At 71.6% G+C, this 57,671-nt stretch carries 47 protein-coding genes (2 of these 47 only partly in view); 17 read left to right on the plus strand and 30 right to left on the minus strand.

Going from position 1 to position 57,671, the window contains the following annotated elements; genetic code table 11:
• The 4 genes in view from BLQ91_RS18600 to BLQ91_RS18615 are tightly spaced (at most 27 nt apart) and all read right to left on the minus strand, a layout consistent with a single transcriptional unit that may run on beyond the window.
• A protein-coding gene (locus tag BLQ91_RS18600) for an FAD-dependent oxidoreductase (RefSeq protein ID WP_090098120.1) crosses the window boundary here: on the minus strand, positions 1–1,177 show its 5' portion. Its footprint begins 14 nt before the window's first position; 1,177 of the gene's 1,191 nt are visible here — the first part of the coding sequence; the start codon lies at positions 1,175–1,177; the stop codon falls past the left edge of the window.
• Entirely contained in the window at positions 1,174–1,350 is a 177-nt protein-coding gene (locus BLQ91_RS43630; RefSeq protein WP_342670650.1) for a 2Fe-2S iron-sulfur cluster-binding protein, read from the minus strand. The genes BLQ91_RS18600 and BLQ91_RS43630 overlap by 4 nt, the downstream gene beginning before the upstream one ends.
• 2 nt (positions 1,351–1,352) lie before the next feature.
• Entirely contained in the window at positions 1,353–2,432 is a 1,080-nt protein-coding gene (locus BLQ91_RS18610) for an NAD(P)/FAD-dependent oxidoreductase (protein ID WP_090098122.1), read from the minus strand.
• A 27-nt stretch (positions 2,433–2,459) separates the two neighbouring features.
• Positions 2,460–3,005 carry a helix-turn-helix domain-containing protein gene (locus BLQ91_RS18615; protein ID WP_090098123.1) on the minus strand — a complete coding sequence of 182 codons (546 nt, stop codon included), beginning with the start codon at positions 3,003–3,005 and terminating at the stop codon, positions 2,460–2,462.
• A 30-nt stretch (positions 3,006–3,035) separates the two neighbouring features.
• On the opposite strand from BLQ91_RS18615, the gene BLQ91_RS18620 reads away from it, so the two are divergent.
• Positions 3,036–3,422 carry a TerB family tellurite resistance protein gene (locus tag BLQ91_RS18620; RefSeq protein ID WP_090098124.1) on the plus strand — a complete coding sequence of 129 codons (387 nt, stop codon included), beginning with the start codon at positions 3,036–3,038 and terminating at the stop codon, positions 3,420–3,422.
• A 72-nt stretch (positions 3,423–3,494) separates the two neighbouring features.
• Here BLQ91_RS18620 and BLQ91_RS18625 read toward each other — a convergent pair whose 3' ends face one another.
• The gene (locus BLQ91_RS18625; RefSeq protein ID WP_090098125.1) at positions 3,495–4,835 is read right to left on the minus strand and encodes a tetratricopeptide repeat protein; all 1,341 of its coding nucleotides are present in this window, start codon (positions 4,833–4,835) and stop codon (positions 3,495–3,497) included.
• An 18-nt stretch (positions 4,836–4,853) separates the two neighbouring features.
• Complete coding sequence (locus BLQ91_RS18630; protein WP_090098126.1) at positions 4,854–5,720, minus strand: DUF4231 domain-containing protein; 867 nt, start codon at positions 5,718–5,720, stop codon at positions 4,854–4,856.
• A 179-nt stretch (positions 5,721–5,899) separates the two neighbouring features.
• Here BLQ91_RS18630 and BLQ91_RS18635 point away from each other — a divergent pair, with 179 nt between their 5' ends.
• Positions 5,900–6,730: an oxygenase MpaB family protein gene (locus BLQ91_RS18635; RefSeq protein ID WP_090098127.1), complete on the plus strand. Its 831-nt coding sequence runs from the start codon at positions 5,900–5,902 to the stop codon at positions 6,728–6,730.
• Here BLQ91_RS18635 and BLQ91_RS18640 read toward each other — a convergent pair.
• Positions 6,720–7,484 carry an alpha/beta fold hydrolase gene (locus BLQ91_RS18640; RefSeq protein ID WP_176959809.1) on the minus strand — a complete coding sequence of 255 codons (765 nt, stop codon included), beginning with the start codon at positions 7,482–7,484 and terminating at the stop codon, positions 6,720–6,722. The two genes, BLQ91_RS18635 and BLQ91_RS18640, sit on opposite strands and share 11 nt — an antisense overlap.
• A gap of 97 nt (positions 7,485–7,581) precedes the next feature.
• Between BLQ91_RS18640 and BLQ91_RS18645 the strand changes: the two genes are divergently transcribed.
• Positions 7,582–9,081 (plus strand): chitinase, encoded by a 1,500-nt coding sequence (locus BLQ91_RS18645; protein WP_090098129.1) that lies wholly within the window; start codon positions 7,582–7,584, stop codon positions 9,079–9,081.
• Positions 9,082–9,120: 39 nt separating this feature from the next.
• Here BLQ91_RS18645 and BLQ91_RS18650 read toward each other — a convergent pair whose 3' ends face one another.
• A complete protein-coding gene (locus tag BLQ91_RS18650; RefSeq protein WP_090098130.1) occupies positions 9,121–9,762 on the minus strand; it encodes a thiaminase II/PqqC family protein in 642 nt (213 codons plus the stop codon).
• Between the two features lie 69 nt (positions 9,763–9,831).
• On the opposite strand from BLQ91_RS18650, the gene BLQ91_RS18655 reads away from it, so the two are divergent.
• Positions 9,832–10,158, plus strand: coding sequence for a DUF6204 family protein (locus BLQ91_RS18655; RefSeq protein WP_090098131.1), 327 nt, complete (start codon positions 9,832–9,834; stop codon positions 10,156–10,158).
• Positions 10,159–10,212: 54 nt separating this feature from the next.
• On the opposite strand, the gene BLQ91_RS18660 is transcribed toward BLQ91_RS18655, so the two are convergent.
• Positions 10,213–12,348: an RICIN domain-containing protein gene (locus tag BLQ91_RS18660; protein WP_245733612.1), complete on the minus strand. Its 2,136-nt coding sequence runs from the start codon at positions 12,346–12,348 to the stop codon at positions 10,213–10,215.
• 97 nt (positions 12,349–12,445) lie between these two features.
• Here BLQ91_RS18660 and BLQ91_RS18665 point away from each other — a divergent pair, with 97 nt between their 5' ends.
• Positions 12,446–12,952: an ArsR/SmtB family transcription factor gene (locus tag BLQ91_RS18665; protein ID WP_218130304.1), complete on the plus strand. Its 507-nt coding sequence runs from the start codon at positions 12,446–12,448 to the stop codon at positions 12,950–12,952.
• Positions 12,945–13,523 carry an SRPBCC family protein gene (locus tag BLQ91_RS18670; protein WP_090098134.1) on the plus strand — a complete coding sequence of 193 codons (579 nt, stop codon included), beginning with the start codon at positions 12,945–12,947 and terminating at the stop codon, positions 13,521–13,523. The genes BLQ91_RS18665 and BLQ91_RS18670 overlap by 8 nt, the downstream gene beginning before the upstream one ends.
• Here the strand turns inward: BLQ91_RS18670 and BLQ91_RS18675 are convergent.
• The 5 genes from BLQ91_RS18675 to BLQ91_RS18695 are packed head-to-tail and all read right to left on the minus strand — an operon-like array spanning position 13,487 to position 19,814.
• A complete protein-coding gene (locus tag BLQ91_RS18675) occupies positions 13,487–14,698 on the minus strand; it encodes an FAD-binding protein (protein ID WP_090098135.1) in 1,212 nt (403 codons plus the stop codon). The two genes, BLQ91_RS18670 and BLQ91_RS18675, sit on opposite strands and share 37 nt — an antisense overlap.
• A complete protein-coding gene (locus tag BLQ91_RS18680; RefSeq protein WP_090098136.1) occupies positions 14,695–16,227 on the minus strand; it encodes a dipeptide ABC transporter ATP-binding protein in 1,533 nt (510 codons plus the stop codon). Before BLQ91_RS18680 ends, BLQ91_RS18675 begins: the two co-directional genes overlap by 4 nt.
• The gene (locus BLQ91_RS18685; protein WP_090098137.1) at positions 16,224–17,894 is read right to left on the minus strand and encodes an ABC transporter substrate-binding protein; all 1,671 of its coding nucleotides are present in this window, start codon (positions 17,892–17,894) and stop codon (positions 16,224–16,226) included. The genes BLQ91_RS18680 and BLQ91_RS18685 overlap by 4 nt, the downstream gene beginning before the upstream one ends.
• Before the next feature lie 13 nt (positions 17,895–17,907).
• Positions 17,908–18,903 carry an ABC transporter permease gene (locus tag BLQ91_RS18690; protein WP_090098238.1) on the minus strand — a complete coding sequence of 332 codons (996 nt, stop codon included), beginning with the start codon at positions 18,901–18,903 and terminating at the stop codon, positions 17,908–17,910.
• Positions 18,900–19,814, minus strand: a complete 915-nt coding sequence (locus tag BLQ91_RS18695; protein ID WP_245733614.1) for an ABC transporter permease — start codon at positions 19,812–19,814, stop codon at positions 18,900–18,902. The genes BLQ91_RS18690 and BLQ91_RS18695 overlap by 4 nt, the downstream gene beginning before the upstream one ends.
• Positions 19,815–20,120: 306 nt before the next feature.
• Here BLQ91_RS18695 and BLQ91_RS18700 point away from each other — a divergent pair, with 306 nt between their 5' ends.
• A complete protein-coding gene (locus BLQ91_RS18700) occupies positions 20,121–20,366 on the plus strand; it encodes a hypothetical protein (protein ID WP_090098138.1) in 246 nt (81 codons plus the stop codon).
• On the opposite strand, the gene BLQ91_RS18705 is transcribed toward BLQ91_RS18700, so the two are convergent.
• Both BLQ91_RS18705 and BLQ91_RS18710 read right to left on the minus strand, forming a co-directional pair.
• The gene (locus tag BLQ91_RS18705; RefSeq protein ID WP_090098139.1) at positions 20,356–21,138 is read right to left on the minus strand and encodes a siderophore-interacting protein; all 783 of its coding nucleotides are present in this window, start codon (positions 21,136–21,138) and stop codon (positions 20,356–20,358) included. The genes BLQ91_RS18700 and BLQ91_RS18705 overlap by 11 nt on opposite strands.
• Positions 21,135–23,393, minus strand: coding sequence for an ATP-binding cassette domain-containing protein (locus BLQ91_RS18710; RefSeq protein ID WP_090098140.1), 2,259 nt, complete (start codon positions 23,391–23,393; stop codon positions 21,135–21,137). Before BLQ91_RS18710 ends, BLQ91_RS18705 begins: the two co-directional genes overlap by 4 nt.
• Before the next feature lie 78 nt (positions 23,394–23,471).
• Between BLQ91_RS18710 and BLQ91_RS18715 the strand changes: the two genes are divergently transcribed.
• The 3 genes from BLQ91_RS18715 to BLQ91_RS18725 all read left to right on the plus strand — a co-directional run bounded on the left by BLQ91_RS18715 (position 23,472) and on the right by BLQ91_RS18725 (position 26,392).
• Positions 23,472–24,245, plus strand: coding sequence for a TetR/AcrR family transcriptional regulator (locus BLQ91_RS18715; protein ID WP_090098141.1), 774 nt, complete (start codon positions 23,472–23,474; stop codon positions 24,243–24,245).
• Between the two features lie 46 nt (positions 24,246–24,291).
• On the plus strand, positions 24,292–24,663 hold the full coding sequence (locus BLQ91_RS18720; RefSeq protein WP_090098142.1) for a hypothetical protein: 372 nt from the start codon (positions 24,292–24,294) through the stop codon (positions 24,661–24,663).
• 181 nt (positions 24,664–24,844) lie between these two features.
• Positions 24,845–26,392, plus strand: a complete 1,548-nt coding sequence (locus BLQ91_RS18725; protein ID WP_090098143.1) for an outer membrane protein assembly factor BamB family protein — start codon at positions 24,845–24,847, stop codon at positions 26,390–26,392.
• Here the strand turns inward: BLQ91_RS18725 and BLQ91_RS18730 are convergent.
• Both BLQ91_RS18730 and BLQ91_RS18735 read right to left on the minus strand, forming a co-directional pair.
• Positions 26,375–28,987, minus strand: a complete 2,613-nt coding sequence (locus tag BLQ91_RS18730; protein ID WP_143022706.1) for an AfsR/SARP family transcriptional regulator — start codon at positions 28,985–28,987, stop codon at positions 26,375–26,377. The genes BLQ91_RS18725 and BLQ91_RS18730 overlap by 18 nt on opposite strands.
• 32 nt (positions 28,988–29,019) lie before the next feature.
• Positions 29,020–30,096 (minus strand): epoxide hydrolase family protein, encoded by a 1,077-nt coding sequence (locus BLQ91_RS18735; protein ID WP_090098145.1) that lies wholly within the window; start codon positions 30,094–30,096, stop codon positions 29,020–29,022.
• A gap of 43 nt (positions 30,097–30,139) precedes the next feature.
• Here BLQ91_RS18735 and BLQ91_RS18740 point away from each other — a divergent pair, with 43 nt between their 5' ends.
• Both BLQ91_RS18740 and BLQ91_RS18745 read left to right on the plus strand, forming a co-directional pair.
• Positions 30,140–31,078, plus strand: a complete 939-nt coding sequence (locus BLQ91_RS18740) for a helix-turn-helix transcriptional regulator (RefSeq protein ID WP_090098146.1) — start codon at positions 30,140–30,142, stop codon at positions 31,076–31,078.
• A gap of 70 nt (positions 31,079–31,148) precedes the next feature.
• Positions 31,149–31,838: a PP2C family protein-serine/threonine phosphatase gene (locus BLQ91_RS18745; RefSeq protein ID WP_245733615.1), complete on the plus strand. Its 690-nt coding sequence runs from the start codon at positions 31,149–31,151 to the stop codon at positions 31,836–31,838.
• Here BLQ91_RS18745 and ku read toward each other — a convergent pair.
• Positions 31,831–32,634: a non-homologous end joining protein Ku gene (ku, locus tag BLQ91_RS18750; protein ID WP_090098147.1), complete on the minus strand. Its 804-nt coding sequence runs from the start codon at positions 32,632–32,634 to the stop codon at positions 31,831–31,833. The genes BLQ91_RS18745 and ku overlap by 8 nt on opposite strands.
• Positions 32,635–32,860: 226 nt before the next feature.
• Here ku and BLQ91_RS18755 point away from each other — a divergent pair, with 226 nt between their 5' ends.
• Positions 32,861–33,352, plus strand: coding sequence for a metallophosphoesterase family protein (locus tag BLQ91_RS18755; protein WP_090098148.1), 492 nt, complete (start codon positions 32,861–32,863; stop codon positions 33,350–33,352).
• Here the strand turns inward: BLQ91_RS18755 and BLQ91_RS18760 are convergent.
• The 5 genes from BLQ91_RS18760 to BLQ91_RS18780 form a co-directional block, all read right to left on the minus strand.
• The gene (locus tag BLQ91_RS18760) at positions 33,274–34,017 is read right to left on the minus strand and encodes an esterase/lipase family protein (RefSeq protein WP_342670651.1); all 744 of its coding nucleotides are present in this window, start codon (positions 34,015–34,017) and stop codon (positions 33,274–33,276) included. The genes BLQ91_RS18755 and BLQ91_RS18760 overlap by 79 nt on opposite strands.
• A gap of 84 nt (positions 34,018–34,101) precedes the next feature.
• Positions 34,102–35,418, minus strand: coding sequence for a DUF2185 domain-containing protein (locus BLQ91_RS18765; RefSeq protein WP_090098150.1), 1,317 nt, complete (start codon positions 35,416–35,418; stop codon positions 34,102–34,104).
• Between the two features lie 4 nt (positions 35,419–35,422).
• Positions 35,423–38,305 carry a discoidin domain-containing protein gene (locus tag BLQ91_RS18770; RefSeq protein WP_090098151.1) on the minus strand — a complete coding sequence of 961 codons (2,883 nt, stop codon included), beginning with the start codon at positions 38,303–38,305 and terminating at the stop codon, positions 35,423–35,425.
• Positions 38,299–40,851: an NPCBM/NEW2 domain-containing protein gene (locus BLQ91_RS18775; RefSeq protein WP_090098152.1), complete on the minus strand. Its 2,553-nt coding sequence runs from the start codon at positions 40,849–40,851 to the stop codon at positions 38,299–38,301. The genes BLQ91_RS18770 and BLQ91_RS18775 overlap by 7 nt, the downstream gene beginning before the upstream one ends.
• A gap of 99 nt (positions 40,852–40,950) precedes the next feature.
• The gene (locus tag BLQ91_RS18780; protein WP_090098153.1) at positions 40,951–41,565 is read right to left on the minus strand and encodes a hypothetical protein; all 615 of its coding nucleotides are present in this window, start codon (positions 41,563–41,565) and stop codon (positions 40,951–40,953) included.
• Between the two features lie 19 nt (positions 41,566–41,584).
• Here BLQ91_RS18780 and BLQ91_RS41395 point away from each other — a divergent pair, with 19 nt between their 5' ends.
• The 4 genes from BLQ91_RS41395 (at position 41,585) to BLQ91_RS18790 (ending at position 44,554) form a co-directional block, all read left to right on the plus strand.
• Positions 41,585–41,743: a hypothetical protein gene (locus tag BLQ91_RS41395; RefSeq protein WP_176959810.1), complete on the plus strand. Its 159-nt coding sequence runs from the start codon at positions 41,585–41,587 to the stop codon at positions 41,741–41,743.
• A 185-nt stretch (positions 41,744–41,928) separates the two neighbouring features.
• On the plus strand, positions 41,929–42,255 hold the full coding sequence (locus BLQ91_RS40350; protein WP_143022707.1) for a hypothetical protein: 327 nt from the start codon (positions 41,929–41,931) through the stop codon (positions 42,253–42,255).
• A gap of 95 nt (positions 42,256–42,350) precedes the next feature.
• On the plus strand, positions 42,351–43,268 hold the full coding sequence (locus tag BLQ91_RS18785) for an ArsR/SmtB family transcription factor (protein ID WP_090098154.1): 918 nt from the start codon (positions 42,351–42,353) through the stop codon (positions 43,266–43,268).
• A 14-nt stretch (positions 43,269–43,282) separates the two neighbouring features.
• Positions 43,283–44,554, plus strand: coding sequence for a tetratricopeptide repeat protein (locus tag BLQ91_RS18790; protein WP_090098155.1), 1,272 nt, complete (start codon positions 43,283–43,285; stop codon positions 44,552–44,554).
• A 10-nt stretch (positions 44,555–44,564) separates the two neighbouring features.
• On the opposite strand, the gene BLQ91_RS18795 is transcribed toward BLQ91_RS18790, so the two are convergent.
• The 6 genes from BLQ91_RS18795 to BLQ91_RS18820 all read right to left on the minus strand — a co-directional run.
• A complete protein-coding gene (locus BLQ91_RS18795; protein ID WP_090098156.1) occupies positions 44,565–46,370 on the minus strand; it encodes a hypothetical protein in 1,806 nt (601 codons plus the stop codon).
• A complete protein-coding gene (locus tag BLQ91_RS18800; protein ID WP_090098157.1) occupies positions 46,367–47,470 on the minus strand; it encodes a VWA domain-containing protein in 1,104 nt (367 codons plus the stop codon). The genes BLQ91_RS18795 and BLQ91_RS18800 overlap by 4 nt, the downstream gene beginning before the upstream one ends.
• Positions 47,467–49,668: a DUF5682 family protein gene (locus BLQ91_RS18805; RefSeq protein WP_090098158.1), complete on the minus strand. Its 2,202-nt coding sequence runs from the start codon at positions 49,666–49,668 to the stop codon at positions 47,467–47,469. The genes BLQ91_RS18800 and BLQ91_RS18805 overlap by 4 nt, the downstream gene beginning before the upstream one ends.
• A complete protein-coding gene (locus tag BLQ91_RS18810) occupies positions 49,668–50,738 on the minus strand; it encodes an ATP-binding protein (protein ID WP_218130305.1) in 1,071 nt (356 codons plus the stop codon). The genes BLQ91_RS18805 and BLQ91_RS18810 overlap by 1 nt, the downstream gene beginning before the upstream one ends.
• On the minus strand, positions 50,735–54,370 hold the full coding sequence (locus BLQ91_RS18815; protein WP_176959811.1) for a DUF4132 domain-containing protein: 3,636 nt from the start codon (positions 54,368–54,370) through the stop codon (positions 50,735–50,737). The genes BLQ91_RS18810 and BLQ91_RS18815 overlap by 4 nt, the downstream gene beginning before the upstream one ends.
• Positions 54,371–54,490: 120 nt before the next feature.
• A protein-coding gene (locus tag BLQ91_RS18820) for a DUF4132 domain-containing protein (protein WP_176959812.1) crosses the window boundary here: on the minus strand, positions 54,491–57,671 show its 3' portion. It continues 467 nt past the right edge of the window; the window shows 3,181 of its 3,648 coding nt (coding positions 468–3,648); its start codon lies beyond the right edge, outside the window; the stop codon is at positions 54,491–54,493.

Below are 57,671 nucleotides of genomic sequence, written 5' to 3' on the forward strand. Positions count from 1 at the left end.
CCGGGAGGTCGGCGAGTTCGCCTAGGGGGATCGGGACCGCGATCACGCGGCGCTGGCCGTCGAACGGGACGCCGGTCAGCTCGGCGGCGTTGCGGGCGCAGATGCGGCCCTGGCAGCGGCCGAGCGCGACGCGGCTGGACAGCTTCAGCTCGCGCATGCTCGTGGCGTCGGTGAGGTCGGCGAGGCGGACCTTCTCGCAGCGGCACACGGTGGTGTCCTGGTCGAGCCACGTCCGCCAGCCGGGCTGGACCTCGTGCGCCCTGGCCAGTGCCGCGGCGAACAGGCGGCCTCTGCGCACGGCCTCCAGCGCCTTCCCGGGGGGCGTCAGGCCGGCCGCGGCGGCCCCGGCGACGACACCCTCCGCCTCGGCCAGGTCGGCACCGCCGATGCCGGTGACCTCGCCGGCCGCGTAGACGTCCTCGACCGACGTCCGCTGGTGCTCGTCGACCTCCAGGAAGTCGTTGGTGCGCCTGGCTTGCGGCACCAGGTCGGTGCGGGGGAGGAAGCCGTGGCCGATGCAGACCAGGTCGGCCTGGACGGTGCGGTGGCTGACCGGGTGCCAGCCGCCGTCGAGCTTGGCGACGGTGACGTCCGGACCGCGCTTGGCGATCACCGCCGTGCGGGTTTCCAGGCGCGGCAACACCTTCCGGTAGCGCGCGAGCTCGCCGACCTTGTGCCGGTTGGCGGCGACGGCCTTCGCCTCGCGCAGCCACCGGGCGGGGGAGGAGGCCTCGTAGACGCCGACGAGCGTGGCCCCCAGGTCCTGCAACGCGGTCGCGACGGGCAGCAGGAACGGGCCGGTGCCCGCGACGATCACGCGTCCGGCCAGTGTCACGCCCTGCTTCGCCAGCGCCTGGGCGGCGCCCGCGGTGATCACCCCGGGGCCGTCCCAGCCGGGGAACGGCAGCGGGCGGTCGTAGGCGCCGGTCGCGATGACGAGCTTGTCGAACGCCAGCCGCCGCGGGCCGCGCAGGTGCAGCGTGTGGTCTTCGACGAGCCACGCCTCGGTGTTCCCGAGGTGCGTCACGCCGCTGTGCTGGAAGCCGGCCCGCCCGCGCAGGTACTGGCCGCCCGCCTCGGGTTCCGAGTCGACCATCGTGACCTCGGCGCCCGCGTCGGCGGCGGTCCTCGCGGCGGCCATGCCGGCCGGTCCGGCTCCCACCACGACGACCCTCACGGCGTCGTCCTGATCACGTCGCCGTCGCGCAGCGGGTGGCGGCACGCGCGGACCTCGGGCACGCCGTTGATCTCCGCGACACACCCGAAGCACACGCCGATGCCGCAGAAGAACCTTCCGGGCAACAACTCCGCGACGTGGGCGACCTCGCGCTGCTGTCCGTTGAACGTCACCTTCACACCATCACCTCCGGACGGTCGACGCGGAACGGGCGGGGATCGACGAGCGGCTCCTCGCCGGTGAGCAGCTGGGCGAGCAGCCGTCCGGTGGCGGGGGCGAGGCCGACGCCCGCGCCCTCGTGCCCGGTGGCGTGCCAGAGACCGGGCGTGCGCGGGTCCTCGCCGATGATCGGCAGGTGGTCCGGCGCGTAGGGGCGGAAGCCGCCGTACGCGCGCATGACCGGGACGTCCGCCAGCATCGGGAACATCGCGATCGCCCTCCGTGCCAATGCTGTGAGGACTTCCGTCTCGATCGTGTCGTCGAAGCCCTTGCGCTGGCGGCTGGAGCCGATGAGCACCGTGCCGGCCTGCGTCGACTCGACGACGCCGGACGTCTGCAGGTCGGCGTCACCGCTCGCGACCGCGCCGACGTAGTCCGCGTCGTAGACCTTGTGCCGGATCCTGCCGGGGATCGGCGTGGTGACGAGCACGACGCCGCGCCGGGGCAGCACGTTGACGCCGAAGTTCCGCGCCCACGGCCCGGTGGCGTTCACGACCGCGCCGCAGCTGATCACGCCGTCCGCCGTCGTGACGCTGCGTCCGTCCGTTGTGGACACTTCAGTGCGTTTGACCTCGATGCCGCGCAACAGGTACCGGGTGGCCTTGACGGGGTTGAGCTGGGCGTCCTCGAGGTAGTGGACGGCGGCGGTGACGGCGGGGTTGAGGTGCGGCTCGTGGGCCAGCGCCTCCTCGGGGGTGATCTCGCAGGCGTCCACGCCCGCGGCCCGCTGCCTCGCGGCGAACGCCCGCAGGGGCCCGGCGGCCTCGGGGGTCGTGGCGACGACGAGTCCGCCCTTCTCCTCCCACTCGGCGTCGCCGGCCAGCTCCGGCCACAGCTCGCGGCTCCTCCTGGCGAGGTCGAGCTCCGGCCCGGGCTCCTTGTCGCTGACCAGGACGTTGCCCTCACCCGCCGAGCTGGTGCCCGACGCCGGCCCGTGGCGGTCGACGACGAGCACATCGAGCCCGCGCGCCTTCAACGCCTGCGCGCACGCGGCTCCGATGATGCCCGCGCCCATGACCACGACGTCCGGGTGCATCGCTACCTCCGTTCATTACAATGAACGTTAGTGCTTCGGGTACTCAAGCACCAGCACCGAGCTGACCTCACCGCCGACGGTCTCGTAGAGGTGCGGGACCGAGCCGGGGAAGCACACGTAGTCACCCGGCCCCAGCTCGTACGGCCGTTCGACCGGTCCGACCCTCAACTGACCGCTCGTGACCAGCACGTGCTCCTTGCCGGGATGACCTTCGCTGGTCTGCACAGCTCCGGGCCGCACGCGCTGGTCGTAGATCTCCAGCACGGTGTCCCCGATGTCCATCCGCCGCATCAGCCGCAGGTCGACGGCGTTGCTGCTGAGCACCTCCACGTCCCGTGCCCGCACCAGCACCACGTCCGGCGTCGTCCGCTCCGTCACGAGCTCCGACACCGGCACGTCCAAAGCGTTCGACAAACTGAACACGGTCTCGATCGTCGGATTGCCCGACCCGCTCTCCAGCTGAGACAGCGTGCCCTTGGCGATGGACGACCGCCGCGCGAGCTCCGACAGGGACAACCCGCGCTGCTCCCGGAACGCCCTGATGTTGGCGCCGAGAACCTGACCCGCACTCATAGCCACTGATCGTTGCATAGGCTTGCGGCCATGACTGCGTACACGGAGGCGGAGGGCCGAACCCTCCGCACGGCCGTTTTCGGTGCGATGGTGCTCGTGTCCACGGCGGACCCGGGCTCGGTCGACGAGGAGAGCCAGGCGGGCGTCAGGGCCATCACGCTGCTCTCGGACGACCTGCGCGCCATCATCGCCGCCGCCCCGCCCGCCCTGCCGAAGGGCACGGCGTCCGATGTGGAGGCGGGCGTCCTGGCGGCCCTGCGCGACTCGGTGGCGATCATCAACGCCCACGAGCCGCGCGACGTGCCGATCTTCCGCGCGGCCGTGGCTCAGATGTGCCGGTCGGTGGCGGGGGCGGACGGCGAGGTGGCCGCGGCCGAGCGGGAGATGGTGACGCGGGTCGTCGAGGCCCTCGCCTGACGCGGCCCGTGCTCCGCGGCCTCGCCGCGCCGGCCAGCCGGCGAGGCCTGCGGCACCGTCACCGCGGACGAGTCAGACGTGGGCCTTGTACTCGTCGATCATCCTGCGCAACGTGTCGGCGATCGAGGCGTCGAGCCACCCCACGGCGAGCATGTCCTCCAGCGGCTCCATGGCGGTCTTCGCCGTGCGGGCGCGGTTCGTCGGCGGCAGCTCGTTCATGCCGGTGCGCAGTTCGGCCAGGGCGGCGTCGGCTTCGCCGTTGAACGCCAGCGTCTCCGCGTGGTCCAGTCGGCTCCACGGCGTGGGCTCGGACCCCACGACGAACTCGGCCAGTGCTTTGAGCTTCGCGAAGTCCGTGACAGCCTCGGCGCGCGTCCTCTCGTCGTCGGCGAGCTGGACGTTCAGCCGGCGCAGGTTGGCGAGCGGGTAGAGGTTGTGCTTGTCGAGCCGCGCGGCCTCCTGGTAGGAGTCCCGCGCCTTGCGCAGGTTCTCGAGGTCGCTGCCCGCCTTGCGCGCGCGGCGCCGGTGGACGCCGCCGAGGATGGAGTGCGCTTCCGCGTCCTTGGGGTCGAGTTCGACCGCGCGCTGCAGGGAGTTCGCGGCGCCGTCGAACTCCCTGGCGCGGCTCTGGACCACTCCGAGCCTGCGCCACCACTCCGCGACGTCGGGCTGGTGGTGGGTGGCCTGGCGGAGGTGGTCGATGGCCTCGTCGGTGCGGTCCGCGTCGCTGAGCGCGATGCCGAGCTGTCCGTGCGCGTCGGCGCGGCTGCGGTTCACCGCCACCACTCGCTTGAGGAGATCGATTCGCAGGCCGGGTTCGTCGGTGTCCATCGCGGCGGCGAACAGGTCGTCGCCGCGTTCGAGCCGCAGCTGCCGCAGTTCCTCGTCCCGCGCTTCCAACTCGGCGCGGGAGATGCTCAGCACGGTGTTGCCGTGGCGGACCGGGCTGTCCGTGTTCTTCGTGCGCAGGCCGTTGAGGATCATGTTCACGATCTTCTGCCGCGCCTCGATGAGCTGGCCGTACGCGTTGCTGTACTGCACCACGCGGTTGGCCGCGACGTTGAACCGCACGTCGTGTTCCACGTCCTGGCTGACGAGCACGGTGACGTGGTCGCGCAGTGCCCAGCGGACGCCGAGCTCCAGGTACACGTTGGGGTTGGCGCCGGTCAGGTCCGCGATGTAGACCGGGGCTTCGAGCGCCTCCTGGAACATCGTGTGGTGGATGGGGCCGGAAGCCTCGCGGTCCTTCTCGATCTGCACCACGAACTCGACGCCCAGCTCGTTCGTGAGCGCCTCGGCGATCGGTTCGTAGAGGTCGTTCTTGATCGCCTTGATGTCCGTCCAGTTCGCGTGCTCGCCGAGGCTGGTGCCCGGCATCGCAACGAAGATCGTCATCGGCTCGTCGGCCGTCATTCGGGGTCCTCCAGGGGATCAGGCCGTGCCGGGACGCGACGCCAGCCAAGCTGTGTGTTCGTTGCTGATCACGGCCTCCACCTCGGCGACGAAGGCGGGCCACTCCTCCTCGTCGACGGAGGGCAGCCGCTGGTGGATGTCCGCGAGCTCGTTCGCCGCGGTGGAGTAGGCGACCTTCAGGTTCTCCCACTGCCGCAGCCCTATCCACGCCGCGCCGCCCGCGACCGCCGCCGCCATCACGCCGGACAGGTCGACGTCCCAGGCGCCGACGATGCGCAGGACTGCGAACAGGATCGCGATGAACTCGCCGGCGAACAGCAGGATGCGCGCCGTGGTCGCCCGCCTCTCGTTCGCGGCGGCCTTCCCCCGGTACCAGTCCAGTTGCTGCCACACCCGGTTCTCGCGGTAGATCTCCCTGCGCTCGGTGAACGGCCTGGCACGCACCTCGGTCATCATCTGGTCGCCGGCCGGGTTGGCGCTGGTGAGCAACAGGGTTCCGCGGTGCTGGGCCGCGACCGAGGAGATCGCGGAGTCGAGTGCCCTGCGGGGGTTCGGCGTGGTGGCGGGGAGCGGGTCCCCGCCGACGGCGTAGCGCCAGGCCAGGGACTTCACCCGCTCGGCGACGGCACGACCCGCGTTCCACTTCAGCTCGGGGTGCATGAACCACAGCAGGAACTCGCCGAACAACGCGACGAGGAAGCCGGCGAGCGCCACCCACGCCCACACGTCGACACCACCGCCGATCCTCCACTTGAACGCGCCACCCACCGCCGCGACCACAGCACCGATCAGCCGGATCCGGCTGAGCAGCAACGTGGCGCGCTGCCCGGCCCGGGAGGCCTCGTCGGCATCGTGGTAGAAGCCCGGCAGGTGCTCGTCGTTCATCCACGTCCTTCTCTCGTCCCCCGGCAACACTGATCGTGCGCGGCCAAACGTGTGTTACCACGCCGCCATCCGTGTGGTCCCCGGTTCCGGGATGATCGAGGTGTGTTCACCCGTACAGCGCAGGAGTTCGCTGAGCGGTGACCGCGCCGTTCTCAGCAAACGGAGCGCATGATGGGGAGATGCTGGAGGCACTGCGGAGGCAGCTGAGCGAAGGAATCTTCGAGAAGGTCGCGGGCCCGGACCGCGCCGACCACGCGCGGCGGATCCACGAGGCGCCCGGACCGCGCCTGTTCGCCGACGACAGACCGATCAGGCACGTCCACGCCGACCACGCCATGTTCATCGGGGGTCTGCGGGCGTTGCTGCTGCAGTCGCTGCACCCGCTCGCGATGGCCGCGGTCGCGCAGCACTCCGACTACCGCACCGATCCGTGGGGCCGCCTGCAGCGCACGAGCCTGTTCCTCGCCACCACGACGTTCGGCAGGGTCGAGGACGCGGAGAAGGCCGTCGCCCGGCTCGCGCGCGTGCACCGGCACATCCACGGCACCGCGCCGGACGGGCGGGAGTACCGGGCCGACGACCCGCACCTGCTGGCCTGGGTGCACGTGGCCGAGGTCGACAGCTTCCTGCGCTGCCACCAGCGCTACGGTGCCGAGCCGCTCGACGACTACGACGGTTACGTCGCCGACATGGCCGTCGTCGCGGAAGCCATGGGCATCCCGGACCCGCCGCGCACGACCGCCGAGCTCGAGGAGAGGCTGCAGTCCTACCGGGGCGAGCTCAAGGGCACGCCCGAGGCGCGGGAGGCGGCGCGGTTCCTGCTGTTCACCGCGCCGCTGCCGCTGCTGGCACGTGGTCCGTACGGGATCCTGACGGCCACGGCCGTGGCGAGCCTGCCGGTGTGGGCGCGGATCCCGTTGCGGCTGCCCTACCTGCCGATCGCGGAAGCCACCGGCGTGCGGTTCGCGGGCCACGCGCTGATGCGCGGCATGAGGTGGGTCACGAGCTGAGGAAGTCCATCACCACAGGGGTGGCCTCGGCGCGGAACTCCTCGAAGTAGCCGTGCCGTGCGCCCTCGACCAGGTGCATGCGGGCGCCCGGGATGCGTTCGGTGATCAGCGGCGCGTTCGCGGTCGGGTTGAAGACGTCCTCGGTGCCGTGCACGACGAGGGTCGGCGCGGTGATGGACGGCAGGACGTCCCACGCGTCGTGCTCGGCGCTGGCGAAGAAGTGCCGCTTGCGCGCGTGCGGCGGCATCCAGGGGTCGCCGAGCGTGTTGAAAGGGCCGCGGTAGGCGGGCGTGTACATCAGCTCTTCCAACGCCCTGCGCGCCTTCATCGGGTCGGCCTGGGCGAGGGACCTGCGCACCTCGGCGCTGCGTTCGATGCCGTGCGCGCCGCCGGGGGAGGTGCAGCCGAGCACCAGCCGGTCGACGTACGAGCCGTGTTCGGCCGCGATCCACTGCGCGATCCGGCCGCCCATCGACGTGCCGTAGACGTGCGCGGTCCCGATGCCGGCGTCGTCGAGGACCGCGATGCAGTCCGAGGCGAACAACCGCGTGCTGTAAGGGGCGTCGGGCTTGTCGCTGGAGCCGGTCCCGCGGTGGTCGGTGACGATCGTCGTGAACCGCTCGGAGAAGTCCGGCAGGACCTGGGACCACCACTTCGAGGAGTTCGCCTGCCCCGCGATGAGCAGCAGCGCGGGGCCGGAGCCCTCGACCGAGTAGAAGAGCCTGGTTCCGTCGGCGGCACGAGCGCGGGGCACGTCCGGAAGTCTAGATCCTTGACTTCGCGATAGATGGTCTAGTCCAATTCGGGGTAGGACCCCCTGCCGGCCGCCACGCGTGAGGGATGGAGCAGCCATGCTGTTGTTCGCTCGAATATCCGCGGTGGCCGCACTGGTGCTCGGCACCGTGGTCGTGAGCCTCGCCCCTGCCAGCGCCGCCGGTGTCACGGCGACGTTCTCCAAGCAGTCCTGGAGCACCGGCTACACCGCGACGGTGACGATCAAGAACGAGACCAGCGCGGCCGTCAGCTCCTGGAAGGTCGAGTTCGACTACCCCGCCTCGACCTCCGTCGGTGCCTACTGGGACTCGCTGCTCACCAGGAGCGGCACCCGCAACACGTTCGCCAACCGCGAGTACAACGGCTCGATCGCCCCCGGCGCGAGCGTCTCGTTCGGCTTCAACGCCGCCGGCACCGCCGACCCGGCGAACTGCACGGTCAACGGCGCCGCCTGCACCGGGGGCACCGGGCCGACGACCAGCTCGACGACGAGCACCACCACCACCACCACAACAACAACGACCACGACGACCACCACCACGACCGGTCTGCCGCCCACGGGACAGCTGCCGCGCAAGGTGCTCGTCGGCTACCTGCACGCGAGCTTCGCCAACGGCTCCGGCTACATCCGCATGAAGGACGTGCCGGACGAGTGGGACGTCATCAACCTGTCGTTCGCCGAGCCCACCAGCGCGACGAGCGGGGAGCTGCGGTTCACCCAGTGCCCGGTGGCGGAGTGCCCGAACGTCGAGTCCGAGGCCGAGTTCATCGCCGGCATCCGCGCCCAGCAGCAGAAGGGCAAGAAGGTCAACATCTCCATCGGCGGCCAGAACGGCCAGGTCCGGCTGGAGACGACGGCGGCGCGCGACGCGTTCGTGCGCTCGGCGTCGGCGATCATCGACAAGTACGGCCTGAACGGGCTCGACGTCGACTTCGAGGGCCATTCGCTGTCGCTCGACGCCGGTGACACCGACTTCAAGAACCCGACCACGCCCGTGGTCGTGAACCTGATCTCGGCGCTGCGCTCGCTGAAGGCGCGCTACGGGGCCGGCTTCGTGCTCACGATGGCGCCGGAGACGTTCTTCGTGCAGGTCGGCTACCAGTTCTACGGCGGTGCGGGCGGCGGTGATTCGCGCACGGGCGCCTACCTGCCGGTGATCGAGGCCATGCGCAACGACCTGACGTTGCTGCACGTGCAGGACTACAACTCCGGACCCGTGATGGGGCTGGACAACCAGTACCACAACATGGGTGGCGCGGACTTCCACGTCGCGATGACCGACATGGTGCTCGCCGGGTTCCCCGTGCGGGGTGACGCGACGAAGTTCTTCGCGCCGTTGCGCCAGGAACAGGTCGCGTTCGGCCTGCCCGCCGCGATGTACGCGGGCAACGGGTTCACGTCCGTCGCGGACGTGCAGGCGGCGCTGGACTGCCTGACCAAGGGCACGCGGTGCGGCAGCTACAAGCCGAAGGGCGTGTACCCGAACCTGCGCGGCCTCATGACGTGGTCGATCAACTGGGACAAGTACAACAACTACGAGTTCTCCAAGGCCCACCGGGCTTATCTGCCCCGATAGCGGCGTCGGGGGCGGCTCGCGGGCCGCCCCCGCACCCCGTCAGGCGAGCGTGGACCAGAACTGCAGCTCGTAGGCCTGCAGCAGGCGGCCGTAGCGCCACGCGTGCTTCGGCTGCCAGCCGGAGTCCAGCGCCGCCTGGATCGCCGCCACCGCGCGTTCTTCCAGTTGCGGCGCAGGAGTCGCGAAGAAGTCGACGAAGCCGCACGCCTCGTCGCCGAAGCCGTAGTGCTCGCGCAGCCCCTTCGCCATCCGCGCGCAGTACCCGCCCCACGCCGTGAAGTTCGCGAGGATCGCGAGGACCACGTCCGCCGGCTCGCCGTTGAGCGCCATCCACGCCTGGTACGCCGGGTAGGCCTGGCAGCCGGGGAACGGCTCGTAGTCCTGGAAGTCCTTGGCGGACATGCCGGCGGCCTCGGCCAACGGCCGCAGCATCGGCAGCACGAGCTCCTCGCCACCGGCGAGCAGCGTGAAGAACGCCCGCGCGTTCGGCTCCTCCGCCTTCGACGCGAGCGCCAGGAATGTTCGCCAGTCCGACGACACGATGTGGTTCTCTTCCGCGGCGAAGGTCTGGATCACGGCACGCGGAGCCTCCCCGGTCTCGATCAGCTTCACCACGAGATTGTCGTGGTCACCGGGGTGCAGCTCCGTGCGGATGCGCGCGACCAGCTCTTTTGCGTTCATGGTCGAGATTCTCGCGCACCCGGGAAATCGTTCGCCAGAGCGGCGGGTGATCGGGGAGCATCTTCGCTCGTGGCTGAACACACCTACCGAGTACTCGTCCGCGGCCGCTTCGCCGATCTCACCGACGACCAGCGCACCACCCTGCGCGAGCGCTTGCGGGACTTCGACTTCCTGCGCGACGCGGGCTTCAGCGAAGAAGGCGCGCTGTCCTACGACGAGAAGCTCGACTTCTTCAGCTACCGCGTGGTCCTGACGGCGGCGGAGAAGCCGGACGAGGCCGGTCTGCGCCGTGCGTCGACGGCGCTCGACGAGCTGGGCGTGGACTTCCGGGGCCTGAAGGCCAAGGTCACCGACATGGACGAGATGAAGATCAACCGCCCGAAGCGGCTCGGCTGAACCGGAACGGGCCCGCGCTCCGGGGGGAGCGCGGGCCCGTCCTGCCCGGCGGTGCTAGGGGTTCGGGTAGTGCGCGAGGTAGGCCTCGGTCGAGCCCGCCGTCGCCGTGCCACCCGCGTTGTTGATGATCCGCTGGATGGTTCCCCTGCCGCCCAGCGACACGGTCACCATGCTGTGGAACTTCACGCCGGGGGTGTTCGGCACCTCGAACGCCCGGTCGGCCACCACCGACGGGTTGGCGTTCATGAAGGCGTAGCTGCCCAGGCCCCACGCCTCGTGCGTCGTGACGTTGTCGGAAACCTTGTACGCCGCATAGCCGCGCGTCGAGCCGTTCATCCACGCCGCCTGGTTGGGCACCTCGTACGGCATCTCGTTCTGGTAGAAGTACGTCCGGCCGCCCTGGCCGTTCCAGATGGTCTGGTACTTCTGGTAGTGCTCGACGAACAGGCCGTACATCGTCACGTTGTCGCCGTTGACGACCAGTCCGGTGTCGGCGGTGTTGAGGTCCCAGCCGACGCCGTAGGAGTGGTCACCGCGCCACAGCCACAGGTGGTCGCCGATCACGTTGTGGCTGTTGACGACCAGCGAGGTCGTGGCCCGCCCGACGGCCGAGCCGCCGATGCGCACGTACACGTCGTGCAGTGACGACGGGTTGGCCGAGTGGCCGGCGTTGCTGCCCGGCGCGCCCATCCGCACCAGCAGCGGCGAGTTGGTCGGGGCCGCGTCGACCAGCAGGCCGGCGATCTTCACACCGTCCACATCGGCCACGTCGATCGCCATGTTCCCGTTGGTGGGAATGACGGTCGCGAGCCCGAGGCCCATCACCACGGTGTCGGGACGGGTGACGCGGATCGGCTCGGACACCTGGTGGACGCCCGGCGTCAGCAGCAGGTGCCTGCCGGCCGCGAGCTGCTGGTTCATCGTCGCCGCCGAGGTGCCCGGCTTCGCGATGAAGAACTGCGACAACGGGATGTTCATGCCCTGCTGGGTGCCGGACGCCCACGTGGTGCCGCTCGTGTTGGAGCGCAGGGCCGGGACGAACACGTTGTAGTTGCCGCTGCCGTCGACGTTGAGGAACGGCTTCTCCCGCACGAGGGGGGTCTGCGCCACGTTCGTGTACGGCGGCTCCGGGAACGAGGTCTGCGGCGCGTTGCGGGCACCGACGAACACCATGTTCCAGTTCTCCCCGGTCCACGACCCCCACTCGGTGTTGCGCGACAGCCACTGCTGCTGCGAACCGGAGCGGACCTGGCCCGTGACCACCGAGTCGGCGAGGAAACCGCCGCTGGACCAGCCGTTGTCGTCGAGCTGCACGTTGCCGTAGGTCTTGGTGCGGCGCATCGCGGACGCCTGCGAGACGGCCCACGTGTTGGTGCCGCCCGGCGGCCGGATCGCGAGGTTCTCCGCGCCGCGCCAGAAGTTGTGCGTCGCGTTGCCCTGGAACCAGTCGGCCTCGACGTGCACCTGGCCGTTGATCGTCACGCCGTCCGGCAGCAGGCCCAGGCCGAGGACCTGGGTGAAGAAGCCGATGTTGACGTCGACGTCGTAGTTGCCGGGCTTGAACATGATCGCGTACCGGCGCGCGTCGTACTGGCCCTGTTCCTGCTGGCGGAAGACGTCGTCCAGCCGCGCCTGGATGGTCGACGCCGGCATCGACGGGTCGAAGACCAGCACGTTCGGGCCGAAGTCCGGCTGGCCGGGGTTCGGGTTGCCCGGGGAGAGGCGGAACAGCTGCGCGTTGGTCCCGTTGCAGGTGTACTGGACCAGCTGGACGTCGCCGGTCGACGCGCCGGGCACGTCGAGGCACTTGCCGCTGTGGCGGCTCACGAACCGGTAGGTGTCGGTCCCGACCTGTTCGGGGCGCCACTGCTGGTTGTTCGCGCCGAAGTTCTGCCACATGTGGATCGCCGCGTTGTCCGCGGTGGACACGTTCGAGACGTCCCAGACCGCGCCCTCGCCGACGGTGTAGTACCCACCGCTCGTGGCGGTGAACTTCCAGGTCTGACCCGAGCAGCCTTGTTGGCGGAGCTGTGCGCCGTTGGCCGTTCCCAGCGACTCCACGCACTTTCCGCTGCCGACGTTCGTCACTTGATAAGCGGTTCCGGGCACCACGTCGGCCTGGGCCGCGACCGTCCACACAGGAACGATCGCCGCTGCTGCCAACGCTGCCACCAGCAGGGGGGTTCTCACGGGTCACAGGGTGCGGTCGGTTTGTTGCAACCGTCAACGAACTCCACGGTTTCCGGTCCCGTTCCGGTATTGACAAACTATTTTGTCAAATGGGACCGTGCTGGTCGTGGAGCTGTCACCGTTGCGCCGGTCGTTGCTGGAGCTGCTGAAGTCGCCCGCCTCGGCGACCCAGCTGGCGGCGGCCCTCGACCTGCCGCGGCAACGGGTCAACTACCACGTGCGCGCCCTGGAGCAGGCAGGGCTCGTCGAGCTGGTCGAAGAGCGGCAGCGGCGCGGCTGCGTCGAGCGGGTCCTGCGCGCCAAACCGGGCCGCGAGGTCGCCGCCGGCGTCCAGGACCAGTTCGCCGCGACGCACCTGGTGTCCGTGGCCGCCGGGACGGCCCGCGAGGTCGACCGGATGGCCGGCGCCGCCGCCGACGCGGGAAAACGCTTGCTCACGTTCACGGTGGAGACGACGGTCCGCTTCGGCGCGCCCGGCGACGTCCACGAGTTCACCGGCGACCTGGCCGAAGCGGTGCGGCAGATCGCCCTGAAGTACGACACCGACAGCGGCCGCCCCTACCGGGTGGTCGCGCTGGGACACCCCGGAGTGGCAGATGAGTGACGAAGGCGTCCGGATCGAGATCACCGTGGCCGCGCCGGTCGGCGAGGTGTGGCAGTCGTTCCGGGACAGGGAGAAGCTGCGCCACTGGCACGGCTGGGACCTCCCGGAGCTCGACGCCGAGATCGACCACATCTACTTCACCGACGCCGAGGAGGACGGCACCACGCTGATCGTCCACGGCCACGACACGTTCGCCCTGACCGCCGTCCCCGAGGGCACCCGCGTCGTGCTGACGCGCGCTCCCCAGGGCACCTCACCCGAGTGGGACGACTACTACGACGACATCACCGAGGGCTGGATCACGTTCCTGCACCAGCTGAAGTTCGCGCACGAGTACCACCCCGGCGAGAAGCGGCGCACGCTGTTCTGGCCGTGCGAGGTCGATCTCGGGGTGAGCGGGAAGCCGTTCTTCGAGTCGGCGAACCAGCGCGGGGTCGTGGTGGAGGAGTTCGGACCCGGACTGGTGGTCAGCAGCGCCAAGATGACGGTGGTGACGACGTACGGGTTCTCGGACGAGGAGTTGGAGGCGCTGCGTCAGAAGGGACCGGCCGAGCTCGCCGACCCGAAGTAGCGGGTCAGGAACTCGTTGCGGAACACACCCTTCGGGTCGTGCTCGCGCAGCAGCGCCCGGAAGGCGTCCCACTGCGGGTAGCGGGCCGCCAGCAGCGGCGCCGGCACGGTGAACAGCTTGCCCCAGTGCGGCCGGGGCGCGATCGCCTCCTCCAGCCGCGGCAGCAGCGCGAGCACGGCCGGGGTGTTCGGCACCCAGGTGAAGTGGATCGCGAGGCTGTCGCGCTCGTGGGCGGGGCTCAGCCACTGCGGTTCGGCGTCGATCGTGCGGATCTCGCAGGCCTGCACGAGCGGTGAGATCACCGTCGACATCTCCGCGAGCGCGCGCAGGGCCGTCACAGCGCGGGTGCGGGGGACGAAGTACTCGGTCTGCAGCTCGTCGCCGACGGACGGGGTGAACTCGGCGCGGAAGTGGGGGAGGCGCTCGTGCCACGGGCCCGGGACGCCTCCCTGCAGCGTGCAGTGGGCGGTGGGCTGGCCGGGGATCGGGTGGGCGGGCTCGGCGGCCGGGCGGCCCGGGAACGCGAACTCCTCGTCGCCCACTCGGTGCTTCACCCACAGCGTCGCGCCGCCCTGCCAGTCGATGAACGCGCTCACGCTGTAAGCACCGCCGAACACCTGCTCGAGCCGCACGAGCAGCGTCGTCCAGGCGACGTCCTCGTAGACGGTCTGCGCGACCTGGAACGACGGCACCACGTCCAGGGTGACGGTCGTGACGACGCCGAGGCCGCCCAGCGACACGGGCGCGCCGGCGGAGGTGAGCTCGACGACCGAGCCGTCGCCGCGCAGGACCTCGACGGACCGGACGGCGCCCGCCAGCGAGCGGGAGCCCGAGCCGTGGGTGGCCGTGGCGATCGCGCCGGCCACCGTGATGTGCGGCAGCGACGGCAGCGTGTGCAGGGCGAGACCGGCGGCTTCCAGGCGCACGGCCAGCGTGGCGAGCGTCATGCCGGCGCTCACCCGGACCGTCCGGCCCGACACCTCGAAGACCTCGGGCATCGCCGACAGCGACACCAGCGTGCCGGTCGTGTCGGCGACCGTGTTGAACGAGTGGCCCGAGCCGACGACGTGCACGGCCGATGAGCCGCGCACGACCGCACGCAGTTCTTCGGCCGAAGCCGGGGCCACGGCCTGCGCCGAGGTGAACGTGATGTTGCCCGCCCAGTTGGTCCTCATGCGGACACGGTAAGCGCCGACGCCAGCAATCGTCGTGTGTACTCCTCGCGCGGCGCGGCGAACACCGAGGTTCCCTCCTCCACGACGACGCCCCGGTGCAGCACCGCGACGCGGTCGGCGAGGTGCTGCACGACGGCCAGGTCGTGGCTGATGAACAGGCACGCGAACCGCAGCTCGCGCTGCAGCGACAGCACCAGCTCCAGCACCCGTGCCTGCACGGTCACGTCCAGCGCGGACGTCGGTTCGTCGGCGATCAGCAGGTCCGGGTCCAGCGCGATGGACCGGGCGATGCCGACCCGCTGCCGCTGGCCGCCGGACAGCTCGTGCGGGTACCGGTCGCGCAACGCCGCGGACAGCTGCACGGCGTCGAGCAGCGAGTCGACCTTCGCCTCCAGCTCCGCGCCGCGCAACGAGGTGTGCAGCAGCAACGGCTGCGCGATCGACCGGGCGATCGTGGCGCGCGGGTTCAGCGACGACAGCGGGTCCTGGAACACCAGCCCGACCCGGCCGCGGTCGGCCTTGCGCAGCGACGCGACCTCCCTGCCCGCCACGGTGATCCGCCCGGTGTACCGGGTGAGCCCGGTGATCGCCCCGGCCAGGGACGACTTGCCCGAACCGGACTCGCCGACCAGGCCGAGCGTCTGGCCGCGCCCGATCTCGAACGACACGTCCGACACGGCGCGGAACCCGCCGTAGGTGACGGAGACGCCGTCGAGCCGCAGCACCGGTTCCCCGGCGGGCCGCGCGGGCAGCTCACGGGTGTCCAGGCGCAGCACCGAGTCGAGCAACGTCCGGGTGTACGGCTCCCGCGGAGTCGCGAAGACCTCCCGCACCGGACCCGTCTCCACGACCTTTCCGCCGTTCATCACGACGACCCGGTCCGCCAGCTCCGAGACCACACCCATGTCGTGCGTGATCAGCAGGACCGCGACCCCGAGCCGGTCGCGCAGGTCCCGCAGCAGGCGCAGGACCTCGGCCTGCACGGTCACGTCCAGCGCCGTGGTCGGCTCGTCGGCGATCAGCAGCGACGGCTCGTTCGCCACCGTCATCGCGATCACCACGCGCTGCAGCTGGCCGCCGGACATCTCGTGCGGGTACGCCCTGAACCGCTCCTCGGGCAGGCCGACGAGCCGCAGCAGCTCCAGCGCCCTGGCCTTCGCCGCGGCCCTCGGGACCGCGCGGTGCACCCGCACGGCCTCGACGATCTGGCTGCCGATCGTGAAGACGGGGTTGAGGGCGCTCATGGGTTCCTGGAACACCATGCCGACCTCGTTGCCCCGCACCTCGCGCAGCGCGGCGGGGGACAGCGAGTACAGGTCGCGCCCGCCGAGCAGCGCCCGGCCCGACACCGACGCCGTCGCCGGGAGCAGCCCGAGCAACGACATCGCCGTGACGGTCTTGCCCGAGCCCGACTCGCCGACCACGGCGAGGACCTCCCCGGCGGTCAGCGAGAACGAGACCTCGCTGACCGCCGGGGAGCCGGAGCCGAAGTCCACCGAGAGGTCCTCGACGGACAGCAGTGCGCTCACTTGGTGATACCCACCTGGAGGTAGTTCGGGTAGGCGGGGAAGTCGGCGATGAAGAAGTTGCCGACCTTGGAGCCGTGGATGAACGAGTTGCGGGTGTAGATCAGCGGCACGACCGGTGAGTCCTGCATGATCTTCCTGTCGATCGCCGCCCACTTCTTCCCGGCCTCGGCGGCGTCCACGGTGGACTGCGCCTCCTCGATCAGCCTGTCGACCTCGGGGTTCGAGTACCGCGAGGTGTTGTAGCCGCCCTTGCCGATCTCCGAGGACGCGAAGAGCGGCTGGATGTTCGCGTTGGCGCTGGGGAAGTCCGGCTGCCACGACGACAGGGTGAGGTCGTAGTTCGGGTTCTCCGAGAGGTTCGTCTCGGTCTCGTACGCGTCCGCCTCCAGCGACCGGATGGTCACCTTGATGTTCGCGCGGGCCAGCGCCGCCTGGACGGCCTCGGCCTTCTCGGCCTGGTTGTTCGACTTGTTGAGCACCAGCGTGAGGTTCTCGACGCCGTTCGGGAAACCGGCCTCGGCCAGCAGCGCCTTGGCCTTCTCCGGGTCACCTTCGGGCTTGGTCTGGTACAGGTCGAACTGCTCGCGGCCCTCGATGCCCTGGGTGATGAGCGTGGAGGCGGTGTCGCCGGCGAGCTGGGCGGTGCCGGCCGAGGCGATCTGGTACGCGGACTTGTCGACCGCGTACTGGAACGCCTGGCGCACCTTGAGGTTGTTCAGCGGCGCCTTCTGCGTGTTGAGCGCGAGGTAGGCGACCGCGCCGGACTTCGAGGTCACGACGCGCGACTTCGCCGACGGGGTGGCCTGCAGCTGCGCGAGCTGGGCGGGGGAGACGAACGACGAGCCGAAGGCGAACCTGTCGTCACCGGAGTCGGCGGCGAGGCGCTGCGAGACGACCGAGGCGTCCTGGCCGAGCTGGAAGACCACCTCGTCGGGCAGGCCGCCGCGGACCTGGTCCTTCGCGGGGTCCCAGTTCGGGTTGCGGGTCAGCTTGACCTCGACGCCCTTGGTGTACGTGCCGACCTGGTAGGGGCCGGACGCGACGGCGCGCTCGTGGTAGTCGGCCTCGGCGCCCTTGCCCTTCGGCACCGGCGCGAACGCGGGCGTGGAGGCGATCCACGGCCAGTCGCCGTACGGGCGGGTCAGCTTGAACGTGATCGTCTTCGGGTCCGGGGTCTCGATCGAGTCGAGCTCCTTGCCCTCGAACGGGCCCTTGTAGTCACCGCCGCCGAGCAGGTCCTTGTGGTAGCCGAGGCCGCCGCCGAACGCCGGGGCGAAGGACCGCTCGACACCCCACTTCACGTCCGCGGACGTGATGGGCGTGCCGTCGCTGAACTTCAGGCCGTCCTGCAGCACGAACGTCCACGTCTTGCCGCCGTCGGGCGTCTTGCCCGTGTCGGCGAGGTCCGGCACGACCTTCGCGGGCCGGCCGACGGCGTTCTGCCAGCCGGTCAGCCTGCGGTGCACCAGGCCGAGCGACGTGATCGCGAGGCTCTGCGACTTGGCGGGGTCGAGGTTGAGCGTGCGCGACTCGGACAGGATCCGGAGCGTGCCGCCCTTCTCGGGCTTGGCGCCGGCGTCACCGGGGGCTTTCGGGTCGTTCGCGCCGCACGCCGACGCCCCCAGGGCGCCGATCAGCGCGATCGCCAGAAGTCTCTTGCTGGACAACGACTTTCTCCCCTCAGGTGAGCCGTGCTCGTGGATCGAGCAGGCCGTAGGACAGGTCGACGACGGCGTTGGCGACGACTACGAGGAACCCCGCGAACAAGGTGCAGCCGAGCAGCGTGGCGAGGTCGCGGCCGTGGACGGCCTCGATCAGCAGGCCGCCGAGACCGGGCAGGCTGAAGACGCGTTCGGTGATCACCGCGCCGCCGAGCAGGGAGCCGAACTCGATGCCGGTGAGCGTCACGACGGGCAGCAGCACGTTGCGCAGGGCGTGCTTCCCGACGACGGTCCGCTCCGGCACGCCCTTGGCGCGGGCGGTGCGGATGAAGTCCTCGCTCATCGTCTCGAGCATCTGCGAACGGGTCAGCTTCACGTAGTGGGCGCCGTGCGCGAACGCGAGCACGCACCACGGCAACACCAGTCCCCAGGCCCAGCGCACCGGGTCCTCGGTGAAGGCGGTGTAGTTGCCGACCGGCACCACGTTGAGCTGGAAGCCGAGCACGAGGATGCCGAGCAGGCCCACCAGGTACACCGGCGCGGACACGCCGATCACGGACCCGGCCAGTGCCGCCCGGTCGAACCAGGTGTCCTTGCGCAGCGCGGCGTGCACGCCGATCGCCACGCCCAGGCCGACCCACAGCACGGCCGCGCCGACCGCGAGCGAGAACGTCACCGGCAGCCGGTCGCCGATCAGCTCCAGCACGTCGGCGTTCTGCCGGAACGAGTAGCCGAAGCACGGCGCGGAGCAGTGGATCGCGGTCACGCCGGTGCCGAACGTCCGCCCGGCGAAGATGCCGCCGAGGAACGTGAGGAACTGCCGCCACCACGGTTCGTCGAAGCCCATGAACTCCCGCGCCAGAGCGAGGTTCTCCGGTGTGCACGGTTTGCCGCACGCGAGCAGCGCCGGGTCCGAGGGCACCAGGTAGAACACGACGAACGTGCAGAAGGCCACGATCAGCAGCACGAGCACCATGCCGCCGAGGCGCGTCAGCGCGAACTTGAGGTTCTTCACCGGTTGCCGCCCCACCTCGGGTCGAGCGCGTCGCGCAGCCCGTCGCCCAGCGCGTTGAACCCCCACGTGACGGCGAAGAGCGCCACGCCGGGGAAGATCAGGTACATCGGGTCCACGCCGACCCAGTCGATCGCGGCGCTGATCGACCGGCCCCAGCTCGGCGTGGGCGGCAGCACGCCGACGCCGAGGAACGACAGCGCGGCCTCCAGGCCGATCTTGCCCGGCACCGACAACGTTGCCATGACCAGCACCGGACCCCAGAGGTTCGGCAGCAGCTCGGTGCGGAACACCTGCCACGGCGACGCGCCGAGCACCCGCGCGGCCTTCACGAAGTTCCGCTCCTTGAGCGTGAGCACCTGGGCCCGCACGACCCGCGCGGTCGACGGCCAGCCGAAGAACCCGATCACCACGACCAGCAGCAGCACCCGCGGGAACTCCGCCGGCACCACCGCGCCGAGCGCGATCATGAACACCAGGTACGGGAAGCCGAGGAACACGTCGGCGCTCCAGGTGACGACCCGGTCGACCCAGCCGCCGAGGTAGCCCGCGGCGGCGCCGACCAGCACGCCGAGCCCGATCGACACCAGCGTCGCCGCGAGCCCGATCAGGAACGAGGTCCGTGCGCCGTGCACGACGATCGCGAACAGGTCGCGGCCGGTCAGGGGCTCGACGCCGAACCAGTGGTCACCGCTGACGCCGCCGAACGGCCCGGCGGGCAGGCCGGTGTTCACGTCCAGCGCGGACGAGTCGTAGGTGTAGGGGTCGTGGCCCTCGAGGGCGGTGAGGACGTCCGCGAAGATCGCGGCCAGGGCGATCACCACGACGGTGACCGTGCCGGCGAGCGCCCAGCGGTCGCGGGCGAGCACTGCGCTGATCGCGGCGGGCACGGACCGCGCGACGGGAGTGGACAACTGCGGACCTGCTTCTCGACGTGGTGATCTCTCGGGCGGCACAGTAAGCCGATCGTGTGATCACGTCTGCTCGTTCCAAAACGTGAGAATCTATATTCTCCATTGCTTCAGTGTTGACCAAACTCAGTTGCACGGCGTCGGACGCTGAACCGTCGTGGGAACCGATAGCGACGTACAAACGCTCCGGCGGATGTCTGGCCTGGTCACACCGATGGCTCTGCGGGTGGCGGTCACCCCCGGGCTGTCGGACCGCCCTCGCCGGGCAGCCACCTGCGCAGGGCGTTCGGCCGGGGGATGAGCGGCCGGATGTGCAACTGGGTCCCCGGAAGGCACGGAGGCCTGCTCGCCGCGGTGCTGGAGGCGAACCCGGGGACGCGCGGCCACCTGGAGGACGGCGCGCGTGTCCTGGAGGACGTGCTCGTGCACTTCGGCGGGCGCGACCGGGATCCCGGCGACCTCGCGGAACTGGCCGCGGCCCACGGACTCGTGCGGGAGTCCGTGGGCCCGGTGGCCGGAGGGCGCAGCGTGCCGGAGTTCCGCGTCATTCGCTGAGCGCGGCGATCCGTTCCCGCGCTTCGGCGAGGTCGTCCGCGGTGGGAGCGTCGTCCTGGGTGAGGGCGCGGCGCCAGTACCCGGCGAACTCGATGTGGTTCTTGGGCACACCGAGGCCGGCGAAGTGCCGGCGCAGCGTCCGGACGGCGGACGCCTCACCGCCGAGCCACACCCACACCGGCTGCGTGACGTCCGCCGCCGTCACCACCGAGACCAGGTCCTCTCCGGTACTGCGGTGCACCCACCGCACGCCGGGGACGTCCTGTTCCTCCAGCGGATCCGCGATCTCGACGAACGCGAGCCGCCGCTGCCCGGGAGGCAGGAGCTCCAGCAGCGAGCCGATCGCGGGCAGTGCCGTCTCGTCGCCCGCGAACACCAGGAGGTCCGCGGTGCCGAGCGGGCGGGCGTAGTCCGCTGACGGGCCGAACCGGCCGATGACGTCGCCCACCCGAGCGCGTGCGGCCCACCGCGACGCGGGCCCGCTGTCGCCGTGCAGCACGAAGTCGACGGTCAGCACCCCGCCGGTCAGCGAGCGGACGGTGAAGCCGCGCATCCACGGCCGTTCGTCGTCGGGCAGCGCGAGGTAAGCCTGGTACCAGGTGCCGGCGTCGGGGGAGTCCGACACGTGCGCGGTTCCGCCGGGCTTGGGGAACAACAGCTTCAGCTGCTGGTCCGGCCACGTGCCGATGTCGTCGAGACCCGGTCCGCTGAACGTCAGGCGGGCCATGCGCGGGGTGAGGCGCTCGACCGAGGTCACCGTCAGCGGGCTCACGAGAGGTACTCCTTCAGGTGCCGGGCGGTCAGGGTGTCCGAAGTGGACACGAGATCACCGGGGGTGCCGGAGAAGACGACCTGACCGCCGTCGTGGCCGGCACCGGGGCCCATGTCGACGATCCAGTCGGCGTGGGCCATGACGGCGAGGTGGTGCTCGATCACGATCACCGTCCCGCCGGCGTCGATCAGCTGGTCCAGCAGGCCGAGCAGCTGGTCGACGTCCGCGAGGTGCAGTCCGGACGTCGGCTCGTCGAGCACGTACGTGGTCGCCTTCTCGGCCATGCGGATGGCGAGCTTCAGCCGCTGCCGCTCGCCGCCGGACAACGTGGTGAGCGGCTGGCCGAGCGAGAGGTACGACAGGCCGACGTCGTGCAGGCGGCTCAGCACCGCGTGCGCCTGCCCGGACGGGAAGAAGTCCCTGGCCTCGGCGACGGACATGCCGAGCACGTCGCTGATGTTCTTGCCGCGCAACGTGTAGCTCAGCACCTCGGGGGTGAAGCGCTTGCCCTCGCACTTCTCGCACACCGTCGCGACGCCCGCCATCATCGCGAGGTCGGTGTAGACGAGGCCGATGCCCTTGCAGTTCTCGCAGGCGCCTTCGGAGTTCGCGCTGAACAACGCGGCCTTCACGCCGTTGGCCTTGGCGAACGCGGTCCGGACGGGGTCGAGCAGACCCGTGTAGGTGGCGGGGTTGGACCGGCGGGAGCCGCGGATCGGCGACTGGTCGACCGTGACGACGTCTTGGCGGCCCCGCAGCGATCCGTGGATCAGCGACGACTTGCCGGAGCCCGCGACGCCGGTGACGACGGTCAGCACGCCGAGCGGGAGGTCGACCGAGACGTCCTTGAGGTTGTTGGTGCGGGCGCCGCTGATCGTCAGGAAGCCCCGGGGGGAGCGGAACTGCGGCCGGAGCTTGGCGCGGTGGTCGAGGTGCCGGCCGGTGAGCGTGCCGGACGCGCGCAGGCCCGCCACGTCGCCGGAGTAGCAGAGGTGGCCGCCGTGCACGCCCGCGCCGGGGCCGAGGTCGACGACGTGGTCGGCGATCTCGATGGTCTCCGGCTTGTGCTCGACGACCAGCACGGTGTTGCCCTTGTCCCGCAGGCGCAGCAGCAGGTCGTTCATCCGCCGGATGTCGTGCGGGTGCAGGCCGACGGTCGGTTCGTCGAACACGTAGGTGATGTCGGTGAGGGAAGAGCCGAGGTGCCGCACCATCTTGACGCGCTGCGACTCGCCGCCGGACAGCGTGCCGGACTCGCGGTCGAGCGAGAGGTAGCCGAGGCCGATCTCGACCAGCGAGTCGAGCGTCCCCCGCAGCGTCGCGAGCAGCGGCGCGACGGACGGGTCGTCGATCTCGTGCACGAACCGCGCGAGGTCGCTGATCTGCATCGCGCAGCAGTCCGCGATGTTCAGGCCGCGGATCTTCGAGCCCAGGGCGGCCTGGTTGAGGCGGGCGCCCCGGCAGTCCGGGCAGGTGGCGAACGTGACGGCCCGGTCGACGAACGCCCGGACGTGCGGCTGCATCGACTCGCGGTCCTTGGACAGGACGGTCCGCTGCAGCTTGGTGATCAGGCCGTCGTAGGTGACGGTGCTGCCGCCGATGTTCAGCTTCGTGGTCGGTTTGTGGAGGAAGTCGTGCAGCTGCTGCTCGGTGAAGGTGTTGATCGGCTGGTCGGCCGGGTAGAGGCCGGAGTTGGCGAGCACCTGCCAGTACCACGTGCCGACGCCGTAGTTCGGGGCGTCGATCGCGCCGTCGTTCAGGGACTTCGTCCTGTCGACGATCGCGTCCACGTCGACGGTGGTGACCTTGCCCAGGCCCTCGCAGGCCGGGCACATGCCCTCGGGCAGGTTGAAGCTGAACGCGCCGGACGTGCCGACGTGCGGCTCGCCCAGGCGGCTGAACACGATCCGGAGCATCGTGTGGGCGTCGGTGGCGGTGCCGACGGTGGAGCGGGAGTTCGCGCCCATCCGCTCCTGGTCCACGATGATCGCGGCGCTCAGGTTGTGCAGCGCGTCCACGTCCGGCCGGCCGATCGACGGCATGAACGACTGCAGGAACGCGGTGTAGGTCTCGTTGATCATGCGCTGCGACTCGGCCGCGATCGTGCCGAAGACCAGCGAGGACTTGCCGGAGCCGGACACGCCGGTGAAGACGGTCAGGCGCCGCTTGGGGACGTCGAGCGACACGTCCACGAGGTTGTTCTCCCTCGCCCCGCGGACCTGGATCACGTCGTGGCTGTCTGCGACAGCGTTCACAGCTGCTTCCCCCAATGATTCTTTATGGCGTAAAGTATCGACCAACGAGGTTACTTTACGCTGTAAGGAGTCGCAACCGTGGTCGTCTACGCAGGTCAGGGCGACCCGCGCCGCTCCATCGAACTGTTGTGGCGGGCTTCGGTGGCGGAGCAGCGGCCCGGCCCCAAGCCCGGGCTGAGCGTCGACTCGATCGTCGACGCGGGCATCGCCGTCGCCGACGAGCAGGGCATGGCGTTCTCGATGCGCGCGGTGGGGGAGCGGCTCGGGCGCACGGCGATGGCGCTCTACACGTACGTGCCGGGCAAGAACGAGCTCATCGACCTGATGTACGACCGCGCGATGGCCGAGCTGCCCACCTCCTACCCGGTGGCCGACGGCTGGCGCCCGGCCGTCACGCGGTGGGCGGAGGACATGTGGGAGTTCTACGGCCGCCACCCGTGGGTGCTGCAGGTGTCGCAGGCCCGGCCGGTGCTCGGCCCGCACGAGTTCGCCGTGGTCGAGTCGCTGGCCGCGATCCTCGTGACCACCGGGCTGCCCGGCCGCCGGCTGCGCGGCATCGTCGGGGCCGTCAACCACTTCGTGCGCGGCGCCGCCCAGTCCGTCGCCGAGGCGCGGGCGGCCGGGAGCGCGACCGGCGAGGGCGACGAGGAGTGGTGGTACGCGCGGTCGGCCGTGCTGATGGAGGTCGAGCCGGAACTCGCGGAGAAGTTCCCGGTGCTGCACCTGCTGGAGAGCGACCGCGACCCCGTCGACCCCGAGCTGCCGTACCTGGAGAACGACGCCGTGGAGAACTTCCGCAGCGGGCTGGAGGTCCTCCTCGACGGCATCGAAGGCGCTGTAGCGAAACCGTGACACGGTGCGGACGCTCACCGCACATGGAGTCGATGAGATCGGGCGCATGGCGATCGTCAGAGTGCTTGTGGCCGTCGCGTGCGCGATGGTGCTGACCGCGCCGGCGACCGCGGCCACCGCCCGGCAGGACGAGTACCGCCCCGCGACCATGACGATGCGGTACGACGTGGAAGGCCTCACCGCCGCCGTGCACGCGCCGCGCACCCTTGTCGGCGTGCGGCCGCTGGTCTTCCTCCCGCGCGGGTCCGAGGTCCACGCGCTGGAGTTCGCGAGCCGGGGTTGCGTGGTGGTGCTGGTCGACGACCCGTTCGCGCTGGGCGGGCACCGCGGCCTCTGGCGCGCGCTCGGCACGGGAACGGGGCCGCTGGCGGAGCGGTTCGGCGGGTTCGCCGGCCACTTCTCCGCGGCAGAACCGTGACACAGCGCTCGGGACCCCGACAACCTGCCTCGCCCGGTGAGCGGGACCCGGTCGTCGGCCGGGGCCGTCCGGGCGCCGACGTCGTGACGCATCAACCGATCGGTTAACCCTCGAAGAGACTTTGGGGGGACGTGTCGCCCTCCCGTCACTGCCAGTCTGGGTCGCGGAAGGGGGAAATTCCATGCTCAGAACCACCGCGCTGCTCACCGCGGCGCTCGTAGTGCTGACCGCGTCACCCGCCACCGCGCACGCGAACGGCGACTGGTCCGGTTGGCAGAAGGACCTCAACGGGTCGCGGCACCAGGCCGCGGAATGGCGGATCAACGCGGGCAACGCCGGCAAGCTCAAGTTGAAGTGGGCGTTCGCGTATCCCCGGGGCGAGTACAACGCCGTCCGCAGCCAGCCCGCCGTCGTGGGCGACACGATCTACTTCGGCGGACCCGACGGGAAGTTCTACGCCCGCGACGCGCGCGACGGGCGCGCGAGGTGGGAATTCACGCTTCCGCCCGCCACGCGGTACGCGTTCAACTCCGACGGCCCGACGGTGGCCGACGGCAAGGTGTTCTTCGGGGACAGCGCGAGCCGGTTCTTCGCGCTCGACCAGCGCACCGGCCGCCTGAAGTGGCAGGTGCAGCTGGACGACGGCATCGCCTCGGTGACCACCAGCTCACCGATCGTCCACAACGGACTCGTGTACGTGGGCACGTCCAGCAGCGAGAACATGCTGCCGAACACGCACGACTGCTGCACGTTCCGGGGCCACATCGACGCTTACGACATCGACACCGGAGCCCTGGTCTGGCGCCACTACACGGTGCCGGAACCGATCCAGGTCGGCACCTGGCCCAACGGCGCCAAGCGGTTCGAGCCGTCGGGCGTCGGCGTCTGGAGCTCGCCGGTGATCGACCGCAGGACCGGCACGCTCTACGTCGGCACGGGCCAGAACTACACCGGCAAGGGCGGTGAGTTCGACTCGCTGCTCGCGCTCGACGCCCGCACCGGCGCGGTGAGGTGGACCAACCAGGTCATCGACGCCGACACCTGGCGCAACGCCTGCAACCTGCCCGACGCCGAGGGCTACTGCCCGGGGCTCAAGGACGGCACCAACCTCGACTACGACATCGGTGCCACGCCGAACCTGTTCACCGTCGACGGCCGCCGGCTCGTCGGCGTCGGCCAGAAGTCCGGGGTGTACCACGTGTTCGACGCCTCGACGGGCCAGGTCGTGTGGCGCCGCCAGCTCGGCGTGCCGCTGCCCAGCGGCGGCATCTCGGGCATCCAGTGGGGCTCGAGCTACGACGGCAAGCGGCTCTACATCGCGACCTACTACGCCGAGCCCGGCACGCTGTTCGCCGTGGACCCCGCCACCGGCCAGGTGCTGTGGGAGGCCCCGGCACCCGCCGACGGCTGCTCCACGGGCGGCGCGGCCGGACAGCCCGGCTGCTACCGGGCGCACGGCCTGCCGGTGTCGAGCTCACCCGGGGTGGTGTGGCTCGGCGCGCTCGACGGCAAGCTCCGCGCGTACGACTCGAAGACCGGGCAGGTCGTCTGGGCGCACGACACCGTCCAGGACGTCCGCGGTGTCAACGGGCTGACCGGGCGCGGCGGCGTGCTCGCCGGACCCGGTGCGGGAGCGGTGGTCTCGGACGGCATGGTCTACGTGCAGTCCGGCTACAACTCCGGCTTCGAGAACCCGCACGGGCACGTGCTACTAGCCTTCGGCCTGTAGCCGCAGGAGCTTCGCGCGCACCAGGTCGGCCGGGAGGCCGGCCTGGCTGCGCAGGTCGATCGCCCTGCGCCACGCCCGGCGTGCCTGCCCGGCGTCTCCGGCGGCCGCGTGGGCGTCGCCGAGCCGGTCGCAGGCGGCGGCTTCGAGCGGCAGGTCGCCGCCACGCCGGAACAGCGCGCAGGACCGCGCGTAGGCCTCGGCGGCCTTGCCGTGCTCGCCCAGGCCGAGGTACGCGGTGCCGAGGTTGTCCCAGGTCTCGCCCTCGCCGATGACGTGCTCCATCGCCTGCCACATCGGCATCACGCGCTCGGCGTACTCGACGGCCCTGCGGTGGGCGCCGATCTTGATGTGGCCCCACGCCAGCCCGGTGAGCGCGTTGGCCTGGCCGTAGAGGTCGCCGCACTCCTCGTACAGCGCGAGCCCGCGCCGCGTGTGCTCGATCGCCTCGGTGATCCGGTCGTCCGGGCAGAGCATCGCGATGTTCAGCAACGCCGCCGCCTGACCCGCCGGGTTGCCCTCGTAGACGTCGAACGCCCGCCGCAGCGCCGCCGCCGCCTCGTCGAGCCGGTCGAGGCGCCCGAACGCGCGACCGAGGTTGATCAGGGTGCGGCCCAGGCCGTCGGTGTCGTCGAGCCGTTCCAGCGCGGCGACGGCGAGCTGCTGCGAGGTCAGCAGGTCCCGGTGGTGCCACTGCCGGTCGAGGACGTCCGCGAGCGCCCAGCCGATCAGCCACGTCTGCTCCGGCGTGCCGTGCGCCATCGCCGCCATCAGCGTCGGGTGCTCCGTCACCAGCCACGCCAGGGCCTCCTCGCGGGAGCCGAACGTCGTCACCACGACGCCCTCGGCCGGTCGCGGGGTGTCCGGGCGGTGGCGGGTCGGGGTGAACGCGACGCCGGCCTCGACGCCCGTCAGCGCGAGGTGGTCGAGCAACCGGTGCAGCGCCTCGTCCCGCTCGCCCTCCAGCGCCAGTTCGGCGGCGTAGTCGCGCAGCAGGTCGTGGCAGGTGAACCGGCCGGGGTCCGGCTCGTCGAGCAGGTTGGCCGTGGCCAGTTCGCCCAGCAGGGACCCGGTCCGCGCGACGGGCAGCCCGGCGAGCGACGCGGCGCCGGCGAGACCGATGTCGGAGCCCGGCATGAGCCCCAGCAGCCGGAACAACCGCAGCGCGTCGGCGCTCAACGCCTTGCAGGAGTGGGAGAACACCGACCGCAGGTCCGCGGTGACGTCATCGTCGTCGGCGAAGGCGTCCAGGTCGGCCAGCTCATCGGCCAGTGCCGCGAGCGGGAACTCCGGTTGCGTCGCGGCCCGCGCCCCGGCGACCGCGAGGGCGAGCGGCAGGCGGGCGCAGCGGCGGACCACCGTGTCGACCGCGTCCGGCTCGGCCCGCGCGCGGTCGTGGCCGATGCGGGCGGCCAGCAGCTCGCGGGCGTCGTCGGGCGGCAGCAGCCCGAGCGGCAACGTCTTGGCGTGCGCGGGTTTCAGCTCGGTGCGGCTGGTGATCACCACGTGCGAGTGCGGCGTGCGCGGCAGCAGCGGTTCGACCTGGGCGGCGTCGGTGGCGTTGTCCAGCAGCATCAGCACCCGCTTGTCCGCGAGCGCGTCCCGCAGCAGCGCCGACTGCCCGGCGAGGTCGTGCGGCACCTTGGCCCGCGGCACGTCGAGCGCCGCCAGGAACCGCAGCAGCGCGTCGCCGGGGCTCACCGCCGCCCCGCTCGGCCCGAAGCCGTGCAGGTTGACGTAGAGCTGCCCGTCGGGGAACCGCTCCGCCGCCCGGTGCGCCCAGTGCACGGCGAGCGAGGTCTTGCCGACGCCGCCGGTACCGGTGATCACCACGACGCCGTTCGGGGCCTGGTCGAGCTCCGCGAGCTCGACGGCCCTGCCGGTGAACGGCTTGGGCGCGGCGGGCAGCTGGCGCGGGGCCGAGGCGGCCTGCAGGCGCCGGTGCAGGGCGGTGAGGTGCCGTGACGGCTCGGCGCCGAGCTCCGCGGCCAGCCGGGCGCGCACGACCTCGAAGTGCCGCAACGCCTCCGCCGCGCGACCGCTGCCGTGCAACGCCTCGATCAGCTGCGCGGCGATCCGTTCGTCGAGCGGGCGTCCGGCGGCGAGGGCCCGCAGCTCCGGCACGAGAGCCGCGTGCTCGCCCCGGACCAGCCGGGCGTCGGCGTGGTCGAGGCGGGCCGCGAGCAGCTCGTCGGAGAAGCCGGCCCGGAGCTGCCGCGCCCACGGCGTGTCCACAGTGGACAGCAGCTCGGCGTCGGCGAGCCGCACCGCGTCCGCCGTCCTGCCCGACCGCACCAGGTGCCGGAACAGGTGCAGGTCGACCTCCAGCGGTTCGACGCGCAGCACGTACCCGGCGCCGTCGCGTTCGACCAGGCCCGGCAGCGTCTGCCGCAGCCGGGTCAGCCACGTCCGCATCATCGCGCGGGCACGGGGTGGTGGCTCCTCGCCCAGGACCCGCTCGACCAGGTCGTCGGCGGAGACCACCCGGCCCGCGTCGACCAGCAGGACCCCGAGCAGTGCGCCCAAGCGGGTCGGACCGAACTCGGTCGTGGTGCCGCCCACCCGCGCGGAGACGCCGCCGAAGACCGTGAAGCGCACGGTGATCACCGTAGTCGCTTCCGCTCGCCCGCTCACAAGAGAAACGCCTCTCGCAGTTCGCGGACCATCAGCTCAGGCACCTCCAGCGCGGCGAAGTGCCCGCCCCGCGGCATCTCCGCCCACCGCGCGATGGTGTGGTTGCGTTCGGCCATCCGCCGGATCGGCACCCCCACGTCGTGCGGGAACACCGCGACCGACGTCGGCGTCGTCGAGTGCGGTTCCAGCTCGCCCCACGTCTCGTCCCCCTCCTGGTAGTAGCGCGCCGACGAGCCGGCGGTCCTCGTGAACCAGAAGATCGAGGCGTTCGTCAGCAGCGCGTCGAGGGGTACCCCGATCTCCGGGTCGCTCCACGTCCGGAACGCCCACTCGATCCACTCGAGCTGGGCCACCGGCGAGTCCGTGAGCGCGTAGGCCACCGACTGCGGTCGTGTGCTCTGCATCGACACGTACCCGAACTGCTCGAACTCGTACCTGAGGGCCTTCTCCGCGGACAGCCGCTCGGCCTCGGCCTCCATGTCGGCCGTCTCGGCCGTGACGCCCGCGGAGAAGATCTGGTTGACGTGGATCGCGCGCACCTCGTCCCGCATCCCGAGCCGGCGGGTCAGCACGGCGCCGAAGTCGTAGCCGTGGGCGACGTACCGGTCGTAACCCAGGCGGCGCATGAGTTCCGCGACCACGTCCGCGACGCGCGGGACCGTCCAGCCGAGCTCCCTCGTCGGCCCCGAGAACCCGAAGCCCGGCACCGACGGGACCACGAGGTGGAAGTCGCGGCTCAGCGGCTCGATCATCGCCTCGAACGCGAAGCAGGTCGTCGGCCAGCCGTGGGTGAGCAGCAGCGGTTCGGCGTCCTGCCTGGCGCTGCGGACGTGGAGGAAGTGCAGCGGGACGCCGTCGATCTCGGTGACGAACTGCGGGATCTCGTTGAGCCGGCGCTCCTGCTCCCGCCAGTCGAAGCTCCGCCACCGCCGGACGAGCTCCCGCAGGTGCTCCTGCGGGGTGCCCTGGGCCCAGCCCGCGCCGGCGACGGGGTCGGGCCAGCGGGTCTGGTCGAGGCGGCGGTGCAGGTCGTCGACGTCGGACTGGGGGATGGCGATCTCGAACGGCTTCATGCTCGTGACGTTATGAGGGCTGTAGGACAGATATGGTCCTACAATGTCCTCGGCCCGTTTGCTCAAGTTGCTCGGCCTGCTGCAGTCGCGCCGTGAGTGGTCCGGTGCGGAACTTGCCGAACGGCTGGGGGTCACCACTCGCACTGTGCGGCGTGACGTCGAGAAACTGCGCGTGCTCGACTACCCGGTGCACGCGTCGATGGGCACGTCCGGCGGTGGGTACCGCCTCGGCTCGGGCGCGCAGCTGCCGCCGTTGCTGCTGGACGACGACGAGGCGGTGGCCGTGGCGGTCGGGCTGCGCACCGCGAGCGGCATCGAGAACATCGGCGAGACGGCCGTGCGGGCGTTGCTGAAGGTCGAGCAGGTGCTGCCCTCGGCGTTGCGGCACCGGGTGGCGGCGCTGGAGATCGCGACCGTGCCGCACACCGGCTCCGGGCCCGTGGTCGAGTCCGGGCTGCTCACGCTCGTGGGCACGGCCTGCCGCGACCGGCAGCGGCTCCGGTTCGGCTACGTCGGGCACTCGGGCGAGGAGTCGCTGCGCGAGGTCGAGCCGCACCGGCTCGTGACGTGGGGCAGGCGGTGGTACCTGGTCGCCTGGGACGTGCTCCGGGACGACTGGCGGACTTTTCGGCTCGATCGGATGAACGTGCGCATGCCGTTCGGTGCCCGGTTCACGCCCCGTGAGATCCCCGGTGGTGACGCGGGGGCGTTCGTGGCGGCCCGTGTCGCCGACCGGTGGCCCGTGCAGGGCGTCGTGCGACTCGGTGTGCCCGCCTCGCAGGCGGTGGAGTGGCGCAGCTACGGCGAGGTTTCGGCTGTGGACGAAACCTCGTGCCACGTGCGCGTCGGCGGCGAGACGATGGACGACGTGGTGTTCATGCTCGCGAGCATCACGGTCGAGTTCCAGGTCGTCTCCCCGCCGGAACTCTCCGCCGCACTGCTGCGGGCAGCGGACAGGTTCCGCCGGGCGGCGAAGTTCTAGAGGAATTCTCAGGGTCCTGCCAGCAGACTCCCAGCAGTGCACGGCTTAGTGGAGGTCAGGGAGGTCCGCCATGCTGATCGATCGCACCATGCCGCTGGGCACCATGCCATCGGGCACCGCGCCATCGGGCACCGCGCCATCGGGCACCGCACTCACCGTGACCCACGCGACGGACCGCGGTCCGCGCACGCACAACGCCGACGCCTTCGCCCTCGGCCGCCGCACGTTCGTCGTGGCTGACGGGGTGGGCGACTCGGCCGCGGCCGCCGAGGCCGCGTGGGCCGCCGCCCGTGCCGCCGCCCTGCCTGCCGACCCGGTCGCCGCGATCCTCGCCGCCCGCGACGCGCTGCAGGTCCACACCGGGGACGCGGTGGTCGTGGTCGCCGCGGCCCGCCCCGGCGGGGGCTTCGACGTGGCCTGGGCCGGCGACGCCCGCGCGTACGCGTCCGACGGCGAGGACCTCGTGCAGCTCACCACGGACCACACGGTCGCCGAGTACTTCCGCGAGCGCGGTATCGAGGCAGAACGCCGCATGGAGCACGTCGTCACGAACACCGTCCGCCGCGCCACTCCCGAGAACATCGGCCGTGCGTTCACCCGCGCGCCGCGGCTCGTGTTGGTGTCGGACGGCGTCTACGGACCGTTGGGGCACAACGGCATGGAGGCCATCATGTCCGGCAACGCGTCGGCGGAACGTCTGGTGCGCGCGGCCCTGTACGCACAGGGCACCGACAACGCGACGGCGCTCGTCATCAGCTGACCTTCTTGCCGCGCCTCTTCTTGCTCGCCTCGACACTGCGCTGCAACGCGTCCATGAGGTCCACGATCCCGGTCGCCTCGGCCGGCTCGTCCTCGACCTTGATCTTGCTGCCCTTCTGCTTGGCCTTGATCAGCTCGGTGACGCGCTCGGTGTAGGTGTCGCGGAAGTCCTCGGGACGCCAGTCGTCGGCCATCGACTCCACCAGCGACACCGCCATGTCGAGCTCCTTGCCGCGCGGCGCCCGGCCCTCCGGCACGACGTCCAGCACGTCCTTCGGCTTGCGGATCTCGTCGGCGAAGAACAGCGTGTGCACGGCGAGGATGCCCTTGTCCTCAGTGAGCGCGGTGAGGTACTGCTTGCCACGCATGACGAACATGGCGATGCCCGCGCGGTTCGTCTTCTTCATCGCCTGCGCGAGGAGGAGGTACGGGCGGGAGAACTCGGGTTTCGTCGGGCCCAGCCAGTAGGTCTTCTGGAAGTGGACCGGGTCGATCTCGTCGATGTCGACGAACGCCTCGATGTCCAGGGTCCGGCTGCGGCCCGGGGCGATCTCGTCCAGTTCCTCGGGTTCCACCACGACGAACTCGCCGTTGTCCACCTCGTGGCCCTTGACGATCTTGTCGTACGGGACTTCCCGGCCTGTGCGCTCGTTGACCCGCTTGTAGCGGATGCGGTCGGAGGTGCCGCGTTGGAACTGGTTGAAGTGCACGGTGTGGTCCTCGGTGGCGCTGTACAGCTCCACCGGGATGGTGACCAGTCCAAAGCTGATGGACCCGCTCCAGATCGCTCGTGCCATTGGAGCGACATACCCCGGACCTGGTGGGGTAAACATTTGCCGGCGGGTGGCTGGCGCCTGGGCTGGCGGAGGACTCGTCTCGCACCCGAAGGCAAGCCGCAGCCGTCGTCGTGGTTGCGTCATCACCGCTGCTCACAGCCAGACGGCTCGATCGGATCGGCTTCGCTGTGGCGCACGGGTGCGGCCTTGTCCGGTGAGCGCGCGGCCTGGTTGTTACGGTCGCGGCGTGAGAGTCGTTGTGCTGTCGGACACCCACGCGCCCCGGTTCTGGAAGCGGTGCCCACCTGCCGTGGCGCAGCACCTGCGGTCGGCTGAGCTGATCCTGCACGGCGGGGACGTCTGCGTTGCGCCGGTGCTGGAGGAGTTGGAGCAGTACGCGCCGGTGGTCGCCGTGTGCGGCAACAACGACGGGCCCGACGTGGTGGCCTGGGGCGCGCCCGAGACCGTCGAGGGTGAGATCGGGGGGCTGCCGTTCGCGATGGTCCACGACAGCGGGCAGAAGGCCGGGCGGATGGCGCGGATGCGGCGCAGGTTCCCCGGGGCGCGGCTGGTCGTGTTCGGACACTCGCACATCCCGTGGGACGAGGAGGAGGACGGCGTGCGGGTGTTCAACCCCGGGTCGCCGACCGACAAGCGCCGTCAGCCGCAGGGGACGCTCGGGCTGCTCGACGTCGAGGACGGGGTGCTGCTCGACGCGCGGATCGTGCCCGTCACCTGAGCCCAGACGGCGAGGATCGGGCCCAGCACCTCGTACACGGCCGGGTCGAAGCCCATGCCGGTGTGCGTGCTGCACACCTCGACGCAGTCCGCGCACGGGTCTTGGCACAGCTGCCACGGCACGACGCTGTCCCTGCGTGAGAAGATCGAGATCGCGGGCACCCGAAGGGGCTCGGTGAGGTCCTTGATGTGCTCGTCGAAGCACGGGCCGCTCAGGCAGTCGTCGTTCAGCAGACCGGGGACGCCCGCCGAGGCCAGACGGGTCAGGAAGCGGGCGACGCGCATGACGCTGGGATGCGCGCCCGTCGGGTCCAGGACCGGGCTGGCCATCATCACCAGTCCGCGGACGAGGTCGGGCCGCCGGGCGGCGACCAGGCGCGCGAGGCCGCCGCCGCGGCTCTGGCCGAGCAGCACCACCGGACGACCGGTGCGCTCGGCGTGCTCTTCGGTGCTGTGCAGGAGTTTCGCCAGCAGGTCGGCGGTGCAGCCCACGGTCAGGCCGACGCCCGCGTTCGCCGGTGCGTAGCCGCGGGCGCGCAGCCACGAGGCGGCCGGCAGCAGGCTCGTGGTGCCTGCCCCGAAGCCGGGGACGAGCACCACGCCCAGGCCGCCGCCCTGGTCGGGATCGGCCTCGCGCCACACGGGGTGCCGCATCAGCCGCGGCACGTCCCAGAGTGAACGAAGGACGCTTTCCCGTACAGCGGAACGCAATCCGTCGAACATGCCTCTGGTTTGCCGGGCGATCGACGACTAAACACGCGGCACCGGGACGAAACCGGTCTCCGCCCGTTCGAAGGCGGCGCCGTGCGGTTCGTCGAACAAGGACTCCAGTTCGCCGTCGAGCCGGAGCAGTTCGCGCAACGGCATGAGCACGGCGTTGCGCGAGTCGTCCGCGTACTCCTGCGACTCGTCGCCCGCGAACACCCGCCAGCCGCTGTCCTGCTCGCGCTCGGCGTGCTCGCGGTACAGCCACCGCACCGGTTCGCCGTCCTGTGCCACCCGTGCCGAGACGATCGCCATCTTCGCGAGGTCGCCGAACCAGAGCCGTTCGAACCGGCGCTGCCGCACGACGATCTCCGGCGCGCCGAGCTCCACCCTCACCCGCAGCAGCGTGCCGTCCGCGGCGAGGTCGCGGTACACGGGGAACGCCCCGTCGCCCCAGGTGGTGAACCAGCCGGTCATCGGCGCGCCGCCCACCTCGACCGTGCCCGACCCGGCCGGGCTGGACCGCATCCGGCGCAGCACCTGGAAGTGGTCGTCGTGCGGGCGGAGGTCGAAGGCGAACGTCAGACCGCCGTCCCGGAGCGCCTCGAGCTCCTCGTGGCGGGCCCGCACCTCCTCGGAGGACAGGTCGGTCCAGCGGCGCTCGTCGTCCGCTGTGGACGGTGCCACCGGGACGCGGGCCGCCACCTCGTCGGCGTCACGGCCCCAGAACGCGAGGTCGAAGAGCCCGTCGGCCGGGTCGTCGGTGCGCCAGGCCGTCAACGCCGTGGCGTCGGCGAAGAGCAGGCGGGCCTCGTCGACCAGCACGTAGCCGCACTCGACCGACTCGGCCACGACGCCGTCCGCGCACCCCACCCACACCGAGCGCCACCTGCCCCGGTCCGGGCCGTCCGGGTCCATCCGCTCGCCCAGCACCCGCAGCGGTCCTCCCGGCACGCCGCGCACCGCCACCGCCCACGCGCCGTGGAACGGCACCTCGGCACTGGGCTCGTCGTCGAGCAGGGCCCGCACGCGGGCCAGGTGCGGCATGCGCTCCACCCGGCGGACCGACGCGTCGACCCCGGTGCGGGCCACGGCCGAGGTCAAGAGCTCGCCGTCGGCGGGCAGGTCGAAGCCGTAGCGGCCCTTGACCGCCGCCAGGTTCACCGCCCGCGCGGCCTCGGCGGCCTGGGGACCGACGATCTCGAAGTCCGCGGCGGCGTTCGCCCGCTCGACGACGTGCTGCGGCGCGTGGCCCTCCCGCACCAGCGGCGGCCGGTCACCCGACCAGGTCCTGAGCAGCCCGAAGTCGATCAGCAGCAGGTCGCCCGACGGGAAGGACGCGGTCCCCAGCAGTTCCGGCATGCCGTCATCGTCGCACCGAGACGCTCCTCAGCGACGCGTGCCCCGGCCGCCACCCGGTCGAGATGGCCACGTACCGGGCGGTCCCACCGGTCCCGTAGGACCTGCCGTCGAGGCTGCGGGTGACGGTGTGCGGCGGAGGCGTGCCGTCCGTCCACTTCAGACTCACGCCGCCGATCGGCTGTGCGGAACCGAGATCGACGACCATGCGGCCGTCACGGCCGGGCTGCCACGCCGTGTCCTGCTCGCCGTCGACCGCGTTGGCCGGATCGCTCATCCCCGGCGGCAGCACGGAGTGGGGGAACGTGACGCGGCCGAGCGCGAGGTCGTCGAACGGGAAGGGCTTCGCCTGCGGGACGGTCACCGTGCGCTCGGAGGGGCCGAGGACGACCGGCAGCCGGAACCCGTCCCGGTGGGTCAGCGTGAACCTCGCCGGGCCACCGCTGAACGTGACGCGCCTGCCGTCGTGCACTACGGCCGTGATGCCGGGCGGCATGTCCTGCGCGGTGAACCACGGGGCCTCGACCCTCGCCGTGGCGGCGGGCAGGGTGAGGGCGTAGTCCGTGCCCGTCCGCGTGGTGGTCTGGGTGCCCCGGTACAGCCGCGAGCCGGGCAGGCGGACGGTTCCGGTGACGTCCGCGTCCGAGAGGTTGAACAGGCTGAGGAACCCGTCGGCGGTGCTCGCCCGGACGTTCGCGGGGCACACCGGGGCGGGCTCCGCCGCGATCGCGCGGAGGTCGGCCTCCACGTACCCCTCGACGAGCCCGGACGGCACGGTGATCGAGTCGCCCTGGACCGTGATCGGGTCGGCCGAGCGCGCCACGAACCCCGCCCTGCCGTCCACGTCCAGCCAGCCGGTGGTGCTGAGGTCGGGCCTCGGGTACTCGGCCACCGTCGTCCACGTGGCACCGTCCGGGGACGTCTGGACGCGGTAGGCGACCGCGGCCGCCGTCTCCCACCGCAGGCGCACCCGCTGCACGGTCGTGGCGGTGCCGAGGTCGACGGAGATCCAGCTGTCGGCGCGGCCGCGGTCGGCACGGGCGACGGCCCAGCGCGTGCCCGGATCGCCGTCCGTCGCCTTGGAGGGCTCGTAACCGGGATCCGCGGACGACGCCGTCGCCGTGCCCCTCGCCTGGTCCACCTCGAACTCGAAGAGGGAGTAGCCGTAGGTGGCGTGGGGCGTCACGCCGAGCATCCGGACGTGGCGTGCCGTCGTCGCGGGGAACGACAGCTCGTCGACGCGGAACCCTTCACGTGCCTTCACCGTCACGCGGCCGGCGGCACCGGTGTACGTCCGCGAGCCGGTGAGTCCGGGCATCCCGGTCATGGCGAGGTTGTGCACGTCCACGCGGCCGGGCCGGGGCAGTGCGCACACGATCGTGCCGGTCTGGAGCGTGGCGGTGCCGGCGAACCCGCCGGCGAACCGCAGCAGGCTCGCCGTGGCGTCGAAACCGTCGCGCACACGTTGGTAGGCAACGGTGTTGCGCCCCGTCACGGTCTCCCGGGGAAGCAACATCGGGGTGGAACCGCTGATCTTGAACAGCCAGTCGTCGTGCGCGGGCTGCCAGGCGAGCTTCGTGAACCCGGGCTTCGTCACCGTGCCCGCCCACGCGGCCGCCGACTGGTGGGTCAGCAGACCGGGGTCGGAACCGTGGTCGATCGTGATCGACGCGCGGGCGAAGAAGTCCTTCTCGGACACGGGTTCCGCGGGCGGCCGCAGTTCGTGCAGCAGGTAGCTGATGGCGAGTTCGGCACGTGCCTCCGGTTCGTACTTCGCCTCACCGGAGAACTTCGCGAGCCGGTGGACCTGCGGGTGGGCCTGGTAGGCGAGCAGCCTCGACGCGAGCGCGGCTTCGGCGCGGGCGGCCATCGGGTCGGCCAGCACCGTGGAGCGGAAGGCGAGCGGGATGACGTCGCGGCCGTAGAGGTGCTCCCGGTCGTCGACCATCGGCATCAACGGCTCGCCGGCGTCGCTCATCGTGGCGAGGATGGTGCGCCACAACAGCTCCCCGTTCGGCTGCTTCGTCAGCACCTCGGGCAGCGGCCTGCCCGCCAGCAGGAAGTGCACGGCGTTGCGGCCGGAGGTGCGCCAGAGCTCCTCCTGGTAGTGCGGCCCGAACGAGCCGTGGTTCTCGACGACGAACGTGTCGTGCAGGTTCGTGGCGGTGTTGGCCGAGACCGCCACACCGTCCACTGTGGAGGCGTTCGCGAGGTCGGCGGCGGGCAGCCCCGCCTCGTTGCGGCTCCACCGGCCGAACGCCTCCCGCCAGCCCGGGCCGTCGCCGTGCCAGGCCAGTCCGGGCGCGAGGGCCTGGGCGTAGACGCCCATCTCCTCCAGCTTGGTGTCGCCGCGGTGGCCGCCGATGAGACCGTTGGGCGTCCAGCTGCCCGAGCGCGGGTCGTCGCCCGTGCCGAGCGACGTCGTGTAGTCGGCCTGGCCGCGTGCGATGGCCTCGACGTTCGCCCGGCTCGCCGCGTCGAGCTCAGGCCACAGCAGCCGCGCCGCGAGCACGAAGTAGGACTGGAAGGTGGTGTCCCAGAACAGGGTCTTGCCCCACTCCGCGCCACCGGCGAGCACGTTGCCCGCCGCGAAGTGCTTGATCGTGGCGAGGGTGTGCTCGCGCAGCACTGCCTTCTCGACGCCCGCGAGCGCGGCGTCGTAGGTGCCCCGCGTCAGCAGCACGGCGTTGCCGAGCACGACGGCGAACCCGAAATCCGTGCGCCGGTAGCGCTTCGCCGTGCTGTCGTACTGGGTCTGCGCCCACCTCGTGTGCCTGAGCAGCACCTCGTGGTAGATGTCCTTGACCTGCGCGCCTTGCGCGAGCGCGATGCCCGGTGTCAGCGTCAGCAGTCCCGAGGCGGCCAGGAACGTTCTGCGGTTGATCAGCATGTCAGGGCGGCCTCCACCCAGTCGGCGTGGTCGAAGTTGCGGCCGTCGCCGCCGTCGGTGACGCGCAGGCCGAGCATCCGCACGCCGGTGACGTCGACGTCGACCGGCAGCGCGGCACCCTTCCCGCGCACGACCCCGCTGTCGTACAGCAGCTTTCCGTCGTCACCCGTGAGCTGGAAGACGACCGAACCCGGTTCGGCGGTCTCGTCGTCGAGGCCGATCCCCGCCGTGAACCGCTCGCAGGCACGGCCCAGGTAGACCGAGACCTCGGACGGCGCGTGCACTCCGACGCCCTTGGCGTAGGTGACCCCGCCGACGGACAACGGGCCGCCGTCGCCGCCGGAGTTCTCGCCGTTGGACCTGTCGCGTTCGACCGGGCCCCAGCCGTTGGTCTCGCTCGTGAACGGCAGGTCGCTGACCTGGGCGCTGTTCTCGGGTGGCGGCGGCGGGACGAACGCCTTGACGACCTGCTCGACGTGGACGTCCCCGAATGTGGCGACGACCGGCAGGTCGACCGCACCGGTCAGCGTGCCGGCCCGCAGCTGCCACCGGCCGCTGATCGACTCACCCGGTGCCATCCGGCCGCGCCGCACGACCGGGCCGGTGACGGACCACCCCTCGGGCGCGGTGGCGGTCAGCCGGACGTCGCGGATCTCCCGGTCGCCGTTGGTGAACGTGCCCGACACCTCGATCGACGAGCCGGGCGGGGTGTCGGTGGTGCCGGTGGGGGAGACGGTGAGCGTGGTCTTCGGGACCTGGCGGATCGGCTGGTCGCACGTCCGCAGTCCGGGCCGGTGGCGGCAGAGGACCGCCGCGAAGCCGCCGTGGCGCCGCGCCGGGACGGACAGGGTGTCGCCGCCGCGCAGGACCTGCGTGTCGCGGACGACGTCGGCCCTGGTGGCGGGGTCGCGGACGGTCTCGACGAGCCACTGGCCGCCGCCGAGGAAGCCGAGCGGTGCCTGCAGGGTGCGGTCCTCGGCGGTGATGCCGCCGACGAACCACCGGTCGCCGTGGCGGCGGGCGACGACGGCGTGCGTGTCGGGGTCGCCGTCGAGCAGGTGGGTCTCGTCCCAGGCGGTCGGGAGCTGGTTGAGGTAGCGCAACGCCTGCGGGTGCCGTTCGTAGGCCTCGGGCTTGTCCGCGAAGTGCGTCCAGCCCGACTCGTAGACGACCGGCAGCGCGACCTCGTGCGCGATCGACGCCTCCTTCGTGCCGACCTCCAGCGACACGGGCGTGTAGTCCATGGAGCCGGCGACGTTGCGGGTGAAGAACTGCACGGGGTTGTTGGCGGCGGGTGGATAGTTCTCGGCGCCGCGCACGGCCTCCATCGTGAGCACGTGCGGCCAGGTGCGGGCGAGGCCGTGCGGGATGGTGGAGCCGTGGAAGTTGACCATCAGCTTCAGGTCGGCCGTCTTCTGCAGCACCGCGTCGTACCAGCGGTAGCGCTCCTGCGAGTCGGACTCCATGAAGTCGAGCTTCACGCCCTTGGCGCCCCACTGCTTGATCCTGGGCAGCACGGTGTCGCGTTCCTGCGGCGTGTCGAGGTCGCTCCAGCGCAGCCACAGCAGGATCTCGACGCCCTGGGCGCGGGCGTGGCGGATCAGCTCCGGCACCCACGCGGAGCTCCAGCCCTCGTCGACCAGCGCGTACTCCCAGCCGTTGCGGGCGGCGAAGTCGACGTACTGCTTCTGCCGCGCGAAGTCGCTCGGGCTGGAATGCTCGCTCAGCCACGACCAAGCGACCTTGCCGGGCTTGATCCACGTCTGGTCGGCGAGCTTCGACGGGGTGGCGAGGTCGTCGACGAGCGTGGAGGTGCTGACGGTCTTCAGGTCGCCGACGATCGCGGTGCGCCACGGCGTCGTGCCGGTCGAGTCGACGCGGTCGTCGGCGAGCACGACCTGGAAGCCGTCGCCCTGCTTGCGCAGCCTGCTGCCCGCGTACCTGCCGTCCACATCGGACTCGGTGAGCAGCGCGAAGTCCTGGCCGTTCCGGAACAGCGACGGGTAGCCGAAGTCGCCGGTGGCCTCGCCGACCGTGGTGCGCACGCGGTTGGCCTCGTACCAGGCGTTGTAGGGCAGCAGCCACGCCTGCGACCCGGCCGGCAGCGAGAAGCTCGACGCCTCCCCGGTGACGGTCGCGGCGGCCGGCAGCACGTAGCGGTAGGCGACGCCGTCCGGTGCGGCGCGGACGACGAGGTCGAAACCGCCGGAGGCGGTGCGGAAACCGAGGCGCGTCTCGGTCATCCTGGTGGCGCGCTGCGCCCGCTTGCCGTGCGGCATCGCGTAGCGCTCGATGACAACGCGGTCAGTCCGGCCGGTGAACGCCAGCCCGGAGGTGAGGTCGGCTGTGGTCGTCGTGAGTCCGACGCGGGCGGGCTGGAGCACCGTTCGGCCCTGCCTGCGCACGGCCAGTGTCAGATTTCCGCTGTTCAGAGTTACTTCTGCGGTGACCTGGCCCGGTCCGGTGACGGTCCAGGCGGTCGGTGCGGCGTGAGCGGGAACGGCGGGCAACAGCAGGGCGAGCACGAGGACGAGCAGTCGTGACATCGTTGTCAGCTCCCAGGGTGAGACCGCTCTCATGGTGTGGCGGTCCCGCTTTCCCGGTCAAGGGGCTGATGATTATCAGTCCTGGAGCGGACAGGGTTTTCACAGCACGACGATCTCGATCTCCTTGCCGAGCTTCGCGCCGTCGAGCAGATCGAGGTCGTCGCCGCTCCAGAAGCGGCCCGGGTCGTACCAGTTGGGCGTGCGCCGGGGCAGCAGCCCCATCTCCTCGTAGGTCACGGCCACGATCTCCGCGCAGAACGCGCTCTCGATGCTCGCGTCGTTCCCGGGCCGCGACGGGACCCGCCCGCGCAGCCAGCGCGACGCGAGCCTGGCGGTTGACGGGAACGGCGTGCCGTCCAGGCGCGCGACCGTCCGCAGCGCCGCGTCCTCCATCTCCCGCGTCACCTCGTGGTCGAGCTGCCGCAGCCACGCCCGCTGCCCGTACTTGTCGTGCCACGTCACCACGGCGTCGCGCAGGTCGTGCAGCTGCGCCCCGCGCTGGTGCGTGCCGCTCCACATGTCCTTGAGCGACTTGCCGAGCTCCGCGTGCCACATCAACGGCGGCAGGTCGTCCAGCACGATCGCCATGCCGACGTGGTTCACCGGGCTGTTCGTCATCGCCTGGATCGCGCGGTCAGCCGCACTGCGCCCGCGGAACACCCACACGTCCCCGGTGCGGGTCATCTCCACGGCTTGGTCCAGTGTTGTCGCCATGGCCCAGTAGCCTAGGCACATGAAGCTCTGGAAGGTGATCGGTCTGGCCGCGTTCGCGGGTGTCGCGGCGAGCGGCGTGGTCGCGGCCCGCAACCAGCGCCGCCGCGCCGCCTACACCCCGGAGCAGATCAGGGAGCGCCTGCACCAGCGGCTGGCCGAGGCGAACCGCCCGGAATGAGCCGGTGGGCCACAAAGGACGCCACGGCCAGGAGCACGGCCGCCACCAGTGAGAGTCCCGCGCCGCCTCGGTGAAGCTGCCGGCGAGGTCCCGAGCACGGTGATGCCCAGTGCCGCACCGAGTTCGCAGGCGGTCTCCGACACCGCGGGTACGGCGGACAGTGGTTCGCCCACTACGACGCGACGGTGGAGAACCTGCTCGAACCGCAGGACGTGCCGGGCCGGTGGACCCGCGCGCACATCAGGGTGACCTTCGCCGTACGGCGACCTCTGGTCGCACCCGTCCGTCGTGACGGCGTTGCTCGGCGTCCCGGAACTGCGGCGGCGGCCCGCCGACGCCCGCAAATCGATTCAGAAGCCCTGCCCCCGCACCGCGCGGACCTCATTTCCCGTGCACTCGAAGGGGTGATTTCGGCTGATCTTCCGCAGGGCGGTCAGGAGATGGACGAAGAACGCGAACATGCCCGTGACCTGCTGCTCAAGCTCACGGAACGAACAGGGCCGCTCGTCTGAGTTTGTCCGCTGAACGTTGTCAACCCCGGAAACCCTGACACCGGACAACGATTTCTGCGTACCGTCGGAAGTGGTTGCACTCCGGGGGGAAGCAAATGCCGATCGTGCTGTCCGAAACGGTGCCGAAGGGCCGCGGTCTGACGATTCTGTTCGAGTTGGAAGACCTGGCGCGCACCAGGTTCGCGCCTGCCCCGCTGCCGATGTACGAGCTCGTCTTCACGGTCCACGGCGGTGACTGGGACCGCCTGCTGCTGCCGAGGATCCGCCCGCTGGTCGAACTGGTCAGGCCCGGCCGGTTCATCCCCGACTTCCTGGGCTCCGCGCGTCCCGACTTCGACGAGGCCGTGCGGCAGGTGCTCGACGCGCCCTGCGCGAGGGTGCGCGACCAGGTCGCGAGCGTGGGCACGACCTCGCCGTGGCTCAGATCGCTCGCGTCCGGCACCCAGACGTCCCGCCGCGACCTGTGCTCGGCGCTGACCACCGGTTTCCGCGACCTGCTCGGGCCGCACTGGTCGCAGACGCGCCAGGCGTTCGACGCCGAGGTGCGCCTGAGGTCGTCGCAGGCGGTGTCGCGCGGACTCGGAGACCTGCTCGGCCACCTGCACCCGTCGATCTCGTGGACCTCACCCGCCCTGCACGTCGAGCTCGGCTGGGACACCGAGATCTCCCTGCACGGCACCGGAATGCTGATCGTGCCGGTGCTGAACGGGCTGACCCGCCCGGCGGTGTCGATGTTCGCCGAACCCCAGCCGCTGCTCTTCTACCCGGTCACCGCACCGCAGCCGAGCGGCGCCAGCCTCGAACCGGCCCTCGGCCGCACCCGCACCCTCGTGCTGCGGGCGCTCACGTCCGAACGCACCACCACCGAACTGGCGAGGCACGTGGGCATCAGCCTGCCCACGGCGTCGCAACACGCCACCGCCCTGCGCACCGCCGGCTTCGTCTCGACCCACCGCAACGGCAGGTCGGTCCGCCACCGCCTGACCCGGCGCGGCTGGGAACTGCTGAACTGACCAGGGAGGCCAGCATGACCGCGATGCCGCGGTACCGCACCGACCCGAGCCCGCCCGCACTGGCCGCCCGCCTGCGCGCCCTGCGCACCGCCGGGGTTCCCGTGGCCTGCCGCGTCTACGGGGGCCTGTCCGCTCCCGTCGCGTCCTCGGCCCTGCACGCCCGGATCACCCACGCCCAGGCCCGCGCGTTCGTCGCGGGGGAGTCGGCGGCGGTCCCGCGCTTCGAACCGCCGCCGTCCGCCCAGCAGCGCCTGCTGACGGCCGCGAGCTGGGGCCGGCTCGACGGCGCCGGCCCCGACATGACGACGTTCCCGGTGGACCTCGCGTCCGAACTGTGGTGGCGCGTGCACGAACGCGCCCGCGGCCCGCTGCGCGTCCCCGAGCGGCGCCTGGCCTGCGACCTGTTGCTGCGCCTGGGTTATCCGCAGCAGGCGGCGACCGTGATCGGCCTGGCGGTGATCGACCCGCGCAAGCACGTGCTCTCGCCCGGCCTCGCGGTGGAGGAGCTCGCCGTCCTGCGCTGCCACCTGCCGTCCTCCGCCGTCGAGGCGATGGCCCTGCGCGGCGCACGGTCCGGCCTGCCCGCCGAGGTGCGCCGCGACCTGGCCCTGTTCGTGGTGTTCCGCAACGCCGCCCGCGGTGCCGACTCCACCTCGATGCGGGCCGCCGCCGCGCTGGCGACGAAGGCCTCGTCCGAACTGCCGCAGAACGGCTTCGCGGCCGCCCTGCAGCGCGCCCGGCTGCACCGGGCGATCGCCGCGGTTCCGTTCGTGCGGCGCGACATCAGCGAGACGCACCGGCTGCTCGGGCGCGCCCTGGAGTCGCTGCACACGACCACGCCGGGTTCCGCCGAGGTCGACGGGCTGGCGTGGGCGGACGAGGCTTACGCCCTGCACTGCTTCCTCGTGCGGACCCACCTCGCCGTGGGTCTCGGCCGGCGCGCGATCGATTACGCGGCCGAACTCGCCGAGCTCAGCCCCGGGGACGACCGGACGTGGGCGTTGCAGGGCGACGCCTTCGCCGCGTGCGGCCAGTTCGAGGCGGCCCTGGAGGCCTACGGCCAGGGCGTCGCGCTGGGCGGCTGGGGTGCCGCCCGAGCCGCCTACCTGCGCGGTTTCGTGCTCGAACGCCTCGGCCGGGTGGCCGAGGCCGCCGAGGACTACGTGCTGTCGCAGCGCATCGACCCGACCTCGTCCGTCGTGCCCGGACCGGAGGTCCCGGCGGACGCCGGCCGTGATCGGCGGTCCCGGGGACGGGCCGACCTCGTGGGCGTCCGCCGGAGGTGAGGTGCGGGCCTCAGCGGGCGTCGGCGGTCACCAGGAGCCGCAGGTTCGCCGCGAGCCACGTCGGTGCCGACGGGGACTCGGCGAACGCGGTGACGGTGGCCGCCGCCGTGCGCAGACCCGCGGTCTGCAGATGTGCGCCCACTTCCCGCACGCGAGTCAGCAGGCTGCCCGTCAGGTGGTCCAGGCCCCGGTGCGACGCCTCGGCCAGGACGGTCAGCGCGCTGTCCACGGCGGCGCTCAGCGGATCGGCCGTCGTCGAGCCCGGCGGCAGCGGCTGCGGGGTCGTGCCCGTCGCCACGTCCAGCACGACCACGCCCGCCTCGGTCCGCACGGCCAGCGGGTCGACCACCAGCGTGCCGCGGTGCCGGCGGACGCTGCCGGTGATCATCGTCGGGCCGGCGCGCAGTGCCGCCGCCAACGCGTCCAACGAGTGCGGAGCGGCGGCTCGGTGCGTTGCTTCGAGCAGGCACGTCGCACCGGTGGGGCCGTGGAGCGTGGCGGTGAGGCGTTGCGCGGCCGGGTCGTAGGCCAGGCCGGACACCTCCGTGACGCGGACCGCGCGGACCAGTTCCGCCTCGACCCTCGCGCGGACCTGGCGCGGTGGCAGGTCGGCCAGGTGCGCGGCCGTCGCTTCGTAGTCGTGGACCACCAGGGCCTGCGGGAGGTCGTTCCACGCCGTGCCGACCGGCGTGAGGGAGGTCTTGGCCACGCGGCTCGTCTTCAGCGCCACCGCCCGGCTCGCGCTGCGCGTCGCCGACTCGGACACGACGTTCGACGCCGCCAGCCGCTGACCGGTGCGCAGGGCCGTGTCGCGCTGCACCAGCACCACGTCACCCGAGGCGAAGTAGACGTCCATCGTGGACTCCGAGCGCATCCGGGCGCCCAGCGCCGTGAGGCGGACGCGGCGCAGCGGCGTCTCCGCCGGTTCGTCCGGGCCGAGGACCTCGGCGCGCGGACCGACGGCGGTGGTGCGGGCGTGCAGCTCGGTCAGCAGCGCCGCGAAGTGTTCCGCCTCGTAGTCGGCATCGCGCCCGCGGTAGGCCGTCAGCTGCGCGAGCAGGTCGGTGATCACGGCGGCCGGCCAGTGCAGCCGTTGTGCGGTCAGGTCGCGGTGCAGGCGTTGCCACGCCACGTCCAGCACCTCGCTCGCGTTGGCGGCGCCGTCGAGCAGCAGCTGGTCGAGCAGGTCGGTGACGGCGGTCAGGTCCGTCGCGGTGGTGGGAGATCCGCCCACGTCCACGGTGTCGGTGCCCTGGGCGTCGGCTTCCCGGAACGCCCACACGGCCAGCGCCAGCGCCTCGTCGCGGTTCACCGCGTCGGTGTGGACGTAGGAGAGGTCGCCGGGCACGAGGAACGTGACCGTGCACGTCGGCAGTTCCGCCTGCGCCGTCTGGTCTTCCGCGGCCGGGCGGCGCAGCTTGGCGCGGTAGCCCGCCTGGTGCGCCCGGCGGGCCCGGCGCAGCGTGCGTTCACCCATCAACGCCACCAGGTCGTCGTCCGTCACCACGCTCGGCGACCACAGCTCGGTGGGAGCGGTGGCCTCCTGCGTGCGCTGGTAGGCGAGGACCACGGCGATGCGGTGCCGGCAGACGCCCGTGGCGCCGCAGCTGCACCGGGCGGCGTCGAGGGCGGTGTTCGGCGGCAGCGTCGTCGTGGTGCCGTCGGGGAACTTGCCCTGGACGGCACCGGCCGGATCGGTGTCGAGCGCCGGGACGACGCCCGCGTCCAGCTCCTTGGCGGCGCGTTTCACGAGGCCGCGGTTGGCGAGGGCCGCCAGCGCGTCCGGGGTGAGGGCCAGCAGGTCGGGTCGGGTCACCTGAGCTTCTCCGCAACGAACTCCGCGAGCTCTCCGGGGGTCATCGCGCCCACGTGGGCGCCGACGTTCGCGAGGCGCTGGCCCAGCACCCGGTCGTAGTCCGGGTTGGCCTCCTCGTCGAGCGCCGCCAGGCAGAGCACGTGGGTGCCCTGCTCGCACAGGCCCTTGACGGTGCGCACCAGCTGCGCGTCGTCGCCGCCCTCGTAGAAGTCGCTGATGATGGCGACGATCGACCGGCGGGGGTTGTCGACGAGCCCGGCTCCGTAGGTCACCGCCCTGGCGATGTCCGTGCCGCCACCGAGCTGCACCTTCATCAGCAGCTCGACCGGGTCGGTCACGTCGGACGTCAGGTCGACGACGTTGGTGTCGAACGCGACGAGGTGCGTCTTGAGGCCCGGCAGGCCCCACAGGCAGGCCGCCGTGACCGCCGAGTGGATCACCGAGCTCGTCATCGAGCCGGACTGGTCCACCAGCAGCACGACCTGCCACTGCTCCAGGTTCCTCCTGGTGCGCGAGACGAACTTCGCGTGCTCGATGGAGAGCCTGCGCTCCTCCGGCTGGTAGCGCTGGAGGTTCGCCCTGATCGTCGACCGGAAGTCGAAGTTGCGCGAGTTGCGGTGGATGCTCGGCCGCCGCGACCTCGTGCCGCTGAACGCCGTGCGCACCTCGGTCTTCAGCTTCTCCATCAGCTGCCGGACCACCGCCTCGACGATCTTGCGCGCCATCGCGAGGACGGCCGGGTTCATCAGGTGCTTGGTCCGCAGCACCGCGCGCAGCAGCGCCGGGTTCGGCTCGATCCGTTGCAGCACGTCGGGATCCGTGACCACGTCGGTGATCTCGTAGCGCTCGACGGCGTCGCGCTCCAGCCGCTCGATCGTCTCCCGCGGGAAGAGCGTGTGCACCTCGTCCAGCCAGTCGACGGTCTGCAGCACCGAGTCCTCGCTGCCGCCCTTGCGCACGCCGCGTTCGGCCAGCTCGGGATCGCGGCCGTAGAGCCACTGCAGCGCGGCGTCCCGGCGTGCCGCCTCCGCCTGCAGCCCTCCGGTGCAGCGCGAGGCGGGCTCGCCGAGGATCAGCCGCCAGCGTTCCAGGTCCGTCATGCCAGGCCGCCCTTCACCAGCAACGCTTCCACGCGCTTCTCCACCGCCATCGCCTCCGCCACGAGCACCGGATCGGCGGTGAGGCGGGTGACGTCTCTCGCGTTGCCCCTGACACCGCGGTGCGCGAGGACCGTCGCCGCGATGGTTTCCCTTTCCCTGGGCGGGAAGTAGCCGAACGCGAGCCGCAACGCCGGCAGCGCCACCAGGAACTCGTCCTCGGTCATCGCGCTGACCAGTTCGTCGAGGACGCCGACCAGGTCGGGGCTCGCGAGCACCTCCTCGCGCGCGACCGCGAACAGCCCGGCGAGCCAGTCGCCGAGCGCCTCGACGCCGCGGATCTTGCGCACGTCCGGCTGCGTGCCCAGCGCCCAGGCGAGGCCGAGCGCCGCACCCCTCAGGTCCGGTGGTGCCTGCACGTCGTTGCTCACGCGCGTCGCCACGCCCGTGACGTCCGCCGGGTCCAGCGACAGCGCGGACCCGGCGTGCAGCACCGCGTCCCTGGTCGCCGCCATCGCCTTGAGCCGCTGCGGATCCGCCGGCGCGGGGCCGCCGTGCAGGCCCTCGACCAGCCACAGCACCCGCGCGGTGCCGGCGTCGATCACCGAGCCCAGCAGGGCGTCCTTCCTCGTGCCGAACAGCCTGTCGTGCCGCCACAGCCCCAGCACGCCGCCGAGCACCTGCCCCAGCGCCGCGAGGTCGCCGGTCTCCCGGACGCCCTCGTTGAGCGAGGCCTTGACCTTGCCGGACAACGTCGAGATGCCGCACAGCACGGCGTCGAACAGGATCGAGGCCAGGCCGTCGAGCCGCGCGTCCCGCGACCGGCGTTCCAGCGCCACCCCGGCCGCCTCCTCCAGCGTGGCGCCGTTCTCGGCCGCTTCGATCAGCGCCGCCAGCCGTTCCTCGACGGGCCGCAGCGTCCACTGCTCGTCCAGCTGCGGCTGGGCGCCCTCGGACGGGCCGCTCGTGCGTTCGAAGCCGGGGATCCGCAGCACTCTCAGCCGGTGCAGGATCCTGCTGCGCTCCAGCGCCGCCGCGTCGGTGAGGTCGAGGGCGATCTTGCCCTCGTGGTCGAGCCCGTGCGTGCTCAGCAGTTCCTGCACCGCGTGGACCAGGGGAGGGGCCGGCGTGCTCGGGTGCAGCCGCCCGGTCTTGTCGCCCCGCAGCGCGCCGAGCATCTCGACCAGCGCCGGGTGCGCGCCGGGCTGCAGCGTGCCGCGCCGCGTCCACGGTGGCGGCTGCGTCAGGTCCTCGGAGATCAACGCGCTGGTCAGGCCGTCGAGGACGTCCGTGCGCGCCAGGTTGCGGTGTCCGCGCAACCGTGCCAGCGCCCCGGCCTGGGTGTGCGCCGCGATGAGGTCCGCGGTCGACACCGGCTGCTGCCGCTTGCGCAGCCTCGTGGCCACGGACTCGACGAGCCAGTCCGCCGCCCGCCGTGCCCCGGTCTCCCACACCTGCTGGTAGTAACCGGGGGACGGCATGCCCGACTGGTAGCCCGTGAACGCGTCCAGCCGTGCGTGCGAATACGGCACGAGATAGCTCGCACCTCTCTCACGCTCGGGCACGTCCGGCCATTCCGTGCTGCCGTCGAGCTTCGCCTTGAGCGCCGCGGTGTGGAAGCCACCGGTGACCACGACGACGGGCCTGTCACCCGCGTCGCGCACCGCCGCCCGCACCCAGCGCGCCATGTACTCCTCGCGCGCCGAGTCGCCCTCGTCCGCCGTCGCCGTGCCGCGCAGCAGGTCGAAGTACTCCGCCATGCCCTCCGGCTCGTCCTGGGACTCGAAGAGGTGGTCCCAGAGCACGTCGACGTTGTCGACGGAGAACTCCACGCACAACCTCTCGACGACCTCGGTGTAGCGCAGCTCGGCGTCGGCGTACCTGTTGCTCACGTCCCGGAACGCCTCGTGCCACGCGGGCAGGTCGATGAACCTGACCTCCGCGCCGCAGCGGCGGCCCTCGGTGATCGCCACCCACTCCGGCGAGTAGTCGCAGAACGGCGACCACGACGCGTGCTGGTCGGAGTAGCTGAACAGCGCGACGGGCAGCTCGTGTCCCAGCAGCAGCTCGTCGATGCGCTCGTTGAAGTCGGCGGGACCCTCGATGAGCACGTACGCGGGCTGCTGCTCGGCGATGGTGGCGGCGACCAGCCGGGCACAGGCGGGGCTGTGGTGCCGGACGCCGACGAACACGGCCCCCATCAGCCGGGCAGCAGGTGACGGGCGCGGTGCAGCTCCTGCCACTGCTCGCCCTTGCGCCGCGACGCGTGCTGCTCCAGGTACCGCCGCAGCCGCGCCAGGTCCTCCGCGTTGTCCTTCGCCGCCGTGCCCGCCAGGCATTCCACGACGTCCGCGGCCGAACCGACCTCGCCGCGCAGGAACCAGCCCCGCAGGCCGACGGCGTGCGCCACCGACACCGCCTCGGCCGTGCTCATGACGGTGGTCAGCCGGTCGGTGCCCTCGCGCAGGTCGCGGAACGTCCGCACCAGCACCTCGAGGACGTCCCGCTTCGGCGCGAGCTCCACGCCGGACTTCGCCAGCAGCTTCGCCGCCTCCTGCTCGACGAGCGCGAGCTCGGTGTCGAAGTCGGCGATCGGGAACACCGTCTCGAAGTTGAAGCGCCGCTTGAGCGCCGCGCTCATCTCGTTCACGCCGCGGTCCCTCGTGTTCGCCGTGGCGATCACGTTGAACCCGTCCTGCGCGAACACCATGCCGTCCGGGCCGTTCAGCTCGCCGATCGCCATCACGCGGTCGGACAGCATCGACAGCATGCAGTCCTGGACCTCCAGCGGGCAGCGCGTGATCTCCTCGAACCGCACGATCTTGCCCTCGGCCATGCCCCGCAGCATCGGCGCCGGCACGAGCGAACGCGGCGACGGGCCCTCCGAGACCAGCAGCGCGTAGTTCCACGAGTACTTGATCTGGTCCTCGGTGGTGGCCGCGCCGCCCTGGATCGTCAGCGTCGACTCGCCGCAGACCGCCGCCGCGATCATCTCGGACAGCAACGACTTCGCCGTGCCCGGCTCACCGACGAGCATCAGGCCGCGGCTCGTCGCGAGCGTGACCAGCGCCCTGTCCACCAGGGACGGATCGCCCACGAACTTCTTGCTGATGCCCCGGCTCTCGTCGCCCACGACGAACCGGCGCGCGGCGTCGAGGCTGAGCGCCCAGCCCGGTGGCCGGGGCGCGGTGTCGGTGTCGCGCAGCCGCGCGAGCTCGTCGGCGAAGCGCACCTCGGCGGGTGGGCGCTGCATCGTCTGGGTGCTGGTCATGACTGCAGGGACTCCAGTTCGGAGAGGAGCTCGGAGAGCGTGATCGGGTCGATCGGGTAGGTCGTGGGCGCGTTCGCGGGCGCGGACCACGTGCCGTGACCGCTGGTGGAGAACCACATGTCGCTGAACCCGACCTCGGGGAAGACGTCCACGGCGCCCACCGCGATGCCGGGGTCGAGCGAGGCGACGAGCGCGCCGCCGGCGGGGAACGGCCGGGTGATCCAGCACTCGACGCCCGCGTCCTGCGGTTCGCCGCGCACCCAGCCCTTCTTGGTCAGGCCGAGGATCTTGCCGATCGGGTACGGGGTGCCGCAGTACTTCTTCAACCGGGGCAGCAGGTCCTCGCCCGGCGCCAGGAGGTGGACCGGGCGGCCCGTCTGCGGGAACGGCTGGAGGATCTCGTAGTCGGCGAAGATCTCGCCCCACGCCGCCGCCGTCTCCCGGAGGTCGACCGGGTGTGCGACGCGCACGACCGCGTCCTCGGGCAGCGTGAACTCGTCGTCCTCGGCGTTGGCGAGCGTGCGGTCTTCGGCCAGGCGGAACGACTCGCCCTCGCCGGTGATCCAGACCAGACGGCGGACCACGTGCCACAGCAGCGGATGTGCCACGAGAACCGTCTGGAACTCCTCGGCGCTCCACGTGCGCTGGTTGACCATGGCGCGTTCGAGCCGCTGGATCTGGTCGGACGCGATGGTGCGCACGTCCTTCTTCAGCGCCATGAACCGCTTGTGCTCCAACGGCGCCTTGTCCTCGTCGTCCTTCACGCCGGGCTTGGGGAGGTCCTTGCGGCGCTTGCCGTCCGGGTCGAGCACGAACGGCTTGAGCTGCTCGTCGAAGCCGACCGTGAACTGGCGGGAACCGTAGTCGATGACGAGCGTCGCGGCGTCGTCGAGGCCCAGCCGCGGCACCAGCCGGTCCGACAGCTGGTCGCGCGACAGCCCGAGCTCGGCCGCGATCTGGGCTACCTTCTCCTGCGCCTTGGTCTTGAGGCCCTTGAAGGACACCTTCTCCGCGATGCTGTTGAGGTGCGACAGGGCGACCTCGGTGCCGATGTCGGCGAGCACGTCGAGCCCGGCGACCGCCCTGGTGTGCTGGCTCTGCCCCGGCCAGACGCGGATCAGCGGCGACAGCGCCCGCACCGTCGAGTCGTCGCCGAACCAGCCGAGGGCGCTCAGCGCCCAGCTCTCCTTCGACGGCGCACCGGCCTGCTCCCACGCCTGGAAGACCGCCCACGCGAACGCCGCCAGCGAGTGCCTGTCGAGCGCCTCGCGCACGATCGGCAGCCCCGCGTAGAGCTCACCCGGCTTCGACAGCGCGGCCGTCATCAGCAGGTGCGCGGCGGTCGCGGCGGGCAGCGCGTGCCTGCGGTCGCTCAGCAGGACCTGCGGCAGCAACCGGGTGTCCGCCCACAGGCCGATGGCCGGCAGCTTCGCGGGCAGCACGTCGACCGGGTCGACCGACAGCACGAGGTCGATCGCGGCCTCGGCCCCGCACTCCCGCGCGATCGCCGCCACGTCGACACCGACGTTGTTGTGCAGGTGCCGCAAGGCCGCCTCGGCGTTGCGGCGGGGAACCCCGGTCTTGCCCGCCGCCGCGGGGATCAGCAGCCGGGCGGCCTGCTCGCGGTGCCGGGCCAGCCACTCGATGCCCCAGCGGCGCGGCTGCTTGGTGCGCGCGAACCAGTCGGCCATTTGCGCCGCCACCTCGACGGTCGCGAACGGCAGCAGCACCACACCCGTCCCCGCCGGAGCCGACTGCACGTGCCGGAGCAACGCGCGCACGGCATCCAGACCGAACCGCGCGGCGATGTTCCTGCCCCACTCCTCGACGCCGTAGCTGTAGCGCGGCTCCCAGTCCGCGAGCAGGTGCCGCACAGCGTCGTCGGGGGCGAGGAGGAACAGGTCGTTGTCGTAGTAGCCGATCCGGCCGGCCTCGTAGTCCTTGAGCAGCCGGCGCCAGTCCTGGTGGCCGTCCCGCCAGGCCGCGCCCGCCTCCAGCCACTCCTCGCGCTCGCCGGGCAACCAGCTGACACCGGGCGCCGGCACCGGGAGGTCCGTGAGCACCACGGGCTTCACCGGCTTCTTGCGGTTCAGCCACGGCGGCGAGGCCAGCAGCGGCGGCAACTGCTCCGGGCTCGCGTCCGGCACGATCACCAGCCCGGACTCGGCGAGCACCGCCGCGACCTCGTCCGACACGGAGACCTGCGGGTTGGACAGCAGATGCGCGTGCAACAGCTGACGCGCGCTCTCACTCGACGACACCCGCTGGGACAGCAACCGCGCCGCCCGCGACGGGAACGCCGCCATCGCCGCCACGACGGCAGGCCGCACGTACTTCTCGTCCACGCGGTCGAGAAGGATGGTGAACGCCTCGTCGGTCGGCAACGCCGCGAGAACGTTCAACGCCTGCTTGCGCCCGCCGGTCCGCTGGTGGTAGCTGTCGGAGTCGAGCTCTTCGGCGAGCAACGGCGCGATGTCCGGCCCCAGCACGTACACGGCTGTGTAGAGCACGAACGCCGACGTCGTGAGCGCCTCGTCGGCCTTCCGGAAGTCCTCGACCGACCGCGCGCTGCTCGGCAGCATCCACCACCGGCTCTGCGTGAAGTTCTGCCGGCAGGTCTCGTCGAACCAGTCCGCCCGCTCGGGCAGCAGGAACGACCGGACCTCGACCTCGACGCCCGGCCCGCCGAGCTCCTCCAGCGCACTCTCGGCAGCCGCGCGCTCCTCGGGGCTCGCCACGGCGATCGCGTACCGGACGGCCGTCAGCATCAGGCCCTCCGGGTCACCGATCGACGTGCGGAAGCTCTTGACGCGCTGCAGGCAGACACCGGTCCAGTCGCCGCGCTTCTGGTGCCATTGGCTGGAGTACGTGAGGCTCATGAGCTCGACCACAGCCGCGGTCGCGAACGCGAGGCCGTGGTCGGCGATCCAGGCGTGCACCGCCGGGACGCCCTGCTCCGTGACCGCCGCGATCGCCGCCGCGCCGACGGGCGTCGGCCTGCCGTCGAGGTGGGCGCGGGCGGCACCCACCAGTTCGGGATCCGAGCCCTTGGCCTCGAAGGCGGTCGCGAGGGCTGCTGCCTTCTCGGTGATCCGGCGGCGGGCCTGGTCGGCCTTCGCGGGGTCGAGGGTGAAGTCCGGGGCCGGGTCGAAGCCGCGCTGGCGCACGGCGTCGCGGGCCCAGGCCTTGGGGATCACCCAGGTGTCCTCGTCGAGGACGGGGCTGGGCGCGGGAGCGGCGGGGGTGGTGGCCTGCCGGGCAGCGGGCTCGGTGGCGCCAGGCTGCCCGTCGGCGGGCTCGGCGACCACGGCTTGCCGTAAGTCCGTTCCCGGTGCGGTGGTCCCGGCGTCGGGTCCCTGCGCGGCACCGGATCCCGCGACGGCGATTCCCTGCGCGGCGGCCGACGTCGCCGTCGCCGGCTCGGCGGTGCCCTCCGGCTGATAGCCCTTCTTCTCCTTCTCCGCCACCAGTTTCGCGACGTGCGCGGTGGCCGCCTCGACGGAGGCCAGCTCCTTCGTCTTGACCTGGCCGGCAGTGCCCAGCCGTCCGAACCGGACGGTCACCGCCGCGCCGTCCTGCTCGATCTCCCAGAACTTCGCGGAGCCGTCCGCGACGAGTTCCCACCTGCGCACTGCTGTACCTCCTGCTGGGGCCACACAAGGGAGTTGGTCTGGAACGGACGCTACTCAGGGGGTCTGACAATTCCGTGAGGCCGCCGGGCGGCGCAGTTCAGACCCCCTGGGTGCGCGGCCTCACGAGTGCAGCGACTCCAGTTCGGACACGAGCTCCGAGGCCGTGATCGAGTCCGCCAGGAGGGCGGTCTGCGCGTCGTGCTGGGACGACCAGTAGCCCTGGCCGTGGGCGGAGAACCACAGCTCGGTGAACTTGACCTCGGGGAAGATGTCGATCGCGCCCACCGCGATGCCGGGGTCCAGCGAGGCGACCAGGGCGCCGCCGGAGGGCAACGGGCGGGTCATCCAGCACTCGACGCCGCCGTCCTGCGGTTCGCCCCGGTTCCAGCCCTTCTTGGTGAGGCTGAGGAGCTTGCCCACCGGGAGCATGACCTCGAGGTACTTCTTCAGGTGCGGCAGGAGGTCCTCGCCCTGCGGCACGACGTGCAGCGGGCGGCCCAGCTGCGGGAACGGCTGGAGGATCTCGTAGTCTGCGAACACCTCGCCCCAGGCCTCCAGCTCGGCCCGGAGGTCCACCGGGTGCGCCACGCGGACGGTGGCGGACTCGGGCAGGGTGAACTCGTCGTCGTTCGCGTCGGCGAGCGTGCGGTCTTCTGCCAGGCGGAAGGAGGCGCTCTCGTTCGTGATCCACACGAGCCGGCGGACGATGTGCCAGAGCAGCGGGTGGCCCGCAAGCACCGTGTGGAACTCGTCGGCCGTCCAGGTGCGCTGGTCGACCATGGCGCGTTCGAGGCGGTGGATCTGGTCGGACGCGATGGTGCGCACGTCCTTCTTCAGCGCCATGAACCGCTTGTGCTCCAACGGCGCCAAGTCCTGGTCGTCCTTGGCGCCGGGCTTGGGGAGGTCCTTGCGGCGCTTGCCGTCCGGGTCGAGCACGAACGGCTTGAGCTGCTCGTCGAAGCCGACGGTGAACTTCCGCTCGCCGTAGTCGATCACCAGGCTCGCCGCGTCGTCGAGACCGAGGCGGGGGACCAGGCGGTCGGCCAGCTGGTCGCGGGAGAGGCCGAGTTCGGCGGCGATCTGGGCGACCTTCTCCTGCGCCTTGGTCTTGAGGCCCTTGAACTTCACCTTCTCGGCGATGCTGTTGAGGTGCGACAGCGCGACCTCGGAGCCGATGTCCGCGAGGACGTCCAGGGCCGACACCGCCTTGGTGTGCTGGCTCTGCCCGGGCCACACCCGGATCAGCGGCGACAGCGCCCGCACCGTCGAGTCGTCGCCGAACCAGCCGAGGGCGCTCAGCGCCCAGCTCTCCTTCGACGGCGCGCCGATCTCCTGCCAGCGCTGGAAGACGGCCCACGCGAACTCCGCCAGCGAAGCCCGGTCGAGCGACTCGCGGACCAGCGTCAGGCCGGCGTAGACGTCGCCCGGCTTCGACAGCGCGGCCGTCATCAGCAGGTGCTTCGCGGCCTCCGCCGAGAGGGCGTGCTTGCGGTCGGCGAGCAGGACCTGCGGCAGCAGGCGGGTGTCCGCCCAGTCGCCGATGGCGGGCAGCCTGGCGGGGAGGACCTCGACGGGGTCGATGGCGAGGAACGCCCGCAGCGCCGCGGCCGCCTTGGGGGTCGGGGCGAGCGCGGGCACGTCGACACCGAGACCGTGCAGGTGCCGCAGAGCGGCCTCCGCGTCACGCCGCGGCGCGCCGGGCCTGCCCAGCGCGGCCGGGATGAGGAGGCGTGCGGCCGTCTCGCGGTGCCGGGCGAGCCACGCCAGCGCGACCTTGCGCACCTGCTTGAGCCGGACGAGCCAGTCCGCCATCGCAGCGGCCACCTCGGGCGTGGCGAACGGCAGCAGGATCGCCGCGGCGTTCGAGCTGGAGTCGACGATGCGCAGCAGCAACGGCAGCGCGTCGAACCCGAACCGCGCGGCCAGCATCTTGCCCGTCGACTCGAAGTTCCACCCCAGTTGCCTGGCGTCCCAGCCCGTGAACAGCGGCCGCGCCACCTCTTCGGGCGCGAGCGCGAGCAGGTACCGCATGCGCCACCCGATCCGGCCCGCCCGGTGCTGCTCCAGGAGTTCCTGCCACGTCTGGCGGATGTCCCATTGCCCGGGCTGCAACCAGTCCTCCCGCTCGCCCGGCTCCCACACGAGCGACGACGGGGGCGGGGGCAGGTCCGGCACCACCACGGCCTTCACCAGCGGCTTGCGGTGGACCCACGGCGGTGCGACCAGCAGCGGCGGCAGCGCCTCGGCGGGAGCCTCCGGCACCTCGGCGGTCTCGACCTCGACGAACCCCTCGGGTTTCTCCAGGTGCGGGTACGTCTTGAGGTGCACGCTGAGCAGCTGCCGCAGTTCGGGGTTTTCACCGGCGCGTTCGCCGAGCAACCTCGCCGCGCGCGCCGGGAACGCCGCCATCATGCTCAGCAGCGTCGGACGCACGTACTTGGCGTCGAGCCGGTCGAGCGCCACGGTGAACGCCTCGTCCGTGGGGATCGCGGCGAGCACCTTGAGCACCTGCTTGCGGCGGTCCGCGAGCTGGTAGTTGTGATCGAGCGCGGCCGCGAGCAACGGCACGATGGACGGTCCCAGCACGTAGAGCGCCGTGTGCAGGAACGAGCTGTTGTTGGACAGCGAGGTCCCCGCTGCCTGGAACTCCTCGAACGTGCTGGCGCTGCACGGGAGGATCCACCAGCGCACGCGCGAGTTCGGCGTCCCGCTGACGTCCTCGAACCAGTCGGGCCGGCCTGGCATCAGGAACGCCCGCAGCAGCTTCACGTTGGTGTCTTGCAGCGCGTCCAGCTTCGTCAGCGCGGTTTCCGCCGCAGCGCGCTCGGCATCGTCGGCCACGGCCAGCGCGTAGCGGACGGCCTTGAGCATCCTGCCCTCGACGGTGTCGAGGATGATGTGGAGGTAACCGCCGCGGCTCACCAGGATCCTGTCGCCGTACCTGCGGTCCTGCGGGAACCACTCCGGTGCGCACTGCAGCCTGGTGAACTCGATCGTGGCCTCCGTCGCGAACACCACGCCGTGGTCGGCGATCCAGGCGTGCACGGACTGCTCGCCGCACTCGGTGATCGCCGCGACCGCCGCCGCACCGACGGGACTCGTCCGGCCGGCGAGGTGCTCGCGCACCGCCCGCACCAGGTCCGGGTCGGACGACGGCTCGGACAGGACGGCCTCGACGGCGGTGCCGAGCTCGGCCGTTCGGCGCCGGGCCTCCTCGGCCGAGGCTTCGTCGACGGAGAACTCCGGGGCGGGGTGGAAGCCGCGCTGCCGGATGACGTCGCGCAGCCAGGCCTTGGGCATG

The sequence above is a fragment of the Lentzea jiangxiensis genome, assembly GCF_900104175.1.
GTDB lineage: Bacteria > Actinomycetota > Actinomycetes > Mycobacteriales > Pseudonocardiaceae > Lentzea > Lentzea jiangxiensis.

Bases quoted from the DNA above. Each gene is read 5' to 3' on its own strand.
- BLQ91_RS18610 (WP_090098122.1), bottom strand. From the start codon at position 2,432: ATGCACCCGGACGTCGTGGTCATGGGCGCGGGCATCATCGGAGCCGCG.
- BLQ91_RS18615 (WP_090098123.1), bottom strand. From the start codon at position 3,005: ATGAGTGCGGGTCAGGTTCTCGGCGCCAACATCAGGGCGTTCCGGGAG.
- BLQ91_RS18620 (WP_090098124.1), top strand. From the start codon at position 3,036: ATGACTGCGTACACGGAGGCGGAGGGCCGAACCCTCCGCACGGCCGTT.
- BLQ91_RS18625 (WP_090098125.1), bottom strand. From the start codon at position 4,835: ATGACGGCCGACGAGCCGATGACGATCTTCGTTGCGATGCCGGGCACC.
- BLQ91_RS18630 (WP_090098126.1), bottom strand. From the start codon at position 5,720: ATGAACGACGAGCACCTGCCGGGCTTCTACCACGATGCCGACGAGGCC.
- BLQ91_RS18635 (WP_090098127.1), top strand. From the start codon at position 5,900: ATGCTGGAGGCACTGCGGAGGCAGCTGAGCGAAGGAATCTTCGAGAAG.
- BLQ91_RS18645 (WP_090098129.1), top strand. From the start codon at position 7,582: ATGCTGTTGTTCGCTCGAATATCCGCGGTGGCCGCACTGGTGCTCGGC.
- BLQ91_RS18650 (WP_090098130.1), bottom strand. From the start codon at position 9,762: ATGAACGCAAAAGAGCTGGTCGCGCGCATCCGCACGGAGCTGCACCCC.
- BLQ91_RS18670 (WP_090098134.1), top strand. From the start codon at position 12,945: ATGAGTGACGAAGGCGTCCGGATCGAGATCACCGTGGCCGCGCCGGTC.
- BLQ91_RS18675 (WP_090098135.1), bottom strand. From the start codon at position 14,698: ATGAGGACCAACTGGGCGGGCAACATCACGTTCACCTCGGCGCAGGCC.
- BLQ91_RS18700 (WP_090098138.1), top strand. From the start codon at position 20,121: ATGTGCAACTGGGTCCCCGGAAGGCACGGAGGCCTGCTCGCCGCGGTG.
- BLQ91_RS18720 (WP_090098142.1), top strand. From the start codon at position 24,292: ATGGCGATCGTCAGAGTGCTTGTGGCCGTCGCGTGCGCGATGGTGCTG.
- BLQ91_RS18725 (WP_090098143.1), top strand. From the start codon at position 24,845: ATGCTCAGAACCACCGCGCTGCTCACCGCGGCGCTCGTAGTGCTGACC.
- BLQ91_RS18735 (WP_090098145.1), bottom strand. From the start codon at position 30,096: ATGAAGCCGTTCGAGATCGCCATCCCCCAGTCCGACGTCGACGACCTG.
- BLQ91_RS18740 (WP_090098146.1), top strand. From the start codon at position 30,140: ATGTCCTCGGCCCGTTTGCTCAAGTTGCTCGGCCTGCTGCAGTCGCGC.
- BLQ91_RS18745 (WP_245733615.1), top strand. From the start codon at position 31,149: ATGCTGATCGATCGCACCATGCCGCTGGGCACCATGCCATCGGGCACC.
- ku (WP_090098147.1), bottom strand. From the start codon at position 32,634: ATGGCACGAGCGATCTGGAGCGGGTCCATCAGCTTTGGACTGGTCACC.
- BLQ91_RS18765 (WP_090098150.1), bottom strand. From the start codon at position 35,418: ATGCCGGAACTGCTGGGGACCGCGTCCTTCCCGTCGGGCGACCTGCTG.
- BLQ91_RS18770 (WP_090098151.1), bottom strand. From the start codon at position 38,305: ATGCTGATCAACCGCAGAACGTTCCTGGCCGCCTCGGGACTGCTGACG.
- BLQ91_RS18775 (WP_090098152.1), bottom strand. From the start codon at position 40,851: ATGTCACGACTGCTCGTCCTCGTGCTCGCCCTGCTGTTGCCCGCCGTT.
- BLQ91_RS18780 (WP_090098153.1), bottom strand. From the start codon at position 41,565: ATGGCGACAACACTGGACCAAGCCGTGGAGATGACCCGCACCGGGGAC.
- BLQ91_RS41395 (WP_176959810.1), top strand. From the start codon at position 41,585: ATGAAGCTCTGGAAGGTGATCGGTCTGGCCGCGTTCGCGGGTGTCGCG.
- BLQ91_RS18785 (WP_090098154.1), top strand. From the start codon at position 42,351: ATGCCGATCGTGCTGTCCGAAACGGTGCCGAAGGGCCGCGGTCTGACG.
- BLQ91_RS18790 (WP_090098155.1), top strand. From the start codon at position 43,283: ATGACCGCGATGCCGCGGTACCGCACCGACCCGAGCCCGCCCGCACTG.
- BLQ91_RS18800 (WP_090098157.1), bottom strand. From the start codon at position 47,470: ATGACGGACCTGGAACGCTGGCGGCTGATCCTCGGCGAGCCCGCCTCG.
- BLQ91_RS18805 (WP_090098158.1), bottom strand. From the start codon at position 49,668: ATGGGGGCCGTGTTCGTCGGCGTCCGGCACCACAGCCCCGCCTGTGCC.
- BLQ91_RS18810 (WP_218130305.1), bottom strand. From the start codon at position 50,738: ATGACCAGCACCCAGACGATGCAGCGCCCACCCGCCGAGGTGCGCTTC.